The organism is Allonocardiopsis opalescens, assembly GCF_003002095.1.
In the GTDB taxonomy this organism is placed as follows: Bacteria; Actinomycetota; Actinomycetes; order Streptosporangiales; family Streptosporangiaceae; genus Allonocardiopsis; species Allonocardiopsis opalescens.
Genome location: NZ_PVZC01000016.1, coordinates 1 through 42,222 on the forward strand (window position 1 = coordinate 1; position 42,222 = coordinate 42,222).

At 72.5% G+C, this 42,222-nt stretch carries 54 protein-coding genes; 11 read left to right on the forward strand and 43 right to left on the reverse strand.

The window, feature by feature from the left end; translation table 11 throughout:
- Positions 1-310 precede the first annotated feature (310 nt).
- The 5 genes from CLV72_RS31965 to CLV72_RS30940 all read left to right on the forward strand — a co-directional run bounded on the left by CLV72_RS31965 (position 311) and on the right by CLV72_RS30940 (position 5,155).
- Positions 311-493, forward strand: coding sequence for a hypothetical protein (locus tag CLV72_RS31965; protein ID WP_146159648.1), 183 nt, complete (start codon positions 311-313; stop codon positions 491-493).
- Between the two features lie 76 nt (positions 494-569).
- Positions 570-1,367: a hypothetical protein gene (locus CLV72_RS30930; protein ID WP_146159649.1), complete on the forward strand. Its 798-nt coding sequence runs from the start codon at positions 570-572 to the stop codon at positions 1,365-1,367.
- Complete coding sequence (locus CLV72_RS30935; protein WP_106253761.1) at positions 1,364-2,689, forward strand: DUF2637 domain-containing protein; 1,326 nt, start codon at positions 1,364-1,366, stop codon at positions 2,687-2,689. Before CLV72_RS30930 ends, CLV72_RS30935 begins: the two co-directional genes overlap by 4 nt.
- Before the next feature lie 104 nt (positions 2,690-2,793).
- Positions 2,794-2,943 (forward strand): hypothetical protein, encoded by a 150-nt coding sequence (locus CLV72_RS32540; RefSeq protein WP_170141187.1) that lies wholly within the window; start codon positions 2,794-2,796, stop codon positions 2,941-2,943.
- Between the two features lie 88 nt (positions 2,944-3,031).
- Positions 3,032-5,155 carry an FtsK/SpoIIIE domain-containing protein gene (locus CLV72_RS30940; RefSeq protein WP_106253762.1) on the forward strand — a complete coding sequence of 708 codons (2,124 nt, stop codon included), beginning with the start codon at positions 3,032-3,034 and terminating at the stop codon, positions 5,153-5,155.
- Between the two features lie 399 nt (positions 5,156-5,554).
- Here CLV72_RS30940 and CLV72_RS30945 read toward each other — a convergent pair whose 3' ends face one another.
- Both CLV72_RS30945 and CLV72_RS30950 read right to left on the reverse strand, forming a co-directional pair.
- Positions 5,555-6,046 carry an NUDIX domain-containing protein gene (locus CLV72_RS30945; protein WP_106253763.1) on the reverse strand — a complete coding sequence of 164 codons (492 nt, stop codon included), beginning with the start codon at positions 6,044-6,046 and terminating at the stop codon, positions 5,555-5,557.
- Positions 6,043-6,786: a helix-turn-helix transcriptional regulator gene (locus CLV72_RS30950; RefSeq protein WP_211303189.1), complete on the reverse strand. Its 744-nt coding sequence runs from the start codon at positions 6,784-6,786 to the stop codon at positions 6,043-6,045. Before CLV72_RS30950 ends, CLV72_RS30945 begins: the two co-directional genes overlap by 4 nt.
- A 113-nt stretch (positions 6,787-6,899) precedes the next feature.
- Between CLV72_RS30950 and CLV72_RS31970 the strand changes: the two genes are divergently transcribed.
- The 3 genes from CLV72_RS31970 to CLV72_RS30960 all read left to right on the forward strand — a co-directional run bounded on the left by CLV72_RS31970 (position 6,900) and on the right by CLV72_RS30960 (position 7,994).
- On the forward strand, positions 6,900-7,172 hold the full coding sequence (locus tag CLV72_RS31970; RefSeq protein WP_146159650.1) for a hypothetical protein: 273 nt from the start codon (positions 6,900-6,902) through the stop codon (positions 7,170-7,172).
- A gap of 242 nt (positions 7,173-7,414) precedes the next feature.
- Positions 7,415-7,663, forward strand: coding sequence for a hypothetical protein (locus CLV72_RS30955; RefSeq protein WP_106253764.1), 249 nt, complete (start codon positions 7,415-7,417; stop codon positions 7,661-7,663).
- Between the two features lie 142 nt (positions 7,664-7,805).
- Entirely contained in the window at positions 7,806-7,994 is a 189-nt protein-coding gene (locus CLV72_RS30960) for a hypothetical protein (protein WP_146159651.1), read from the forward strand.
- A 65-nt stretch (positions 7,995-8,059) separates the two neighbouring features.
- Here the strand turns inward: CLV72_RS30960 and CLV72_RS30965 are convergent, their stop codons facing one another.
- From CLV72_RS30965 to CLV72_RS31090, 29 genes are all read right to left on the reverse strand, one after another.
- Positions 8,060-8,335 carry a hypothetical protein gene (locus CLV72_RS30965; protein ID WP_245930544.1) on the reverse strand — a complete coding sequence of 92 codons (276 nt, stop codon included), beginning with the start codon at positions 8,333-8,335 and terminating at the stop codon, positions 8,060-8,062.
- A 109-nt stretch (positions 8,336-8,444) separates the two neighbouring features.
- Positions 8,445-9,164, reverse strand: coding sequence for a peptidoglycan recognition protein family protein (locus CLV72_RS30970; protein WP_106253766.1), 720 nt, complete (start codon positions 9,162-9,164; stop codon positions 8,445-8,447).
- Complete coding sequence (locus CLV72_RS30975) at positions 9,161-9,529, reverse strand: hypothetical protein (RefSeq protein ID WP_106253767.1); 369 nt, start codon at positions 9,527-9,529, stop codon at positions 9,161-9,163. The genes CLV72_RS30970 and CLV72_RS30975 overlap by 4 nt, the downstream gene beginning before the upstream one ends.
- A complete protein-coding gene (locus CLV72_RS30980; protein ID WP_106253768.1) occupies positions 9,522-10,133 on the reverse strand; it encodes a hypothetical protein in 612 nt (203 codons plus the stop codon). The genes CLV72_RS30975 and CLV72_RS30980 overlap by 8 nt, the downstream gene beginning before the upstream one ends.
- Before the next feature lie 11 nt (positions 10,134-10,144).
- Complete coding sequence (locus tag CLV72_RS30985; protein WP_106253769.1) at positions 10,145-14,104, reverse strand: peptidoglycan-binding domain-containing protein; 3,960 nt, start codon at positions 14,102-14,104, stop codon at positions 10,145-10,147.
- The gene (locus CLV72_RS30990; protein WP_106253770.1) at positions 14,104-14,994 is read right to left on the reverse strand and encodes a hypothetical protein; all 891 of its coding nucleotides are present in this window, start codon (positions 14,992-14,994) and stop codon (positions 14,104-14,106) included. The genes CLV72_RS30985 and CLV72_RS30990 overlap by 1 nt, the downstream gene beginning before the upstream one ends.
- A 1-nt stretch (position 14,995) precedes the next feature.
- Entirely contained in the window at positions 14,996-17,488 is a 2,493-nt protein-coding gene (locus tag CLV72_RS30995) for a phage tail protein (protein ID WP_106253771.1), read from the reverse strand.
- Positions 17,489-17,509: 21 nt separating this feature from the next.
- A complete protein-coding gene (locus tag CLV72_RS31000; protein ID WP_245930545.1) occupies positions 17,510-17,860 on the reverse strand; it encodes a phage tail assembly protein T in 351 nt (116 codons plus the stop codon).
- Positions 17,857-18,261: a hypothetical protein gene (locus tag CLV72_RS31005; protein ID WP_245930546.1), complete on the reverse strand. Its 405-nt coding sequence runs from the start codon at positions 18,259-18,261 to the stop codon at positions 17,857-17,859. Before CLV72_RS31005 ends, CLV72_RS31000 begins: the two co-directional genes overlap by 4 nt.
- A 52-nt stretch (positions 18,262-18,313) precedes the next feature.
- Positions 18,314-18,730 (reverse strand): phage tail tube protein, encoded by a 417-nt coding sequence (locus tag CLV72_RS31010; protein WP_106253772.1) that lies wholly within the window; start codon positions 18,728-18,730, stop codon positions 18,314-18,316.
- A gap of 2 nt (positions 18,731-18,732) precedes the next feature.
- Complete coding sequence (locus tag CLV72_RS31015; protein WP_106253773.1) at positions 18,733-19,134, reverse strand: DUF3168 domain-containing protein; 402 nt, start codon at positions 19,132-19,134, stop codon at positions 18,733-18,735.
- Between the two features lies 1 nt (position 19,135).
- The gene (locus CLV72_RS31020) at positions 19,136-19,507 is read right to left on the reverse strand and encodes an HK97-gp10 family putative phage morphogenesis protein (RefSeq protein WP_106253774.1); all 372 of its coding nucleotides are present in this window, start codon (positions 19,505-19,507) and stop codon (positions 19,136-19,138) included.
- Positions 19,507-19,839 (reverse strand): hypothetical protein, encoded by a 333-nt coding sequence (locus tag CLV72_RS31025; protein WP_106253775.1) that lies wholly within the window; start codon positions 19,837-19,839, stop codon positions 19,507-19,509. The genes CLV72_RS31020 and CLV72_RS31025 overlap by 1 nt, the downstream gene beginning before the upstream one ends.
- 6 nt (positions 19,840-19,845) lie before the next feature.
- A complete protein-coding gene (locus tag CLV72_RS32545) occupies positions 19,846-20,022 on the reverse strand; it encodes a hypothetical protein (protein ID WP_170141188.1) in 177 nt (58 codons plus the stop codon).
- On the reverse strand, positions 20,022-20,369 hold the full coding sequence (locus CLV72_RS31030) for a head-tail adaptor protein (RefSeq protein ID WP_106253776.1): 348 nt from the start codon (positions 20,367-20,369) through the stop codon (positions 20,022-20,024). The genes CLV72_RS32545 and CLV72_RS31030 overlap by 1 nt, the downstream gene beginning before the upstream one ends.
- Positions 20,366-20,959 carry a hypothetical protein gene (locus CLV72_RS31035; RefSeq protein ID WP_106253777.1) on the reverse strand — a complete coding sequence of 198 codons (594 nt, stop codon included), beginning with the start codon at positions 20,957-20,959 and terminating at the stop codon, positions 20,366-20,368. Before CLV72_RS31035 ends, CLV72_RS31030 begins: the two co-directional genes overlap by 4 nt.
- Positions 20,960-20,971: 12 nt before the next feature.
- On the reverse strand, positions 20,972-21,430 hold the full coding sequence (locus CLV72_RS31040) for a hypothetical protein (RefSeq protein ID WP_106253778.1): 459 nt from the start codon (positions 21,428-21,430) through the stop codon (positions 20,972-20,974).
- Between the two features lie 3 nt (positions 21,431-21,433).
- Entirely contained in the window at positions 21,434-22,657 is a 1,224-nt protein-coding gene (locus CLV72_RS31045) for an SU10 major capsid protein (RefSeq protein WP_106253779.1), read from the reverse strand.
- 45 nt (positions 22,658-22,702) lie between these two features.
- Positions 22,703-23,464 (reverse strand): hypothetical protein, encoded by a 762-nt coding sequence (locus CLV72_RS31050; protein WP_106253780.1) that lies wholly within the window; start codon positions 23,462-23,464, stop codon positions 22,703-22,705.
- Positions 23,465-23,514: 50 nt separating this feature from the next.
- The gene (locus tag CLV72_RS31055; RefSeq protein ID WP_106253781.1) at positions 23,515-24,465 is read right to left on the reverse strand and encodes a VG15 protein; all 951 of its coding nucleotides are present in this window, start codon (positions 24,463-24,465) and stop codon (positions 23,515-23,517) included.
- Positions 24,462-26,012: a phage portal protein gene (locus tag CLV72_RS31060; protein WP_106253782.1), complete on the reverse strand. Its 1,551-nt coding sequence runs from the start codon at positions 26,010-26,012 to the stop codon at positions 24,462-24,464. The genes CLV72_RS31055 and CLV72_RS31060 overlap by 4 nt, the downstream gene beginning before the upstream one ends.
- Positions 26,013-26,016: 4 nt before the next feature.
- A complete protein-coding gene (locus CLV72_RS31065) occupies positions 26,017-27,672 on the reverse strand; it encodes a hypothetical protein (RefSeq protein WP_106253783.1) in 1,656 nt (551 codons plus the stop codon).
- Positions 27,656-28,138, reverse strand: coding sequence for a phage terminase small subunit (locus tag CLV72_RS31070; protein WP_245930547.1), 483 nt, complete (start codon positions 28,136-28,138; stop codon positions 27,656-27,658). Before CLV72_RS31070 ends, CLV72_RS31065 begins: the two co-directional genes overlap by 17 nt.
- A gap of 214 nt (positions 28,139-28,352) precedes the next feature.
- Positions 28,353-28,649, reverse strand: a complete 297-nt coding sequence (locus tag CLV72_RS32990) for an HNH endonuclease signature motif containing protein (RefSeq protein ID WP_211303190.1) — start codon at positions 28,647-28,649, stop codon at positions 28,353-28,355.
- A gap of 77 nt (positions 28,650-28,726) precedes the next feature.
- The gene (locus CLV72_RS31080; protein WP_106253784.1) at positions 28,727-28,918 is read right to left on the reverse strand and encodes a hypothetical protein; all 192 of its coding nucleotides are present in this window, start codon (positions 28,916-28,918) and stop codon (positions 28,727-28,729) included.
- A gap of 152 nt (positions 28,919-29,070) precedes the next feature.
- The gene (locus tag CLV72_RS31085; protein WP_106253785.1) at positions 29,071-29,259 is read right to left on the reverse strand and encodes a hypothetical protein; all 189 of its coding nucleotides are present in this window, start codon (positions 29,257-29,259) and stop codon (positions 29,071-29,073) included.
- Complete coding sequence (locus CLV72_RS32550; protein ID WP_170141189.1) at positions 29,256-29,405, reverse strand: hypothetical protein; 150 nt, start codon at positions 29,403-29,405, stop codon at positions 29,256-29,258. The genes CLV72_RS31085 and CLV72_RS32550 overlap by 4 nt, the downstream gene beginning before the upstream one ends.
- Positions 29,402-29,563 (reverse strand): hypothetical protein, encoded by a 162-nt coding sequence (locus tag CLV72_RS32555; RefSeq protein WP_170141190.1) that lies wholly within the window; start codon positions 29,561-29,563, stop codon positions 29,402-29,404. Before CLV72_RS32555 ends, CLV72_RS32550 begins: the two co-directional genes overlap by 4 nt.
- Positions 29,560-29,913: a phage tail fiber protein gene (locus CLV72_RS31090; RefSeq protein WP_106253786.1), complete on the reverse strand. Its 354-nt coding sequence runs from the start codon at positions 29,911-29,913 to the stop codon at positions 29,560-29,562. The genes CLV72_RS32555 and CLV72_RS31090 overlap by 4 nt, the downstream gene beginning before the upstream one ends.
- Positions 29,914-30,035: 122 nt before the next feature.
- Here CLV72_RS31090 and CLV72_RS31095 point away from each other — a divergent pair, with 122 nt between their 5' ends.
- A complete protein-coding gene (locus tag CLV72_RS31095; protein WP_106253787.1) occupies positions 30,036-30,581 on the forward strand; it encodes an SHOCT domain-containing protein in 546 nt (181 codons plus the stop codon).
- 149 nt (positions 30,582-30,730) lie between these two features.
- Here the strand turns inward: CLV72_RS31095 and CLV72_RS31100 are convergent, their stop codons facing one another.
- The 12 genes from CLV72_RS31100 to CLV72_RS31155 all read right to left on the reverse strand — a co-directional run bounded on the left by CLV72_RS31100 (position 30,731) and on the right by CLV72_RS31155 (position 39,332).
- Entirely contained in the window at positions 30,731-31,015 is a 285-nt protein-coding gene (locus CLV72_RS31100) for a hypothetical protein (RefSeq protein WP_106253788.1), read from the reverse strand.
- Entirely contained in the window at positions 31,012-31,878 is an 867-nt protein-coding gene (locus tag CLV72_RS31105; RefSeq protein WP_106253789.1) for a hypothetical protein, read from the reverse strand. Before CLV72_RS31105 ends, CLV72_RS31100 begins: the two co-directional genes overlap by 4 nt.
- Before the next feature lie 9 nt (positions 31,879-31,887).
- Positions 31,888-32,319: a hypothetical protein gene (locus CLV72_RS31110; protein WP_106253790.1), complete on the reverse strand. Its 432-nt coding sequence runs from the start codon at positions 32,317-32,319 to the stop codon at positions 31,888-31,890.
- A gap of 1 nt (position 32,320) precedes the next feature.
- Positions 32,321-32,584, reverse strand: coding sequence for a hypothetical protein (locus CLV72_RS31115; RefSeq protein WP_106253791.1), 264 nt, complete (start codon positions 32,582-32,584; stop codon positions 32,321-32,323).
- Between the two features lies 1 nt (position 32,585).
- Complete coding sequence (locus tag CLV72_RS31120) at positions 32,586-33,260, reverse strand: hypothetical protein (RefSeq protein WP_106253792.1); 675 nt, start codon at positions 33,258-33,260, stop codon at positions 32,586-32,588.
- Between the two features lie 398 nt (positions 33,261-33,658).
- Positions 33,659-36,052 carry a DUF3987 domain-containing protein gene (locus CLV72_RS31125; RefSeq protein ID WP_106253793.1) on the reverse strand — a complete coding sequence of 798 codons (2,394 nt, stop codon included), beginning with the start codon at positions 36,050-36,052 and terminating at the stop codon, positions 33,659-33,661.
- The gene (locus tag CLV72_RS31130; RefSeq protein WP_106253794.1) at positions 36,049-37,635 is read right to left on the reverse strand and encodes a DEAD/DEAH box helicase; all 1,587 of its coding nucleotides are present in this window, start codon (positions 37,633-37,635) and stop codon (positions 36,049-36,051) included. The genes CLV72_RS31125 and CLV72_RS31130 overlap by 4 nt, the downstream gene beginning before the upstream one ends.
- 150 nt (positions 37,636-37,785) lie before the next feature.
- Positions 37,786-38,121 carry a hypothetical protein gene (locus tag CLV72_RS31135; RefSeq protein ID WP_106253795.1) on the reverse strand — a complete coding sequence of 112 codons (336 nt, stop codon included), beginning with the start codon at positions 38,119-38,121 and terminating at the stop codon, positions 37,786-37,788.
- A complete protein-coding gene (locus CLV72_RS31140) occupies positions 38,118-38,480 on the reverse strand; it encodes a DUF6907 domain-containing protein (protein ID WP_146159652.1) in 363 nt (120 codons plus the stop codon). The genes CLV72_RS31135 and CLV72_RS31140 overlap by 4 nt, the downstream gene beginning before the upstream one ends.
- Complete coding sequence (locus CLV72_RS31145; protein ID WP_106253797.1) at positions 38,477-38,695, reverse strand: hypothetical protein; 219 nt, start codon at positions 38,693-38,695, stop codon at positions 38,477-38,479. Before CLV72_RS31145 ends, CLV72_RS31140 begins: the two co-directional genes overlap by 4 nt.
- Positions 38,692-38,952 (reverse strand): hypothetical protein, encoded by a 261-nt coding sequence (locus CLV72_RS31150; RefSeq protein ID WP_106253798.1) that lies wholly within the window; start codon positions 38,950-38,952, stop codon positions 38,692-38,694. Before CLV72_RS31150 ends, CLV72_RS31145 begins: the two co-directional genes overlap by 4 nt.
- Before the next feature lie 176 nt (positions 38,953-39,128).
- Entirely contained in the window at positions 39,129-39,332 is a 204-nt protein-coding gene (locus tag CLV72_RS31155) for a helix-turn-helix transcriptional regulator (protein ID WP_106253799.1), read from the reverse strand.
- A gap of 547 nt (positions 39,333-39,879) precedes the next feature.
- On the opposite strand from CLV72_RS31155, the gene CLV72_RS31160 reads away from it, so the two are divergent.
- Positions 39,880-40,890, forward strand: a complete 1,011-nt coding sequence (locus tag CLV72_RS31160; protein WP_106253800.1) for a helix-turn-helix transcriptional regulator — start codon at positions 39,880-39,882, stop codon at positions 40,888-40,890.
- A 2-nt stretch (positions 40,891-40,892) separates the two neighbouring features.
- Entirely contained in the window at positions 40,893-42,197 is a 1,305-nt protein-coding gene (locus CLV72_RS31165) for a site-specific integrase (RefSeq protein WP_106253801.1), read from the forward strand.
- The last annotated feature ends 25 nt before the right edge of the window (positions 42,198-42,222 follow it).

A 42,222-nucleotide genomic window follows, 5' to 3' on the forward strand; every position in this document is an offset into this window, starting at 1 on the left:
TGAGAACCAGAGGGCTGACGGCCCCATGACGGCCCCAGAGACCCTTGTCGCAGCAACGGAGCAGGTATAGCGTGGAAACACTCCAAACGATCCTGGACTGAAGCGAGCGTTTGACCTACCAGGACCGACGTCGACTGAATGGCGTTTGACCTGCAATTACAGGACTGACGACTACCGATCGGTACCGACGATTGCCGAGTGTCTGACGGCCCTTAGACGGCCCGGATGATCTTCAAACGGAAGCGGCGGGTCTTGGGTGACCAACGCTCCAAAGCAACCCGATTCCACTAATAGGAAGGTTTCCTAAGAGATGTTACCGGCTCTCCGACCTGCCCGTCTGCTACCCGGTCTACTGCGCGGCCTCGTCTGGTTCACCCTCGGGGCGCTGCTCGGCATCGCCCTCGCGACCGCCTACTCCCCGGCACGCCCGCCCGGCTGGAGTCCGGCCGACGTGCCGGGCCCGACGCCCGCCCCCTCGATCTCCACCCCGTAACGAAGCGGCCCCGGCCGGTGCTGGAACACCGGTCGCGGGGCCTTGATCACCACCTGCTCACGACAGGAGATGACCCGTGGAACACAGTAACGAATCCGCCCCGTCCGCGACGGTGCGTCGGACCGGTCAGCGTGTGGCCGCGCAGGCGCTGAGCCTGGCGCTGGGCGTTGATCTGCCGGTGGCGGACTGGAGCATCGACCGCCGGGGCGACCGGCTCTACGGCCAGTTCGGCGCCGACAGCATCGACGCGGTGACCGCCTGGGCGGAGCGCTTCGGCGGCGAGGTCGAGTACTTCCTGACCGGCTACCGGATGGCGCTGGTGCACCTGGACCTGTTCGGGACTCCGGCGCGGGTGTGGTGCCCGCTGAGCGGTGACCCCGGTACGGAGCTGCCCGCCGAGCCGCCGGCCCCGGTCGAGTCGCTGAGCGTCGGTTCGCAGGCCGTCGTCGGCCTTGGCGACCGCTCGCCCGCCCCGGGTACCTTCTCCGAGTTGGCCGACCGGGCGGAGCGGCGCCGCGCCGAGCTGCGTGCGGCCCCGGTCTACATCCCGCCGACGCCCACCGTGTTGGGCGCCACGCTGCGGCTGGCCGCGCAGGTCGCCGACGAGCTGGGCGAGGTGCCCGGCACCCAGGCCACCGTCTACTCCGACCTGGCCGGCCGCCCGGTGGTCGACATCAGCGTCCCCTCCCGGCAGCCGATCGAGCACCGCCGGGCGCTGGTCGACGCGGCCGCCGCCCTGGGGCAGGTCACCACCGCCGAGCACCGGGGCGCCCGCCTCGCCGAGCTGACGATCCACGACTACGAGGGTTCGGGTGCCGAGGTCTGGGTGGGCGCCCGTATCCGCGACGAGGCCGACGCGGAGGCGACCCGATGAGCGACTTCGTCTTCTCCCTGCCCCCGGCAATCCTGGCGGTGCTGACCGTGGCGGCCGTGGCGGTCCCGGCGCTGGTGGTGTGGCTGGTGTGGCGGTCGGTCAGCGAGATGGCGAAGCGGTTCGCCAAGGGCGGCACCACCGCCCTGCTCGCCTTCTTCGTCGCGGTCACCATGGCGCTGAGCGCGTCCGGGCTGATCGGGTTCGGGTACGGCGAGATGGGCCTGGACGGGTGGCTGACGCCGCTGAGCGTGGCCGTGTTCCTCGCCCTGGACGGCGCGGCGCTGGCGATCGCGCGCAGCGTGTGGCTGCTCAACCGCGACGGCAAGAGCGCGGGGGTGCACCGGGCGTTCATGTGGGTGCTCGTCGCCGCGTCGGCGTGGTTCAACTGGGTGCACGCGCCCGAGGTGTTCGCCGCCCAGGCCGCCTACGCGCTGTTCCCGGTGTCGGCGGCGGTGCTGTTCGAGCTGATCCTGGCCGCGCGCCGCAAGGCCGACGAGGTCATCGACCGGCGCATCGGGGTGGAGCGGTGGCTGCACCCGGTGGAGATGGTGCGGGTGCGCTGGCTGCTGGCCGCCGACGCGCAGTTGGCGGCCGATGTGGCGACCCGCCGGGTGCGCGTGCAGGCCGCCGCCAACTCCCTGTACCGGGTGCGCCAGATGGCCGGGGCGCCGGCGCCGTTCGGGCTGGGGTGGGTGATGCCCGGCATCTACCGCAGGGCGGTACGGGCTGCCCAGGCCGCGGCCGCGCGGGCGGACTTCGCCGACCCCCTGGCGGCCGCCGAGGTGGTCCGCCAGTTGCAGGTGCTCACCCTCGTCGAGCGGTTCGCCGGGGCGGACTACCGCACCCCGCACGAGGCCCGCGACCTGGTCGCCAACCTCATCACCCCCGCCAACCTCGGAGTTGGCGGGGGTGCCGACGAGGTCGGCCTGTACGCGGAGTTCCGGGCGATCCTCGCCGGGGTCGGCCTGGACGCCGCACCGGCGGAGCGGCCGCATCTGGCGGTGGTCGCCGAGCAGCCGCCCACCCCCGCCAACCACGGGGGCGGCGCCGTCGAGCCGGGCCCGACCGCTCCCGCCTGGTCGCTGGAGGAGGCCGCCGCGGCGGTCGACTGGGGTGCCGTCCCGGCCGAGGAGGTTGGCGGCCTGGTGGCGGATCTGGCGGCGGACTTCGTGACCGACCGCCAGGACTCTGGCGCCCCGGCGTGGGGGGCGGGCAAGACCTTCGCCCGCGCCCTGCTCGCGGCCGGCTGCCCGCTGTCGGACCGCCAGCTGCGCGACTACGTCAAGCGCGCCCAGCGCGACCTGGAGTCCACCGGCTCCTGACCGGCGCCCGTCGCCCGCCCGCCCATGGCCTGCATGACACAGGTCATGATCGGGCGGGTGGCGGGGACCGGGCCAGGTCCACCACTCCGATGAAGGGACACGCCATGGCCAAGATCAGGGTCTACGCCAAGGACGGATCGGTCCTGGACGTCACCACAGAAAACCTCGACGACCAGCGGTTTTATGAGGACCTGCCGTTCAACTCCGACGCCGTGAGCAGGGTGACGGTCGTCGAGGAACGCGACGAGAAGTAGCCGGTCCGGGCCGCCGCTGCGATCCCTGGCAGGAACGCGGCGGCCCGGATGCCCCACATCCTTCGATGAGGAACGGAGCCCCACCAGCATGGCACTGCTGTCCCACCGGCCGGAAGAGTCCGGCGAGGTCGAGCGGAAGGTGTTCGACGGCGAGATCGTCGACGAGGCGCCCACCGACACCGTCCGGGTGGACGAGGTGCGCGTGGACGCCCCCGAGGTGTTGGACGACACCGGGTCGTGGGTGGCGCGGCGCCGCGCCCTGCTGGCCGACGCGCCGCCGATCATCCCTCCGTACCTGCGCACCCGCGAGCAGTTGGAGGAGACCGCGCGGTGGGCGGTGGCCTACTACGCGCACGTCGGCGCGTTCCACGCCACCCGCTCCCCGTTCTACATGCTGCGCCTCATGGCTCGCTCCCCGCGCGGCGCGGGGCGGCTGATCGGCCGCTGGGTGGCGTGGGTGGCCGACGCCCAGGCCGCGCCCGTGCACGCCAAGGTCGCCGCGTCCGGCGACGTGCAAGCGTGGCTGGTGCTGTCGCGCGAGCACTCCCGCCGGGTCAAGCCGCGCCGCATCACCTCCGCCGTGGTCGCGGTCCCGGTGGCGCTGGCGATGCTGACCGCGGTGCTGGTGATGCCCGCCTGGGTGAGCGGGCTGGGGGTGTGGCTGCTGCTGTGCCTGCTCGGGCTGGCCGGTGGGGACCCTGACCGGCCCCTGATCGCCCGCTACGTGGCCGCCCAGCTCCAGCGGCCGCTGGCCTCCCCGGAGATCGAGGCGGCGCTGGAGGCCATCGGCATCAAGGGCAAGGTCGACTTCGTCGAGCAGATCGCCGTCGACGGCCCCGGCTGGCGCGCCGAACTCGACCTCCCGCCGGGGGTGCTGGCCGAGCGGCTGCTGGACAAGCGCAAGGAGCTGGCCGGGGCGATGCGCCGCCCCCTGCAGTGCGTCTGGCCGAGCGTGGGCAGCGAGCATCCGTCGCGGGCGGTGCTGTGGGTGGCCAAGCGCGACCCCCGCACCATCAAGCGCGCGTGGCCGCTGCTCGCCGACGGCCAGGCCGACATGTACGCCGCGTTCCCCTTCGGCGTCACCCCCCGCGGGGAGACCGTGCCGCTGACCCTGATCGGCACCAACGTCCTCATCGGCGGCGTGATGGGGTCGGGGAAGACCAGCGCGGTGCTGGTGATCGCGCTGGCCGGGGCGCTGGACCCCACCTGCCAACTGTGGCTGTTCGAGCTGAAGGGCTCCGGGGACATGGAGTCCGTCCAGCCCGTCGCCCACCGCTACGTCCAAGGCGACGACGACGAGCACTGCCACGCCGCCCTGGACGCCATGTACGCGCTGGAGGCCGAGCTGAAGCGCCGCAAGAAGATCGTCGCCGCGCTGCCGGTGGAAGACGTCCCCACCGGCCGCAAGGTCACCCGCGCCCTGGCCGACAAGTACCCGCACCTGGACCTGGACCCGATCCTGGCCATCTTCGACGAGGTGCACACCGTCTTCGAGCACCCCGAGGTCGGCAAGGAAGCCGCCGAGGTCGCCGGCCGCCTGATCCGCAAGGCGCGCGCCTACGGGATCATCCTCGTGCTCACCACCCAGAAACCCGACGGCGACTCCATCCCCAAGATGGTGTCCGACAACGCCATTGTCCGGTTCTGCTTGGCGATCACCGGGCACATCGCCAACGACCTGGTGCTGGGCACCGGCATGTACAAACGCGGCATCCGCGCCAACATCTTCGAACCCGCCGAGGGCGACGACCCCAAGGATTCGGGAACCGGCTGGCTGACCCGCTCGGCCACCAGCGCCAAGATCGTGCGCGCCTACTTCATCGGCCAGGCCGACGCCCGCGCCGTCGGCCGCCGCGCCCTCGCGCTGCGCACCGCCGCCGGGACGCTGACCGGGGAGGCCGCCGGACGCACCGTCGAGCCCGTGGTGCGCGAGACGATCGCCGACCACCTGCACGCGGTGTGGCCCGAGGGCGCCGACCGGGTGCACTCCCACCGCCTCGTGGAAGCCCTGGCCGCCTACCGGCCCGAGCTGTACGCCCCGTGGCTGGAAGAGGACGACCCCGCCGCCCGCTCCACCACCCTGGCCGCCGCCCTCAAACCCCACCGCATCCCCACCCACCAGCTCACCATCCGCGACTGCTGCGGCGGCGCCAAGGGCGTGCGCCACCAGGACCTCCCGCCCGCCAAGACCCCCGCCGACGACGACGAATAGCGCCCGGAAGGCCCCGTCGGCCACCACCCCGAAACCCGATATCAGCCCAGGTCACACACCATTCCAGCCGACATCGCAGGCGAAACCGGTTTCACGGCCAGGCGAAACCACCACCCCCACCCGAAACCAGTCCGCGGCCCCTCCCGGTGGGGCCGCGAACGGGGGGTGCACATGCACCCGCCGGTGCACGTACACCCCGACCGAGGTCCCCAGGACCTCAGTCGTGGCCGTCTCACCCACGACTGCCCCAGGCTTTCAACCGTGGGCGAGACGGCCACGGTTACCGGCACCGGCAAGCTGGCCGACCTGCACGAATCTGCGGGGCCCTTTGGGGGCCTCGCAAGGGGTACGGACTAGTCCGTACCCCTGGGTACACGCTGCCGTGTACCCCCTGCGCGTTCACCCCAGGTACGGCTCGCCGTCCTTCAGGCCGTGGTCGATGCGGCGGCGGATCGCGGGGTGGATGTCGTAGTCGCCGAGGTCGGCCGGGTCGACCCACCGGACTTCGAACGCCTCGCTGGGCTCGGGCTGGATCCGGCCGCCGACGGGGCGGCCGCGGAAGCAGGTGTTGATGGGCTGGCGGACCTCGTCGACCTTGCCGCGCTTGATGTAGGCGATGAGGTGGTCGGGGTCGGAGAAGATCCCGACGAGGCCGGTGACCTCGATGTCGATGCCGGTCTCCTCCTTGCACTCCCGGATGCCGGCCTGGGCGACGGTCTCCCCGGTCTTCACGCCGCCGGTGGGGATGGTCCACAGGTTGTTGTCGGTGCGCTGCAGGAGCAGCACCCGTCCGCGGTCGTCGCGGACGAACACCGACGCGGACGCTTTGCGGCTGGTGGGGGCGGGGGCGTTGGGGTCTTGCCAGTAATCGATCCTGCGGGTACGGGTCATCGGTGCTCCAGTGCCATGTCGGCGGGCTTCGCCGATCCCCATACCCGCTCGAAGCTCTCGACGTAGGTGGTGAAGTAGGCGCCGTCGATGCGGCGCAGGTGCATGGTGGGGGTGTAGGCGGCCAGCACTCCGTAGGCGTGGACGTTGACGATCATCTCGTCGTCGAACCGGTAGATGCTGTTGTACAGCGGAGTGTCGTGCAGCCGCACCTCCACCGAGGGCGGCATCCGCTCCCGGTAGTAGTACAGGACGGCGGCGACCCGCCCGGCCACGCCGCCGCCGATGCGGTGCTCGGTGTCGCGGAACGCCAGCTGCTTGCCGTCGGGATCACCCAGCAGCAGCCGCACCCGGGCGCCGGCCTGGGCCTTGGCGACCAGGGTCGGAATCCAGTCCGGGTGCTCCTCGGTGAGGAACAGCCCCGCGTAGGCCAGCAGGTCGACGTCGCGCTCGGCCGCGCGCAGCAGCTCGGTCCACAGGTGCTTGGGGACGTCGTTGCGGCGCGGCCAGGTGGCCACCAGCTCCGCCCCGGCCAGCGAGGCGCCGTTGACGGTGTCGGGCCACAGGTAGCTCTCGTCCTCCTGGACGATCGCCGCCACCCGGTAGCGGGTGCGCGGGTAGGGCACGGCCGTCCCGGCCAGCCACCGTTCGACGGTCTTCGTCGACACCTCGGCCGCCGCGGCGAAGGACCGGATGTCGTGCCCGGCCCGGTGCATCGCCCGCCGGAGCCGTTCGTTCACCATGCGGTCATCGTGCCATCAACCGACATCGCGGCCCATGCCCTTGTCGGTTAGATGTCGGTAGATGTCGAGCGGTGTCGATGCGCTGTCCGTTGACCTCGACAGATGCTTACGCCATGCCCGAGACAGCGCCCCAGGGCGCGACATCCTCGGTCATCGCTGACGCTCACACCCTGACCACCTTGCAGCAGCGATGGCCCACGCATCGCATTTGGAGATCCCGCGACGAGGCGGGCCGCCCGGCGGGTTGGTACGCCACCGCCCACGATCCGGCTCCCGGTGAGGACCGCACCGTGGGCGCCGACACGGCGCGCCAGCTGGAGCTGAAGCTGGCCGCGCCGCCGGATCCCGCGCCCCGGTTTCAGCCCGGCGCGGTCGGCCGCTGGTGAGACCTTCCCTCGGCGCCGCTCTCCCCTGAGGAGCGGCGCCACAGCGGGCCCGGCCTTCCAGGAACAGGGAGACCGGCCGGGCCCGCCTTCATCGGCCCCGCGGCCAGACAACCCGGACGGTGTCGGTCGCGGGGTCCCCCAGCCACCGCGCGGCGCCTTCCCGCCCCAGGGCGCCGCACCCCCGCGGGCCCGGCCGTTCTGTCCGAGGGCCGGGCCCGCACCCTCGACAGGAGGCCGTCGACATGATCGCCTACATCGCCCACCTGGGCGACGACGAGGCGGCCGCCGCTGACGCGCGCCGGCTGGCACGGCTGCGCGGGGTGGTGTCCCCCCTGCCGGGCATCGTGCTCGCCACCCCCGCCGGCCTGATCCGGCTGATCCGGGGCGCCTCGGCCCGCACCATCACCGACGCCGACGGCGAGGAGCTGCTGGAGGTGTGCTGGCCGGACGGCCGCACCCTGCGGTTGCTGATCGTCGGCGACGACCGGTGACCCACTGACCGCCGCGCGGCCGGCCGCCCGACCCCCCGTGGTCGCGGCGTTACCCCCAGGCCGGCCGCGCGGTGCCGGCGGGGGGATGGCCGGACACGACGAATCGCCCCGCCGGCCGACGCTGGCGGGGCATCCTGGTGCCATGGAGATGAGACTGGTCGACGGCCCACTCGACGGCGGGACGCTGGACGTGAGCGCGCTGAGCGCCGAGGAGATCGCCGGCGGCTTCGCGCTGCCCTCCCCCCACGGCCTGTACCTCGGGGGCCGCAGCATCTACGACCCCGACCCAGCCGAGCCCGGCGTGCTGCGGTGGCAGGGCGACGTGGCCTGACCCCGGGCATGCCGAAGCGCCCCCGCTCCGAAGAGCGGGGGCGCTGTGCTGCGCGGGGCGGGCGGTCAGGCCGCCAGGTCGTACTCCGGCCGGCGCCGGGTGAGCCCCAGCGACAGCAGGATGCGGCCCCATACCGGCGACACGTAGGTCTCCAGCGCGCGGGCGATCCCGTAGTAGGCGGCCGTCACAGCCACGGTGACGATCTCGGTGACCGCGCCCTCCGGCAGTTCGACACCGAGGCGGAGCGCCTGCACGAGCAGGACGCCAACGGCGACCGGCACGACGGTGCGCAGGATGGAGGCGAGCAGGCCGGGCGGGGGCGGATCAGAGTGGTGGACCATGGGGATTCCCTCCGGGCATAGATCAGCCCCGGGCCGGTGGCGCCGGGGCGGTGGTGCGCCCAGCAGCCGCAGTGCAGCCGCGGGGCGTGGCAGCGGGGGCAGTACTCGGTCAGGAGGCGCCGCCGCTGGTGAGGTCGCGCAGGCGGCGCAGCGCACGCTCCAGGAGCGTGCCCGCGTTCTTGCGGTCGGAGCTGTCGGCGGTGTCGGGGTCCTGGAGCTGGTAGCGCCAGACCTCCGCGGCGAGCGCCGGGCCGGCCGCGCGGATCCGCTCGTCGATCAGCTTCTGGATCTTCTTCAGGTCGTCGCCGGTCAATTCGTCCTCCTCGGTGGGGGTGCCGCCGCTCGGCGGCTTGCTGAAGGTGCCGTTCTCCACGAGCGCGTAGAGCGCGTCGCCGGGGCACTCGGTGGCGATGAAGTCGCGGTGGCCGCGCACCGCGCCGGACACGCCGCGCTCCATCAGGTAGGCCCGCAGGTCGCGCACCCCCCGCACCTGCTCGTCCGTCGGCCGCTCGCTGCCGCCGAGCATCAGCGTGACGGAGTACCAGTTCGCGTTCCCCGAGGTCGTCCCCTGCGCCGCCTGGTACCGGTTGAGTCCGCGGCCGGTGAAGACCTCGCCGTGGCGGCAGGCGGCGTAGGAATACCCCACGTCCGCCCATCCGTTGCCGTTGATGTGGTCGGAGCGGATGCGCTTCCAGTAGGCGACGCACTCGTCGTGGCCGTCGAGGTCGGTGGCGGGGCCGTTGTAGTGGACGACGAGGCCGGAGCGCGGGTTCGCGTAGTCGGCGCCGGACGGCCCCCAGCCGAAGTACGAGCGCGGGCGGATGATCATACGGGGCCTCCTGGTGGCTGGACGGTGATGTCCTGGCGGATGGTGGGGGCGGTCTGGTGGTCGGCGGTGTGGGCCTGGAGTGCGGTGCTGAGGTCGCCGAGCTTGCCGTCCAGGGCGCGGACCTTGTCCTTCAGCGATCCGCCGGAGTTGTACGTCACCTCGTGCTCGATGCGCTGCACCCGCTCCATCAGGCCGGGGCGGGCGTCGACGCCGGGGCGGGCGGGCTCGCCGAGTAGGTCGTCGATGAGGTGGCCGGCCCGGCGCAGCCACCGGCCGGCGGCCCAGGTGAGACCGCCGACGGCGGCGAGGCCGGCGAGGAGGGCGGCGAGCTGCGCCACGGTGAGGCTGCTGATCCAGTCAGGCACGGGGGTGGTCCTCTCTGGGCTGGTCGCCGAGCAGGCGGCGGCGGTAGGCGGCGGCGCGGTCGGCGGGGGCGGTGCGGGCGGTCGTGGGGGTGGCGGCCTGGCGCAGGTGGGCGCGGGCGCGGGTGACGTGGTCGGCCATGACGGCGATCACCTCGGGGTCGGTGGGGGACTCGGCCAGCACCTGGTCGAGCAGCTTGTCGGGGTCGGCCAGGGGGACGCGCTGCCGGGCGGCGGCCACGCGTAGCCGGTGGGCGGCGCGGGCCTCAGTGATGCTGTCGGCGGTGTGCAGGGTGCTCGGCATGGTGTCGCCGACGGCCACGCCGGGGCGGGCGACGAGGGCCGGCGCGTAAAAGCCGGCCGCGACCGCGACGTCTTCACGGACCCGTGCGGGGTCGGCGGGGTCAGGGATGAAGGGCTCGGCCAGCACCATGTCCAGGGCCTCGGCGGCGTCGACGCCGTACTCGGCCATCCGCCATTCCAGGCAGTCGGCGGGGAAGACGTGCTCGTGCGCCTCGCCATCGGCCCGGCGGTAGCGGATGCGCCAGCAGGGATGCCCGGGAGCGGGCTCGGCGGTGGTCACCGACTCCACCGTGTACTCGGTCATGCGGGCCCCTCTCATACGCGGAAGCACCAGAAGTTCACCCACACGCTCACGTTCGAGCCGGAGGTGAAGTTGGCGAAGGCCACCGTGAAGGAGTCCTGCGACGCCTCGGTCATCTTGTGGTGGAAGAACCTGCCGGAGTCTCCGCCGCTGGTGACCAGGCCGTAGACGGGTGCCATCGCGGTGTCCATCGTGGGGCCGTAGCTCAAGGTCACGCTGTTCACGGTCGCGAAGAACTGCCTGCCGGTGAAAATGGCCTGGTCGCTCGCGGCGGCGACGTAGTCGAGGTAGCGGCCGTAGGTGCGGATCCGGCCGTCGTCGCCGTAGCGGGTCTCGACGCGCACCCCGGCGGGCGGGTTCCAACCGATGCGGGTGCCGGCCGCGTTGCCGTAGATCATCGGGCCGCTGGTGTGGGCCAGCTCGATGTAGTCCTCGGTGGCGTCGATCTGGGCGACGGTGTCGCCGCCCGCGATGGCGTTCACCCTGTTGAGGATCGCGCCCGCCGCGACCGTCAGCCGCGACCGCACGGTCCCGGCGTTGTTCTCGCCGGTCTCCAAGGCCATGGTCGCCTCGTCGGGGAAGGCCCCGTCGGTGGAGTAGATGCGGCTGAAGTTCGTCGAGGTGGAGGGGTAGAAGCGGATCTCGGCCAGCCACGCCGGATCGATGACGACGCGCCGCCCGGACACGGCCGTGCGGATCACCGACCCGGTGACGATCTTGCCGGTGATGGCGTCGGCCGCCACCGCCTGGGCGGTCACCGCGCCCGCCTCGATCTTGTCGGCCGTGATGGCGTTGGCGGCGATGTGTCCGGCCTGGATGGCCAGGGCCTGGATCAGCGCCCCGGTGATCGACTCGGCGACGATCTTCTCGGCGGCGACGAGGGTGCCGTCGACGATGTGCGCGCCGTCGATCACCTCGCCGATCAGGTCGGTGTCCACCAGCGGCTGGGTGGCGATGACGCCGCTGGCGCTCTCCGCGCTCTCGTTGCCGGAGGTGTCGGTGGCGGTGAACCAGATCGTGCGGTCCTCGCCGTAGGGGGCGCCGACGATGACGACGCCGCCCGCGCCGCGCAGCTGGTCGACGGCCACCGGCGGGTTGGTGCCGTCCGACATCCACACCGTGACGTAGGCGAAGTCGCGCGGCATCGGGGCACCGGCGTGGTCGAGCCCGTCCCAGTCGGCGCGGATCACCCCGAGCCGGGTGGACAGCACCGGCGTCGACGGGGCCGGGGGCGGGGTGGCGTCGCCGGGCATGGTGACGGCGTAGACGGCGCTGAACTCGCCCTTGCGGCCGGTGGTGGCGACGGCGCGGACCTTGAACGCGTACTGCTCGCCGGTCTGCAGCGGTGACCAGGTGGTCGTCGTCTCGTCGGCCTCGGTGGCGGTGAGCTGGTACCACGGCTCGCCGGAGAGGTTGATGCGGGCGTACAGCTCGTAGCCGTCGACCTCCAGCGCCACCCCGGCCACGTCGGCGGTGACCGCGCCCCAGGTCGCGGTGATCTGGCCGCGCGCCGTCCCGTCCAGGTCGATGTACGCCTGCGGGTCGACGACCAGCCCGAGCGGCGCGGCCGGGGTGCGCCCGGCCGGGACGTCGGGCGCGGGTTGGGCGCCGGACCCGCCGCCGGCGGTCGCGCCGCCCACGATGCCGCGGGTGCGCCGCGCCATCCGGATCTCGCGCTCGATCAACCGGTCATTGAGGACCAGGTTGCCCGAGACGCGTCCGTCCTGGTCGCGGGTGAGGGTGATCTGGCGGATCCGCAGCGGCGCCATGGTGCCGCCGTCGCCGGGGGCGAGGATGTAGTCGCCGGGCGCGTAGTCGCGCCACGGCAGCCACCGGGCGGTGTAGAGCGCCACGGCGCGGGTGATCTGCACGCGCTCGGCGCCGCCGCGCTCCAGGGCTGCCTCGGCCAGCAGGATCGCGGTGCCGGTGTCGCTCACCCCGCCCTGGGTGATGTAGGTCTCCCACCGCCCCCACGGCAAGTCGGCGGACGGGTTGTCCAGCTCCAGGCTGAACCCCGCTTCGCCCTGCAGGTACACCGCCGAGACGGCATCCTCCAGGGTGCCCTCGTCGGGCGCCTCGACCACGTCGCGGCCGAGCCGCAGGTCGACCGGCGCCGGCCCGGACGCCAGGTCGGCGGCCAGCTCCGAATCCGCGTTGAAGACCCGCAGGGTCCGCCCCTGCGTGCACCAGTCCACCACGCCCTGCTCGGCCAGGTTGAGCAGCGCCGTGCCGGCGTCCAGGCCGGGCGCGTAGTAGATGGTGAGGACGGTGTCCCAGGGCTGGCCGTCGCTGTCGTGGGTGGTGGTGAAGTCGGTGTCCAGCCCGGCCAGTGCGCCGCGGGCGTGGCCTTCGTCGATCCAGGTGCGCAGGATCTCCCCGGCGGTGGCCGACAGGAAGGGGCGCTTGCCGTCGACGAGCGTCGAGGGGTCCGGCGGCGGGTAGAGCGGGAGCTTGCCCAGCTGCCAGGCGTAGCCGGGCAGCTGGTAGTCGCGGGCGCCGGTCTGGTCGGTGACGTCGCCGCTGCGCGCGATGCGCAGGAACCGGGAGTTCGGCGGCTCGAACCAGGTGCCGGACCCGGGGTCGACCTCCACCGCGACCTCGACGGGCTGCGCCAGCCAGCTCGCGTTGGCGGCCAGCGTCGAGTACCGCACCCGCGCCGACGGGGTGTCGTTGAGCGGGGCGGCCACCTCCACCGACAGCGGGCTCGGCAGCACGCCCATGCGCGCGCCGTTCGGCTCGTAGGCGACCAGGCGCAGGTCCAGGTAGGCCGGCTGCTGCGGGTCGATGGGGATCGTGTCGTCACCGTCGCCCACCCCGGCCGGGGTGGCCACGGCCGCGATCGCCCCGCTGCCCGAGGTCGCGCGGGTCCCGGCCGCGGCGACGGCCGCCGGCGCCGGGACGGTGCCGGAGCCGGCCGCCGCGCGGGTGCCGGAGCCGCCGAGCAGCGCCGCGCCGGGAAGCTCGGCCTCGCCCTGGCCGTGCTTCACCCCGGTGCCGCCGGTCGCCGCGGTCGCGGTGATGGTGCCGGCGCCGTTGGGGCCCAGCGCCTCGCCCTCGCCCGCCAGCTGCGCCGCGCCGACCAGGGCGCCGGACCCTGCGCCACCCTTGGCGCCGGCGGCCGCGATGACCGCGATGCCGCTCGTCGCGCCGGTGCCGGTCAGGTCCACGTACCGGGTGAGGTTGAGCAGGTTGTCGAGCGCGGCCCTGGTCTCGGGCCCGGTGATCCCGTCGACGAGCAGCCCGGCGTCGGCCTGGAAGGCGCGCACGGCGGTGTCGGTCTCCCCGCCCACCGACCCGTAGTCGCCGTCCGCGCCGAAGACCGGCAGCGGGTAGCCGGCCGCGATGAGGTCCTGCTGCAGCCGGGTGACGTCGATGCCGACGTCGCCGGGGCCGAGGATGCCGTCACCCGGCCAGTCGGCGGTGTCGCCGATCCTGACCCAGTCCAGGAACGCCGGACCTCGGCTCGCGCCGCCGGCGGTGAAGATCGCCGTGGTGTGGCTGCCCGACCGGCCGCTGGTCGCCTGATAATCGGCCGCGCCGCTGCTGAGGTAGTTCGTCCAGTAGAACCGGTAGGTGCTCGTGCTGCCGGTGGCGATCGCCTCAATGCGGATGGGCCGGTTGAACAGGTTGGCGGCCTGGGCGTTGTGGGAGACGCCGCCGAGGGTGAGCACGCCGGTCTCGATCACGATCGTCGTGCCCGCGCCGAGGTTGATGCTCAGGTAGCCGCCGGTGGGGATGTAGGCGTAGGTCGCGAACGCCACCGAGGTGTTGCTGGTGGAGATCTGCCGCGACATCGACCCGACGGTGCCGGTGGCGCCGAGCCGGATGCACGGCCAGTCGGCGGTGTCGGGCCGCACCGCGTACATCGCCGGGCCGCTGATCGGGCTGAACCCGTTGCCGTGCAGCGTGCTGTTGGTCGTCGTCACCGCGACGCCGGGGCGGCCGTGGGTGGTGTTGACCCTGGTGAGCGCCATTACGCGTAGGCCCTCCTCGCCCGGATCGCAATGCTGCTGGCCGCGGTGGTGCCGACGGCGGTGGCGGACACGACGATCCGCCTGGTGTGGGCGTCGTCGCCGACGACCGTCGGGGTGAGCTGCAGCCAGCGCGACGCGGATCCGGGGCCGGACGCGTCGACCTGGCCGGTGATGTCGGTGCCCTCGTCGAGGTCCCAGGTGTCGGTGTCGACCATGGCGGCGCGCAGCCGGCCGCAGTCGAGCAGCAGCCGCTCGCCGGCGGCCAGGGTGCCGGGCCAGGTGACCGCGCCGCCCGTCGGCCCGTCGGCCACCGTGACGCCGGTGGCCGGCCCCGTGGCGCGGATCAGCGCGTCGGGGATCGGGGCGGTGGCGCCGGCCAGGGTGGTGACGATCTGCCCGCCGCCCTCGCCGTCGAGGTCCCCGGTCCAGGTGACGGGGTCGACGTCGCGCCACAGCGCCGAGGGGATGCGCAGCAGCACGCGGAGCTGGGCGGCGTGCGCGGCGACCTGGGCGTCGCCGAGGTATTCGGGCTGGATCTCGGCGATGCTCTTGGCGTCGGCCTGCAGCACCCGCGATCCGATGGTGTGGCGCAGGTCCAGCAGCCGGTGGCGCACTCCCAGGACCGCCGACAGCGCGTCGAGGTTGGCCTCCAGTTGCGGCTCGCCGCCGTGCACGCCCTCGGGGGTGAGGTCGCGCACCAGCAGCGTCATGCCCAGCACGGTCACCGCGGCGTCCTCACCCACCACCGGCAGCTCGCCGGACCTTCCCGGCACGGTCACCTCGATGTTGCGGGTGCCGGGCAGCGGGCGGCGCGGGCTGCCGGTGGCCAGGATGCGCCAGCAGCCGGCCGGGTGGTCCAGCGGGACGGAGTCGATGCTGTAGGTCGACACCTCAGAACTCCCCCAGGCTGCTGGCGTACTGCAGGCCGCGATTCACCGTGGTGGAGGTGGGTTCGGCCTGCGGGTACTGGTTGTGCACGTTGACGACGACGCCTGAGCCGCCGGGCTCGTCGTCCTCGTCGTCGCCGCGGGCGGCGTCGGCGGCGCGGCGCATGGTCGCGTCCGCCGCCCGGCCGGCGCCGAAGGGGTCGAACATCGAGTCCGACAGCTGGTTCATCTGCCGGTGCAGGGTTCCGGCGCCGCGTGCGATGCCCAGGGCGATGCCGGCCGGGATCATCCGGCCGACCCGGTCGGCGAACTCCCGGCTGGGCGAGGCGATGCCGAGCGCGCCCATCGCCGCATCGAGGGCCTGCTGGGCGATCCCGCGCAGGCTCGCGAACAGGGAGCCGGCCGCGCCGGTCACGCCGCGGATCACGCCGCTGATGATGTCGCGGCCGATCTGCACGAACCGCCCGACGATCCCGCGCACGGTCGATACCGCGGTGTTGAAGGCCGAGGTGATCGATCCGCGAATGGAGTTCCAGGCCGAGGAGGTGATCGACCGCAGGGTCGACCAGGCTCCCGAGATCAGCGACCGCACGGCCGAGACGGCCGAGGACACGCCGGACCGGATCGCCGACCAGGCGCCCGAGACGAGCGACCGCACCGACGACCAGGCCGCCGACGTCGTCGAGGTCACCCAGGACCAGACGGCGCCGATGATCGTCTGCACCATCTGCACGTGGTGCTGCACGACCGCGACGACCAGCGCTATCGCGGTGGTCACCATGTCGACCAGCAACGACCAAGCTGCCGAGGTGGTCGAGGTGATCCACGACCAGACCGCCGAGACCACGGCCTGCACCATCGCGATGTGGTGCTGGACAGCGGACACGATCGCCGACCAAGCAGCCTGCAGCCACGCCACGATCGCCGACCAGGCTGCCGAGGTGACCGACTGCACCCAGGACCAGGCCGCGGAGATCGCGGCGACGATTTCGTCCCAGTACAGGATGATCAGGGCGACGAGGGCGACAACGGCCGCGATGATCCACCCGATCGGGCCCAGGCCGATCAGCCAGGCGGCGGCCATCCGCGCGGCCTGGATCAGCGCCTGGGCGCCCATCAGCACCCAGGCGGCGACGAAGCGGGCGGCGGTGGCGACCATGCTCGCGGTGGCGCGGGCGGCGGCGGCGATCATGCGGCCGGTGGCGGCGGTGACCGCGACGGCGGCGCGTCCGGCGGCCGCGCCCCAGGCGGCGAACGCGGTGGCGCCGGTGCGCACCGCGCTGATCGCGCCGGGGATGCCGCGGGCGATGCCGATGATGGCGCGTGTCGCGGTGGTGGCGATCCCGGCCAGGGCCGCCAGCCGGGAGGCGACCGGCCCGAGCACGATGGACCAGGCCAAGAACTGGGTGACGGAAGACTGCACGCCGGGCGGCAGGGCCTGGAAGGCGGCGGCGATAGTGCCGATGACGGCCGCGACGCCGGGGAGGATGGACAGCAGGTCGGCGGCGACCTGCCGCAGCAGGGAGAAGGTCTGTGCCAGCTGCTGCTGGCCCTCGGCGCTCTGCGCCCAGGTGGCGAAGCGGGCGGTGAGGGATTCGATCGTGTCGAGCAGCCCCTGGCCGTCGGCGTGCGCGGCGCCGAAGACGCCGGCCAACCCGGTGCCGAGGTTGACGGCGATCGCCCACAGCTGGCCCAGCACCACCACGGAGCGCTCGACGAAGCCGTTCATCGCGGCGATGCCCTCGGCGCTGGTCAGCCAGGCGGCGGCCGCGGACAGGCCGCCGGCCGCCCACTGGTTGAACATCGTGACGAGCGGCAGGCCGGCGACGCTGAGCTGCATCAGGACGGTGATCAGCGGCCCGACCACGGCGGAGAAACTGTCGAGGGCGGATCGGGTACCGCTGAAGACCTGTTCGAGCTGGCCCCGGAACAGGGGCGTGCTCATCGCGTCGATGGCTGATCGGGCCAGGGCGTTGATGCCTGCGGCGACGCTGGTCATGCCGCGGCGCAGGGTGGGCATCGCCCCGGTGGCCAGCCGCGACAGCTCATCGCCCAGGCCAGCGAACAGGCGCTGCTGCACCGCGCGCTGGATCGGGGCGAACCGCTCGCGGATACCGGCCCAGCTGCGCACGAACCGCTGCGCCGAGGGCGCGAGGCGATCCAGCGCCTCCTGGAGGGCGGCGGCGTCGCCGTCGGCCACGGCGGCCATGGCGTCGCCCATACCGCTCAACCCGACCGCCACGGTGGCGGCCGCGGCCGTGGTCATGGCCAGCGCGGCCGGGACCGCCAGCACCGCGCCCGCCGCCGGGCCGGCCGCCGAGGCGAGCTGCACAAGCCCGGCGGCGGCGGTGGCCAACGTGGTGACGCGGCCGACGGTCTCCAGCCGACCCAGGCGGCCGATGAGGTTGTCCACGCCGCGCGCTGCGCGCCGGACTCCGGAGTCGAAGCGCTTGGAGTCCAGGCCGAGCCGGACCAGGAGGGAGGCGACCGTGGCCACGACGTCACCCCCTCGGGTCGGTTATTCAGGTGTGTCGGGCGCGTCGATGGTGGTGCCGCCCATCGCCTCGTGCGCGGAGCGGAGCGCGGCCCACATGTCCTCGTCGGACTGGTAGTCGTCCCACTTCGGGACCAGGTCCGAGGGGTTGATCAGGGGGGCGCCCTTCTTGCGGTTCACGTTGTAGATCGCCGCGACGATCTGGGCGGCGGCCACGTCGATGCGCTTGCCGCCCAGCGGGCCGGCCACCTTCTCATAAACGGCCCACTCGGTCAGCTCCCGGGAGCTGGTCTCCTCCAGCAGCTTCTCGACCGAGGAGGATCCGAGGTGGCCGGCCAGGCGGAAATAGAACTGCCGCTCTGGCCGGCGCCTCATTCCCCCAGGAGTTCGTCTACGTCCTCGTCGGTGATGCCGCTGAGCTTCTGGCACGCCTGGAACACGCGGTCGAGGACGGCGGCGTTCTTGCGGCCCAGGGCGGCGGTGTCGGCGGTGCTGAACAGCTGCTGGCCCTGCTCGTTGATGGCGCACTTGGCGACGAGCTTGGCGCGGATGTTCTCCAGCCGCAGCTTCTTGCCGTTGCCCGCGATGCCCGCCTCGAAGGCGTCGCGCTCGGTGCCGGACAGGGACCTGATCTTGACGCGGCCGCCCCACTCCGGGACGTCGACGTAGTCGGTCAGCGCGTCGCGGGCGCTCAGGATCTGGTCACGGCCCAGCACGCCGCCGGTCAGCGGCACCTCGGCCACGGGCTCGATGTCGTCCTTCTTCGTGCCGAACATGGCTCTCCTCATCTGGTGTGCGCCGCCGCGCTAGCCGCGGCGGCCGGGATGGTCAGGGGGCGGGGGTGATGGTGGGGCGGCCGGTGACCTGCCAGGTGATGGTCCCGGCCATCTGGCCGTCTACGGGCATCTCGCGCTCGAAGCCGGTCATGATCGCGCTGAACTCCCAGACCTCGCCGACCGGGCTCTCCATCTGGTAGGTGCGGGCGTCGTCGTCTTCGAGGTCGGCGACCAGGAGGTCGTGCTTGTCGGGGTCGTAGTGCACCTCGACTGAGACTTCGCCCCCGTTGATCAGACCGCCGATGAACTCCCGGTAGCGGGTCGGGGAATCGTGTGCGGTGACGTCGTAGGTGTCGCGCTCCGGCGACGGCCCGCTGAAGGTGCCGACGTTGCCGATCGCGGTGAAGATCTCCGGCGACCCGCCGTCGCCGCGGCGCAGCTCGGTGCCGAAGGCGTCGCGTCCTGCCATGGTTACTCCTCTGTGCTGAGCCACACCCGGTAGCGCACCGGGCAGTGGCGGATGGTGGGGTCGGGGTCGCGCACCAGGCGCGACCACTCCCGGAAGACCGTGACGTCCTGGAAGCCGTCGACCGCCAGGGGCCGGCGGTCCAGGAGCCGGTCGAGGTGGGCCAGGATCGTCGCTGTCTCGGCGTAGCCGCGGTACTTCGACCACACGTGCAGGGTGAGCGCGACGGTGAGCCCCTGGTTGTCGTGGGTGTCGTCGGGCTCCTCGACCACCTCGCCGACCGCGACGTGCGGGTAGGGCGCGGGCTCGGGCACGTTGTCGTACACGCCGCACATCGCGGTCAGCTCGGGGTCGGCGCGCAGCCGGGTGATGACGGCGACCTGCAGCGGCCACGCGGCGGTCGCCATCTCAGCCGATCCGCTTCTCGATGCCCTCGCGCACCCAGCCGCGCACCTGCCGGTTGGCGGCGGAGGCGTTGGGATACATGAACGGCTGCGCCGCCATCTTGCTGGTGCCGAACTCCACGAACTGGCCGTAGTACTCCTCGTCCTCCCACACACCGACCTCGGCGTCAGCGGTGGACCCCGAGCCGCGCACCCGCTTCTCCAGGGCGGACCCGAGGTCGCCGGTGTCGATGGGCACATCACGCACCGCGCCCTCGTAGGCGGCGTCCGCCCACTTCTCGGCGACCTCCTCCTGCACCTCGTGCATGTCGGTGGTCATCCGAGCGAAGACCCGGCGCAGCGCCTGGGCGCCGACGACGCGCACCCGCACCGCCATCAGCGCGCCACCCGCAACACGGCGACCTCGGCGTCAGTGGCGACGTCGTAGGTGATGGAGGCCCGGCCGGTCGAGGGCGAGCGATAGACGGTGTCCATCGGCACGGCCGCGACGTCCCCGGCCGCGACGGTGAGCGCGACGTCGGCGATGGGGATGCCACGCACGGTGCGGGGCGTGGCGATCGTGGCGGTGAGCGAGCCCGCGCCGATGTTGCGCACCAGGAGCAGCAGGCCCCCGCCGACGGGCGCCTCGTCCCCGCCGCCGGCGGCCGCGCCCCACACGATCTCGGCGAGCCCGGCCACCGGCACGGACTGGGCGGCGATGATCGCCATGGTCGGTCACTCCTTCGGTTCGGCGTCGAGCACGTCGGCGGCTTGGCGCAGCGCGTCGGCGAGCTGCGGCCCGATCGGGTCGGTGAGGTCGACGGTCAGCGTGCCGAGGCGGCTGCTGCTCGCGCCGACGGTGAGGGTGATGTCGAGGTCGGCGCACACCGGCGGCGCCGGGATGATGGCCATCAGGCGGCTCCTTCGGCTTGGCGGGATGTGCAGTCGGCACGCAGGTAGGTGCCGGGCTCCGAGGGCTCGAACGCCGCGGTCACCAGGTCGACCTCCGTCACGCCCGCGCGGCGCAGCTCGTCGCCGCGCCGCACGTCGGCGCCCGGCAGGAAGTACCAGACCGCGGCCAGGCGGGCGCCGTCCTGGTCGCCGACCTCACGCTGCACAGACGTCGGCTGGGCGCGGCGCCCGCGCACGGTGGCGACCTGGGCCCAGGTGCGGGTCTGGCCGCCCCCGCCGTCATCGGCCAGGACGGGCCGCCAGACCTGGACGGGGGTGCGTAGCAGCCGCCCGACCCGCGCCCTCACCGGGTCCTCACCACCGCGGCGCCGCCGCCGAACCGGCTGGCGAGGCGGCCGCGGAGGTAGTCGGGCAGCTCCATCTCGGTGATGAGCCCGGTGTCTCCGTAGGTGACGGCGTAGTCGCCGATGCGCTCCTGGCGGATGTCGGCGGCGGCCAGGCCCTCGCCGTCGGGCTCGGCCCGCTGGGCCACCAGGCAGGCGGCGGCGATGCGGCACACCAGGTCGACGATGTCGGCGGGCACCACGGGCAGGCCGTGGGTGTAGGTGACCTCCACGTCGGAGGGCTCGGTGCAGCCCTGCCAGCCGCCCCACCGCCACAGCGAGGCGCTGGAGCGGCGCAGCCGCCAGTCGTCGACGGCCGCCCCGTCGATCAGTACCGACGCCACCGCGGTGATGGGCGGCCCCGGCAGCCGCAGCCGGTGGTCGGGGCCGCCGTCCAGGGTGATGGTGGAGGTGGTCTGGCTGATCGGGCACCCGGCTGCCTCCCGCACCGCCGCTGAGGCGGTGGCCAGGTACACCTCCAGCAGCGGCTCCTCCTCGGTCGTGACGGTCAGGCCGCGGGCGGTGCAGTCGGCCACGGTGGCCAGCGGGTCCACGACGCGGCCCCCTTACTCGCCCAGCTCGTCGGCGCGCTTGATCAGCTGCGCCTTGCTGAGGGCGCCGGCCTGCTCGGCGTCCAGATCGGTGACCGCGGTGATGTAGGTGATCCAGTCGGCCTTCGGTGCGGCCTGCGGCGGCCGCGCCGGCGCCTCGCGCGTCGGCGGGGTGGGCGCGGCGCCGGCCGCCGAGGCGATCGCCTGACCGGTCACCTCGTTGGCGGCGATCGCCTCGGGGGTGATGGCTCCGGCGGCGATCGCCTCGGCGGTGACCGGCGCCGGCGGTCGGGGATCGGCGGGCGGCTCGGGCGGGTTGTGCTCGGTGACGCCGTGCACGGCGGGCACCTGGCGCAGCTCGGCGGCCAGCTCGGGATCGGTGACGATGGCGAGCCCGGCCCGGAACCGCACCAGCCGCCCGGAGCTGGTGCGGATCTTGCCCTCGGGGTGGCGGCGGCATTCGAAGACGGCCACGGGTCACGCTCCGGCCGGGGCGGTGACGCCCAGGAGCTTGCCGTGGGTCTTCTCGTTGCCGTAGCGCAGCCCGATCTCGCCGTAGATCTGGGACTTCTCCGAGGCGCCTTCCTTGGCCAGCGGCTCGACGAACAGGAAGCCCCTGCCGGGGATGGGCAGGAACACCGGCGCGCACTGCTCCAGGCTCACGACCTGCAGCGCGGACGTGGGCATGTGCCGGTTGAGCATCACGTTGAGGGTGCCGAAGTCGGTCTCGATGGTCATGACCCGCACCCCGCCGACGGTGCGGCTGGACTCCTGGAACCCGGCGTCGGTGATGAAGATCTTCGTCAGGGCCCGCTTGATGGCGGCGTTGCACATCAGGGTGGCGGTGTCGGACTGCTGGATGCCGCCGGAGGTCCACACGTCCTGCAGGATGTCCAGCACCATGCCCTCGGTGAGGGCGGCCGCGGAGTGCACGTCGGCGCCGCCGTCGGTGGCGAAGGCGATGGTGGTGCCGCCGGGCTTGGCCGCCAGGGTGAAGGTGTTCGCCGTCGCCCCGGTGACGTAGTAGAGGGTGTTGGTGGCGAGCACGCCGACCGCGCCGCCGGTCAGGGCGGTGACCACCACGGCGTCGCCGTCGGACAGGCCGTGCGCCGCCAGGGTGAAGGTCTCGTTGTCGGCCTCGATGGTGGCGGTGCCGATCTCGGTGGACCGGTCGGAGGTGTTGGTCTCGGTGGCGGCCATGATGCCGCGGGTGCGCCGCGCGGTGGCGTTGGTGCCGGGGTTGTGGAACGTGCCGGTCAGGAAGCTGACCTCGACGTCGCGGGCGATCTGGATGAGCTGCTGGTCGACCTGCCAGTCCAGTTCGTTGAGCACCGGGTTGGCGCCGGCCAGGCCGACCGCGCCGGGGTGGGCGGAGCCGGTGGAGTGGAACTGCCCGGTCGCGGCCAGCTTGGTGTAGCTGACCTCGACGGCCTCCTGGTGGATCTCCACCACGTTGGTGACGTTGAACCGCACCCGCGCCTCGGCGGTGGGGGCGGCCGCGCCCTCCACCCGCTGCCGGGCGGCGTCGGGGGAGCGCAGGTCATAGCCCTGCCACTGGAACAGGATGCCGTCGGCGATCTCGCCGCCGGTCAGCCCGCCGATCGCGGACAGGAACGGGGTGTCGGTGGGGGTGACGGCGAACAGCTCGCCGACGAAGTTCGGCAGGTCAAAGGTGTTGCCCATGCCGGTGATGCCAGGCATTCGGTGCCTCCTGGTGGTGACGGGGCAGGCACGCGCCTGCCGCTGCTACTTGGTGGTGTTGAGCTGGTTGGCGAGCTTGAGCCGCCGCGCGGTCTTCCAGTCGCCGGCCTTCTCCGCGTCGCGGATCTGGTCGGCCAGCGTCGCGGCCCGGCCGCGCTTGCCGCCGTCGCCCCCGCCCGCGAAGCGGCGCCCCGTTCCGCCGGCGGCGGCGAGGTAGGGCTTCTTCTTCAGCAGGTCCTCGATCGCGTCGGCGATCTCGCCGGCGTCGACCGCGCCGTCGTCGTCGACCTCGAACGCGGTGAGGTCCAGGAACTGGTAGGCGTCGGCCGGATCGGCGAGCTTCCCGGCCGCCGCGGCCTTGACCTCGGCACGGACGATCCGGGCGTTGGCCTTGGCCGTTGCGGCCTTCTCCGCCTCGGAGCGAATGACCTCGGGGTCGTTCTCCTTGCCTTGGGCCTTGAGCGCGGCCAGCTCCTGCTCGGCCTTGCGGGCCCGCTCGGCCAACGCCTTGCGCTTGGCCTTCTCCGCCTCCAGGGCCTTGCGCCCCGGGGCGCCAAGCGGCTCGTCGCCGCCGTCACCCTGGCCCTCGCCGCCGTCGCCTGGGCCGTCGGGGTCCGCGCCGTCGGGGTCCGCGCCCTGGCCCTCGCCGCCGTCGTCCGCGCCCGTGTTGCCGCCGTCGCTGGGGGCGCCGTCGCCCTCGCCCGAGCCGCCGAGGATCGGCCAGATGGGCCGCCCGTCGCGGCGCCACCCGAGCGCGGCCAGGCCGGTGATGGGGTGGACAGGCAGGTCGGTGTCGTGATCGGTCATCGTGTTCTCCCGTTGCGGGTGGTGGCGGCCGCCGTTGCGGCGGCCGACGTCTAGGTGAGGTAGCCGAACCGGCGCAGCAGCCGGATCGCCTCGGCGTGGTCGCCGCGCGCATCAGCGATCAGCTGCTCGGCGGTGGGGCGCGGCACGGTCGACATCCGGTACTGGTAGCCGGGCACGCGCCGCAGCTGGCCGAGGATGCGCCCGGACAGGCCCCGCGCGCTGGTGCCCTCGGTGGTGAACTCCCGCCCGCCCGCGACGGTGAGGCCGCGGCGGGCGTTGACGACCTGGGCGATGTCGGCACCGGCGCGGATCGCGGCCGCGGCCGCCGCACCGAACCGCCGGTCCTGCTGCTCGCGGGCCATCTGCTCGAACAACTCGCGCGGCGAGTCGGGCGCGTCATCGACGCCGGGGCGCAGCGGCACCAGGGCGCAGTCGCAGTTGGGGTGCCGCTCGAAGCCGGTCGACCAAGGGTAGGTCTGGCCAGCGAGGATGATGCAGCGCGCACAAGCGGGCAGCTGCACCACGCGGGTGTAGGCGACCACGCCGGGCCGGGCCGCCAGCCCGATGAGGTCGGCGACGCGGGCGGCGTCGGCGACCTGGGTGCGCACGATCATGTCCAGCAGCGCCAGCCCCAGCGCCATCGCGTCGGCCAGCGGCCGACCGGCGGCCAGGTAGGCCAGGGCGGCGGCCGCGGGCTGCATCAGCAGGGTGGCCAGGTCCCGGCCGTCGGAGGCGACGCCGGCCAGGGCGGCCGGCACCGGGGCGGCGGCCGGCGGGGCGGCGCCGCCGAGCAGCCGCGCCAGGTAGGGGTCCGACAGCTGCGCGGCGGCGTACTGGCCGGACGTCAGCATCGCCAGCACACCGGGCAACCGGGCGGCCCAGTCGCCGCGGATCTCGGTGGTGTCGACCTCGCGCCAGGCCGCCCCTGCGCGCGTCGCGGCGGCGGCGGCCAGCCGGGCCTGGGCGGCGCGGTGCTCGGTGGCCTCAGCCGGGACCGTCACGGCGCGCCCACCCCGCCGGCGCCCTCATCGGCGAAGGGGTCGACGCCGAAGGGCAGCGGCAGCGTGCCGGCCCCCGCAGCGGGCTGGGTGCGGCCGATCTCGGCCGAGATCGCGCCGATCGGGTCCAGCCGCGCCTCGGCCTCGCGCATCGCCAGCACCCGCTCGACCTCGGGCGGCTCCAGGCCGTACTGCTCGGCCAGCCACGCGAACGGGAACCCCATCTGCCGCAGCTTGAGCAAGGCGTCGACCTTCTGCGACAGGGCGCGGAACTGGGTGTCGGCCCACATCACCGTGCCAGCGCGCGCCGCGGCCGCCCGGTCCTCGTCGCCGGCGGCCTGGGCGGTCAGCGCGTAGATCTCGCGGATGGAGGGGTCGGCGTAGACGATCCGCTCGTTGGTCTTGCTGACGAGCCCCGTTTCGGCCGCCGTCAGGGCCTCGGCCGCCAGATTGGCCACCCGGCCGATGAGGTAGTGGGGCGGCGTGCGCGACTGGGCGGCGATGTGCTCCACCGCCCGCTCGATCACCGCGCTGAACACGTCCAGCCGGGCCGCACTCCATTCGGAGGTCGAGGCGTTGGGGTCGGGGACCCACAGGATGCGCTCGCGGACCAGCGTGTCCAGGTCCAGGGGCCGCTCGCCGACCTGCTGCCCGGTGGCGTCCAGGATCGGGATCTTGGGCATATCGGCGCCGGTGACCACCCGCTGCGGCAGCGTGGCGTAGTCCAACCCGTTCATCAGGTACGCCCAGACCAGATTGGTGGCGTCCTGCATCGCGATGACGCCGTCGATGTCGGAGATCGGCGCGTCGTCGAGCAGGGTCTGGTTGCGCAGCTCCACCAGCGGCACCGCGCCCATCGGGTTGGGCAGCGGCCAGGCGTCGTCTCCGGCCGGGTGGCGGGGCTCCCAGCCGCCCGAGGGCAGCACCGCGGCGCTCGGCTCCTGGTGGACGTAGGCGCCCGCCCCCTTGCGCTGCCACTTCCACAGGTACTCAGGGGTGTAGAGGGTCGCGAACTCGTGGCCCTCCCACTCGTCGCGCCACAGCTTCAGCCCCGCGCGGGCTTGGCCGGTCTCGGCGTCGTAGCCCACGATGGCCTGGTCGGGGCGCTCCCAGGTGATGCGCGGCGTCGACTCATCATCCGGGTTCCCCCACACCAGCGCGAAGCTGCGGGCCGCGGCCAGCAGCACGGCGAAGGCTTCGCTGCTGCCGCGCTCGGCGCCGTTGACCCGCCACACCCGCGCCAGCTCAGCGTCAGGGCGCTGCTCGGACCCGAGCCGGATGCCGAGCACGTTCATCCGCTCCGCCGGCGAGGACACCACCGGGGCGCACCAGTTGTCGGAGAAGCCGGCGAACCGGCTGCCGAAGTAGCCGGCGAACTCCTCCGACGCGAAATGCAGCGGGTGGGCGCCCCGGAAGTAGTCCAGCCTGCGCGCGATCACCGGCTGCCGGTTGCGCAGCTCGGCGGCCAGCCGCCCCATCACCTCCAGCGCGGCGGCCGCCTCGGTGCTCATCTGCCCGCCCGGCGCGGCCGGCTCGGCCTCATCGGCCACAGGATCACCTCCGGCGCGTCGAGGACGCGGTGTAGATATAGGCGCCGCGCTTTTTGGCCAGGCCGGCGGCGATGACGTCCCCCAGCGCCTCGTGCGCCAGGATCGAGGGGATGACGGCGTCGATCTTCTGCGTCGGGCTGGCCTTGCGCAGCACGTAGCGGTCACCGGGGCGGGCCGCGGCACGAGCGTTGGCGATGTGGTCGGCGGTGATCTCACACCCGTCATGGGCGAAGGTGGCATCCTTCTTGGTGACGTCGGTGCGCAGCCGCTCGCAGGCGGCGTGCATCTGGACGATGCGGCGGGTGTGCCAGCGGATCACCCGCTCCTCGCCGTAGAGGTCGACCCAGTCGTCGACCTCGGTCTCCCAGTACGGAGGGTCCGCGTACAGCCGCACCACGTCGAAGCGGCGCATCACCTCGTCCATGCCCGCGCGCACCTCCGCACGCGGCACCTGCCCGCCGAAGTCGGCCGGGTTCCAGACCGCCGGCTGCCGGTCGGGGCCCACCAGCGGCGTGAACTGGAAGCCGTCCATGGTCTCGCAGCGGATCGCCGTCCAGTCATCGACGTCGGACCCGTCGAACCCGGCCACGATGCGGGTCCGGTCCGGCACCGCGCGGGGCGCGGCCCGCCGCTCCCAGGCCGCCGGGTCCAGCCACGAGCTGGTGCCGGCCACGCACCGGTTGCCGAAGAACCGCTCGGCCTGGGCGGGGTCCTTCTCCATCAGCTCGGCGGCCTCGGCCTCGATGGCGTCCAGGTCCACGTGGTCGCTGCCCGCGTAGACGTAGGCATGGATGCGGCGGCGCTGCCGCTTGTCTCGGTAGGACCAGGTCTTGGGGGCCTGGGGGTGGTAGCGGAAGATGTCCTTGGCCTTGGACTCCGAGGTGCGCCGGGCGGTGGAGTCCTCGCCGGGGTCCCAGGCGTTGGTGGTCTCGATCGCCCGGCCGCCCATGCCCGCCAGGCCGCGGCGCTGCGCCTCGGCGACCGAGGTCATCCTGTTCGCCGGGGTGTAGATCCCGGTCTCGTCCTGCAGCGCGAACACGATCGGGTTGCCCAGCCGGCTGCGCGCCGAGGAGGTGACGACGTCGATGCGGCCGCCGCCGGACCCGGTGCGGATGCGGGTGAACTCCTCGCCCACCGTCAGCACGTCGGCCAGCGGCCCGGCGGCCACCGTCGCCTTCAGGTGCCCGTAGACGTTCGTCTCGACTTGGTCGCTGCTCACGCCCAGCAGCTGGATCAGCGGGTCGTGCCAGGGGCGGCCCATCGGCTCTCCTGCCTCATAGCGGTACCACCACCCGCACTCGCACCCGTGGTCGGCGCACCGGTAGACCTCACCGCCGACCGCCCACCCGGCGAAGACCACCGGGCCCACCGCCTCGGCCAGCGAGATGAACGCCGACCACGGCCCTTTGCCGGTCTTCTGCGGCGCCACCACCAGGGAGCGCCGGCAGTGGAACGCGGTCGCCAGCTGCCCGACCACCGCAGTCGGCCGAACCCGGTAGTGGCTGACCGTGCACCACAGCTGCCACCGGTACAGCTCCAGGTCCTCACCGGCGCGGAACCCGCCGGGCACCGGGCAGTGCGCCTCGATCCACTCCGGCACGATCCACAGCGTCGGGAAGTCGACGACGAACTCGGCGGAGGCGTCAGCCGCCTTCGCCATCGCGCACGACCCTCATCCGGTCGCGCACCGACCGCCGCATCGGCACGATCGGCGCCGGCGCGGACTCGTCCGACTCGATGGCGGCCGCCGCCGGGGCGATCTTCCACCGGTTGCGCAGCATCCCCTGCACCGACAGCCCCAGGCTGTCGAGGTACTGGCGCACGACCTTCTGCAGCTCCACGCTCGCACGCGGCAGTTCGGCCTCGGCGAGCTTGCGGACGAACATCGCCACCTCGTAGCGCTGGTCCAGCCGCTCCCACATCACAGCCTGCGGACGCGACCACAGGTCGAGCCACAGGTCCCACTCCCGCGGCTGCAGGTCGATCAGCGGCCACTCCGGCGGATCACCCGCCCGCCCCTCGGCGGGCAGCGTCACCCACCCTGCCTTGTCGTCCTTGCGGTTACGCCGCAGCGCGTTGGGGTCCGGTGCCGGACCCGACACCACGCGGGCACCTCCACGAGACATCGGCCCTCGCCTCCTCGCCGCGTTGCGCGGCACCGGTCGCCGTCACGTTGCGTGACGGCGGGGACCTTTTGAACTTGACGGACTTCTCGGAGCCCTCCCCGGCGTTCCCCTATAAGCCCAGGTCAGGGGTATACCCCCAGGTCGGGGGCTCGTGATGCCCGCTCCGTGTCCGCGCAGGTCAGCGGCTTGCATTGCGCAGCGCTATCCACGCAGGTCAGCGGGGTTCGCGGTCGTTCCATCCGCCGGGCTGCTCACGTGCGGTCTTGCGGCTGTGGTGGCTCTTGGTCATGCCGACCAGATTGCTCCAGTCGTGCCCACGCGGCCCGAGCGGCCCGAGCCCGTCCTTGTGGTCCACCTCGGTGGCGCGCGGCCGCAGCAGTTCGGGAAACCGCGCGCACTCCTCACACCCGCAGTAGGGATTCGCCATCAGGTAGGCCGCACGCGTGCGCTGCCAGGCGCGGTCATAGCCCTTCGCGCTGGCGCTCGGCCGTGACGCCGCCGCCTTCGCCACGCAGTCCGCACAGCGCCCCGCCTTGGTCAGGCGCGGGCACCCAGGAGTGGGGCACACCTGCAGGGCCCGGCGCGCCATCAGCGGCCGACGCGGCCGATCAGCCACCGCGCCGGAGCGGCGAGCGCCGCCCATGCAGCGATGACGATCCGCGCACCGATGGACCGCTCATCGGCCGGGCGGTGCTCCTCACCGTGCATCCACGCCGCATAGGCGAACGCCAGCACGCCCGTGAACACCACGGCGGCGGCAACGACGGTGAGGTCGGACATGCTCGCTCCTCGGACTCGGCGGGCGCGCGCCCGTGCCGTCTCTTCCTACCAGGGGGATTCAGGGACCGCCGCCGTTCCGGATTCGAACCGGTACTGGCCAGCGTCGCGCGGCAGCCTCCGCGTGCCGACGGCGTCCCCGCCTATGGGGGTCCTCAGCGGACCGGGGTGTGCCACTGGTGGGCGCTCAGCGCGTCGGCCCACACCACGGTGCCGGTGTCGGTGCCGCACGGGCACCAGGCCCGGCCGGTGCCGGCGGGCTCGATGACGCGCCAACCGTCGACCGGCGCCAGCTCGCGGACGTCGCGCTGCAGCGTCGGCGCGCAGCTGCTCACCAGCGTCACACCCTCTCGATCTCGGCCAGGGCCGACGCCAGCGCGATCCAGCCCTCGGCGATGCGGACCTTGCTGTCCACCATGGCGGGGTTGGGCTCCATGTCGGCCCGCTCCAGCACCTCTGCCGCCTTCTCCGCGGCCTGTCCAGCGGTCACCGCCGAATCCCGGCGATCGCCTGGGAGCGGTACTCCTCGGCGTGCGACGCCCACCACGCCGCCGCGATGATCCACACCAGCACCTGCCAGTCGCGGTGCACCAGGGCCAGCGACGCGCACAGAGCACACAGCGCGATGTAGTTGGAGAGGGCGCTCACAAGCCCGTCACCGTCGCGGCCGTCAGCGTGTAGGTGCCCTGCGCGCCGAAGACCTCGCTGGCGCTCAGCGCGCCGCCGCCGTAGAAGGTGCCGCCGCTGGACGCGCTCCACAGGCCGAAGTGGCTCACGGTCGCCCCGGCCGGGACGGCGAAGATCGGGTCGTTGGTGATGCCGATCTGGGCGCCGCTGGCCGCGCCGAATGTGACGCTCTGCCGCGCGTAGGCCGGCGACCCGCCGCTCAGCTCGTTGTCGCCGGCGGCGCCCGGGTCGGCGTCGTGCAGGCTCGCGTACACCGCCAGCGGGCCGAGTTCGTTCAACATCGCGTTCCAAGCCGCTTCGCTCAGCGCCATGACGTACTCCTTCGTGACGTGGTTGCCGTGCTGGCCGAGGTCGGCCGTCCGGGGGCGCCCGAGCCATCGGCGCCTTACGGTGACCTTCACCAGCGGTCGGGGATTCCCAGGGAGGGGCGATCATGGCCACGGAGGCGCTACGGCCGGACATCCAAGCGGCGCGGGACCGGATGACGACGCGGCTCGGCTCGAACCGCGAGATCCGGCGCCTGGTCGAACACCTGTGGGACGGGGAGACCGTCGAGCGCCTGGCGGCGGGGTCCTATGGCGGCGGCACCGGCCTGCTCGTGCTGACCGGGCGCCGGCTGCTGTTCATCCGCGATGGATGGACCGGGCAGGTCTCCGAGGACTTCCCGTTCGAGAAGATCTCGTCGGTGCAGTGGGCGGGCGGCCTGCTGCTCGGCAAGCTCGTCGTCTTCGCCAGCGGCAACAAGGCGGAGATCGGCCAGCTCGACAAGACCGACGGGCGGGCGATCGCCGACGCGGTCCGCGGCCGCCTGTCGGGCGGTTCGGCACCGGCAGCCCCCGCGCCCCAGGCGCCGGCGGCCGCGGCTGCGGCCGACGACGTGTACGAGGCGCTGCGCAAGCTCGGCGAGCTGCGCGACGCCGGGATCGTGACGGCCGATGAGTTCGACGCGAAGAAGGCCGAGCTGCTGCGGCGGGTGTGATGGTGCCCGCCCGGCGCGGCCCCCGACGAGCGCGCCGGGCGGGGTCTGGACATGACGAAGGCCCCGGAGGGGATGTCCTCCAGGGCCAGTTCGCGCCATTCAAGTCGACGCCAGTGTGACACGTGTAGCGCGGCTACGCAAGCGGAGTGTTAGCGCTGGAGCCTAGCCAGCATGTCTTGGGCGTACTGGACCTCGTCTTCGGGGTAGCAGTGGGGGTTGTCGACGATCAGCGAAGTCGCTTCTCGGTGGTAGTGATCGATCAGGTCGACGTCGGCTGAGAACAGGCTGCCCTCTGCTTCGGCCATGTCGATGGCGTGCCAGACCTCGTCATCGACTTCGTCGCAGGGGCGAGCCGACCAGTCGATTCCGGCGATCAGCAGCGTCAGCCAGACCGCGAATGCCCCCAGCGCGATGAACTTGACGATCTTCATCATGCCCTCTCGGTCTCGGGCAGCAGCCCGATCACGTCGCCCACCCGGTAGCGGGGGCGCCGGCGGTCGTCGCGCGGGTCCGGTGGGTACTGCGCCAGCTTTCCACGCTGGACCCACTTGCGCAGCAGCTCGGCCGTGACCGGCCGCCCCATCCGGCTGACCGCCCCGGCAACCTCGGCGGCCGTGCCGAGGTGGGCGTCGGCCCACCGGTGCAGCAGCCCCAGGCGGGCATCGGCGTCGTGGGCGTGGCCGCAGTCGCGGCACGTAGCGGTCGGCGCGCCGGGGCGCGTGTAGAGGTCCGCGCCGCACGACGCGCAGGGGCCGACGTAGGCGCGCTCGACGGGGAGGTCGAGCACGGGCAGCACCTCGGCCAGGGCGGCCAGGACCTCATCGACGCACTCCCCGCCGGCCTCGTGCAGCCTCACCCGCTCCGCACGCGCGGACAACCACCCGGCCATCGCGGGCAGGTTGTCCTCAGGGAGGCCGGCGCCGCCCCGGCGGATCTCCGCACAGGAGGCGTGCGCACACCGGCGGCAGACGGGTCCGTACCGGGGCGGCCGGCGGGGCGGCTGGTCCTCACCATAGGCATTGGCCAGCACCCGCACCCACGTCACCAGGGCGTTGCGCAGCACCCACCCGACCTCACTCGCGCCCGCGTTGAACACCAGCGGCGCCTCGGCCGAGCGGCGGCCCCCGCTGCCGCCGCCCATCCGATCCCCGCGCGTGACCGCGGTGTCCAGCTCCGCCGCCAGCTCCGGCACCCGGCCCAGGGCGCGCCGCAGCTCGGCGATGCACGGCGTGCACACCGTCGCGTCGCGCACCCGCCGGTAGCAGTCCGGCACCGCGCACAGGCCCCCGTCGTCCATCGAACTCCTCTACTTGGGGCCGAAGCCGCACTGGCCCCGGGGGTGCCCGGCGGTTCGCTCGCATCGGCCGACGCGCGTGCCGACCATGACCTGGGCGCCGCAGCGACGCGATGGGGCGGTGTGGGGAGACAAGGCCGCGCGCACGCCGTCGAGCCGCGCGTTCGCCCGGTCCAGGTTGTCGGCCAGCTCTCGGGTCAGCATCCGCTCCTCGGCCAGCTCCCGGGCCAGCTCGGCCTCGGGGCTGCCGTCGACCAGCTCCACCACCGCGATGCGGCCGGCGAGGCCCTTGGTCTCCACCGTGGCGCGCATCGCCTCGGCGAGGGCGGCGGGGTCGTCGAGGCGGCCGTCGTCGTCGAAGTCGAGCACCAGCAGGCCGCTGGAGGCGCCGGCGGCCTTCAGTAGGGTCTTGGCGGCCTCGACGGCCGCGGCGTAGTCGGTCATATCAGTTCCCCTTCTTCGCTGCCAGGTAGTCGATGGCCTCCTTCATCCCGGGCTCATGTCCCAGGGCGGCGGCCACCTCCTTGCGGATGCGCTTGCCGCGCTTGGCCCAGGAGGTCGGCAGGGTCATCCCGGGCTCGCCCTGGGCGGCCTGGCGCTGCCATTCGGCGCGGACGGTCTCGGGCGGCATGTCGATGAGCAGGGCGACGGCTTCGTGGGAGAGCACCGGCTCCCCGTCGAGCAGCGTGTAGAGCGGCCGGTCGGTCATGTCAGTTCTCCTCGGTGGTGTCGGGCAGGTGCGGGCCGCGGCGCGCCTTGCGGCGGGCCTCGTCCTCGGTGAGGTCGCTGTGGAACAGCGGATTGCCGGCGGCCTTGTCGCCCCAGAACCGGCGGAAGGCGTGGCGCATCACGTCGGTGGTGTTGGCGATGAACTCCTCGCGCCACGGGCTGGCGGTGAACAGGGCCGGGATGCGGTCGGTGCTGATCAACCAGTCGCCGGCGAAGGACCAGCGGCGTCCTCCTGCGTCCGGGCTGGCCTGCGGGTCGTCCACGCACAGCCACAGGTCCAGGTTGAGCAGGCCGCGCAGGCAGTCGTAGCCCAACCGGCCGTCGCCGCGCCGCTCGTCGGCCTCCCGCTGGGCGCGCAGGCCCTCCAGGTGGTCGCCGTCGGCCCAGGCGCACACCGCGGGCAGCGACATGCCCAGCTGCTCGCCGACCTCCGACAGCAGCAGGTAGCGGTCCTCGCCGCTGGCGAAGTACACCGGCGCCTTGCCGAACCCGGCCAGGTCCACCACGGTGCCGGCGACCGGCGTCAGCGGGGTGTGGGCGTGGAAGCGCTCCAGCGCCGCGACGGCGCGGGCGATCTGCTCCTCGGGCCCGTAGTCGAGCAGGTGGGGCTCGTGCTTGGTGACGATGGCGGTGGCCAGCTGGCCGAACTCGATCATGGCTACTCCGTTCGGGTTGGACGTGAATTCGACTGGGGGTACCGGGGGTACGTGCGTGCCCCCGGGCGCTCGCACGCGTCCCCGTTCCGGCGTTTCCGCAGGTGGGAATGGTCGAAGAATTGGATAGGTATAGGTATAGGTACTAATGGAGCCATTAAGGCGAACCGTGAAATGTGCCCCTGGGGTGTGTGCGCAGGCGGGGGGAGGTACCCGTGGTGCCCCTGGTGCCCCTGCTGGGGGTCGGTGGCCGTAGCTGCGCAGGTCGGCGGGCATCTCGTTGCGGGTACACGCGGGTACCCGTGGTGTACCCCTGGTACCCCCAGTCTCGGGACCGGGGGCACCGGGGGACCACTGCGGGTACATGGCGTGTACCCGCAGTCGGTTCGGGCGGCGGGGGTTCACCGCTGCCCCTTGATGAGGTCGGGGTGGGGCATGAAGACGGCCGTCTTGCGGCGCCGCCCGCGGCCGTCGTACTGGATGACGGAGGTGATCCAGCGGTCGCGGTAGAGCTTGACCAGGGCGGCGTCGCGGGCCTCGGAGCTGTACCAGGAGGCGTTGCGCAGCGAGGTCTTGAGGTCGCCGGCGGCGAATGTGTCGGGCTTGCGCTTGCGAATCCAGGCCAGGATGGGCTCGACGCCCGGCTCGATGTCGCGCCGCAGCCAGGCCTTGTACACGCGCTCGGCGTGGTTGATGGTCCACAGGCCGAAGGCGACGGCGTAGGTCATGGTGGCCGCGCTGATGGGGCGGCCTTCGCCGTAGCCCTGCGCCAGGTGGAAGAGGCCGGCCAGCCGCAGCACCTTGCCGCAGAGCTTGGACGCCCAGTCGCGCATGTAGTTGAACCGGCCGACGGTCTCCTCCAGGTTGGGCTCGATGTTGTCGAGCAGGTGCTGCAGGAGCTTGTCGGCGTCGGCGTCCAGGGTGAGGTAGGGGCGCTTGGGGCCGTGCGGGGTGTAGTTGAGGATGCCCTGGAGGGTCTGGCTCCACCATTCGAGCTGGTCTTGGGGCATGCGGGTGCGCCGGTTCTTGCGGTAGCCCAGCATCGACTTGGGCAGGACGTAGAACCAGCGGCCGAGGAAGCCGCGTTCGCGGATGCCGGGGATCTTGGCGACGTCCATGATGACGTCGGGCTGCACGCACAGCCCCATGGCCAGCGCGGGGTTGTGCAGGATCACGGTGCCGCGTTCGACGCGGTCGAAGGGGATGTACTCCTCGTCGTATGCCTTCAGGTAGATCTCGAAGCTGGCGTTGCCGTCGCTGTAGCGGCCCTTAATGATGTTGAAGACGCCACCCTCGGCGGTCATGATCCCCAGCGCCTCGTCGTTCTCCTTCAGGCGCTGGGAGAGCGCTTCGGGCGTGGTGTCCTCGACGAGCAGGCGGGGCGGCGAGGCGTCCTTGGGGGGCAGCGCCTTGAGCTTGTCCTGGACGTCGGCCAGGTCGGACTCCAGCGTCTGCTTGTCGCCGTTGCCCTTGCGCAGGTCCTCCTTGATGCGCTTCAGCTCCGGATCGAGCAGTTCACGCTCGGCGGCGGCCTCGTCCATCTTCGCCTGGTGCAACTCGGCCAGGCCCCGCTCGGCGAGCCGCAGCGGCCCGGCGGTGATGCGGATCAGGTCGGACTTGCGCTCACCGGGCGGCAGCCCGGCCGCCATCCACAGGATGAGGGGCTGCAGCCATCCGCCGCCGCCGTCGACCATGTGCCGCCCGACGGCGGCGACGGACAAGGCGGCGATGGCCATGCTCGCCACCGCCTCGATCGGCACCTCCAGGTGCTCGGCGACGGCGCGGACGAACTCCGCCAGGCGGGGCGGCAGCGCCTGGTCGACGTCGAGCGGCTTGGGCTCGGCCTCGATGCCGCCGAGGGGTTCGGGCGGCTCGATGAACCGGGCCTGCCCGTCCTCGGGCGTCGGGTAGACGCCGGACAGGATCTCCTCGGCGCTGCACTCGGCGTCGCCGACCCAGGTGTCTTCGAAGGGGTCGCGCGGCGGCTCCTCGTCGGCGGGGGGCGGCTCGTCGGCGCGCGGGGGCGCCTGGTCGGCGTCGAGCGCGACGAAGTCGCCGGCGCCGTGCCCGGCGTTGAAGTGGTCGGTGGCGTCCTTGCCCGCGGCGGCCTGGACGATGCGAACGTGTGCGGCGACCCCGGCGAGGGTGCGGGCGACGTGTCGGGCGTGGTCGAGGCCGGGGTCGTCGCGGTCGGCGATGACCACGACGTCGGCGCCGCTCAGGTGCTCGGCGTATTCCTGGCGCCACTTCCCGGCGCCGCCGGGGTTGCACGTGGCCTCCAGGCCGTGCCGCTCCAGGGTGTTGCAGTCGCGTTCCCCCTCGGCGATGTAGACGGTCGTCCCGGCGCGGACCGCGGCGAGGATCTGGGGGAGCCGGTAGGGGACGCGGCGGGTGTCGCCGAGCCGCCAGGCCCACCCCGACTTCTTCGACCGGTCCGGGATGCGGCACGGGAACTGCTTGTCGGCGGTGCGCAGCACCTGGAACAGCAGCTCGCCGTTCTCGTCGAAGTAGTCGTAGACCGCGATGGCGTCGCCGCGCGGCGTCCACTCCCCGCCCCGGGGGCGCTCCTCGCGCGGCTTGCACAGCTCGGCCCAGGTCAGGCCGAGCGCGTCGAGGATGGCGTCGCGCTCGCACCCGGCATGGCAGTGGAAGACGACCGGGTGCTCCTTGCCCACCGACACCGACAGGCTCGGCTGGCGGTCGGGGTGCGCCGGGCAGCGGGCCATGTAGTACCCGGCCTGCTTGCGGATGCCCTCCAGCCGGGGCAGCACCACCTCGTACAGGACGTCGCTCATGCCGCCGCCCGCAGGCTGCGGATGATGCGGGCCGCGTTGTGCGCGCTCATCAGGTCCGACGCCTGCCCGCAGGTCTGAACCTTCGGCAGCACTTCGGCGTAGCCCATCCGCTGCAGCGCCTGGAGCTGCGCCGGGGACGGCGGCCGCGCCCGCCACCGGGCATCGGCGCGCGACAGCACGCCGCCCTTGGCGCGGGCGACCTCCTCGCCGACCCCGCGCGCCCACTCCAGCGCCAGGCCCGGGGAAACGATCTTGGGCCGGGCGGTGCGCGTGCACTCCCAGACGTTCCACAGGTCGCCGTCGGCGGGCATGAGCAGGATGGTGGTGTCGCGGCCGGCCGGGAGCATCCAGCAGTCCAGGACCGGCAGCCAGCGCAGGTCCGACGCCTTGAACAGGTCCACCGACTTCGCGCGCACCGCCGCCGCGACCGCCGGGGGCGCGGTGCCCTCGGCTACGGCCCGCTCGGCCGCCTCGGTCAGCTTCTCGCCCGGCTTCACCGCCTTGGGCGGCAGCCCGGCCAGGTCTGCGATGGTGGCCAGCCCGGCCGCCGAGGCGCCCGCCACGTCGAGCACCAGGGCGTCGTCCTTGCCCGGGTGCGGCCGCAGCGCACGCCCGACCATCTGCACGAACAGCGGCGCGGACTTCGTGGGCCGCGCCATCAGGACGCACGACACCGCGGGCTCGTCGAAGCCCTCGGTGAGGACGGCGCAGTTGGTGACCACCTGCACGTCGCCCTTGCGCAGCCGGGCCAGCACGTCGCGTCGCTGCTGGCGCGGCATGGCGCCGTCGATGTGGTCGGCCGTGATGCCCTGGGCGCGCAGCGCCTCGGTGAGCGCCTGCGAGGTCGCCACCGTCGGCGTGAACGCGATCCCGGGGCGTTCGGGCGCGAACCGCTTGTAGGAGACGGCGGCCGCGTCGATGGCGCCCGAGCGCTCCAGCTCGTCGCCGAGCTGCCCGTCGACGAAGTCGCCGGCGCGGGTGCGAACGTTGCCCAGGTCCATCTCGCTGCTGACGGCCAGCGCACGGACGTTGACCAGGTACTTCTCGGCGATCATCTGCAGGATGCCGCGCTGGTACACGATGTCCTGCCAGACGTGCCCCAGTCCCGCGCCGTCCGAGCGCCCCGCCGTCGCGGTGAACCCGGCGACGAGCGGACCCCCGCGGTCCCGGAAGGCCCCGAACCGGTCGAGCACCGTCCGGTATGTGGAGGCCACCGCATGATGCGCCTCGTCGACCACGATGGTGCGGAAGTCGGCGTCGAGCCGTTCCAGTCGCGACGGCCGGACCAGGGTCTGGACCGAGGCGACGACCACCTGGGCGTCATGCTCGTCGTCTCCGGCCTTGACCACCCCGACGCGCAGCTCGGGCGCGATCTGCCGGAGCTTGTCGGCGGCCTGCTGGATCAGCTCGTCGCGGTGCGCCAGGATCAGCGCGCGCCCCCCGCGGCGCTGCACCAGGTGCGCGAACGTCACGGTTTTTCCGGCGCCGGTCGGCATTACGCACAGCGGCCGCATGGTCCCGGCGGCGGCCGCCGCCTCGATGGCCGTGATGGCCTCCTGCTGGTAGGGGCGGAGCGAGATCATGCCGCCCCCCGTCGAAACTCCGAGATCCGAGCATGAGTTCGAACCCCGACGTGCAGTGCTGCCTTGCTCCCCATTCCGGGGACCCCCTGTCGGTCGTGCTGGTGAAGGTCGGAGGGGGCGGCGCGGAGCGGGCGCGCCGCCCGGCGCGGGTCAGTCGGGGGCGGCCTCCTCCAGCTGCGGTGCCGGGGCGTATCCGGCGGCGCGGTACCCGGCGGCGGCCAGGACTCCGAGCACCACGGCGGCGGCGCCGCGGATGTCCTCGGCACGTGCGTCGGGGTCGGCGACGGCGGCCAGCACGCAGGAGCCGACGGGCGTCCTGGCGGCGTCGGTGCGGCTGTAGACGACGCAGCGGGTCGGCGCCGAGGTGGGGAACGGAGGCCCGTGGATCGCCTGCACGGGAACCCCGTCCACGCGGCCGAGGTCGGCGACCAGGACGCGCTCGCCTCCGACGAGATCGGCCAGCTCGGTCCAGGGCACGGCTGTCATGAGGTCGCCTCCGCCGCGTCGACGAGCTTGCGCAGGGCGTCGGCGAGGGCGGACGCCTCGCCGAGGGTGAGCTTCAGTCCGGTGGAGGTCTGGTTCAGGCCGAGCCACACGCGGGGCTCACGCTCCAGCTCGTACTGCGACAGGGAGACGTCGAACGCCTGCGCCTCGACGTAGCGCTCACCGGCGTAGGTGTCGCAGATGGGCGGCTCGGTGGTCGCGACGATCTCGAAGAAGTCGTGGCTCATGTGAAGGGCATCGGCGATGCTCTCGTCGCGCGCATGGCCGCTGGAGCACCAGGTCGGACACGGGCGCGTCTGCCAGTACGGCCGCTCGTCCGCCTGGACGTCGGGGGCGCTCATCGGGTGCCCCCGGGGATGAGCAGGCCGACGAACGCGCGGGCCTGCCGCATCAGCTCGGCGCGGTCGAACTCCGGCCAGGTCGGGGCGGGCATCTCGGCCTGGATGCTCGCGCCGTCGTTGGTGAGGACGCCGACCATGCCGGGCGGCATCGTGTCGGCCGGGACCGCGAAGACGTCCGCGATACCGAGCTGGCCGACGAGGACGCGGGCGCTCATCGGACACCGCCGTCCCGGTCGGCGCGCAGCTCGACCAGCTCGGCGCGGACCTTGGCCAACTCCTTCTCGGTGGTGCGCAGCTGCGCCCGCACCTTGGAGGCGTCGGCGAGGTCGATGAGGAGGAACACGAGGTTGAAGACGAGGACGATGGTGCCCACGATCAGGGCGGTCGCGCCGACGGCGGCGAGGATGACGAGGGTCGTCGACGGTTCGCGGTCGAGACCGGACAGGTTGAGACTGGAAGCCAGGTGATACATGGGAACCCCAAGAGGGTGTGCGAAGCCAGACCGCTGGCCCTGTGGAGCCATGGCCTGAAGTCAGATGTGAGGGTGGCGGTCGGGGCAGGGACCGCTGGGGACGTCGCCCGCTATGGGGCGGAGGCGTCTACGGAGATTCGCCGGACCCAAAGGCCGGGTCGATGACCTGCCAGCGCTCAGTCCGACAGCGACGCCGCGCGCTGGGCGTTCAGCCACGCGATCAGCTCGGACTTCCACGCGACGCGGCGGCCGCGCAGCTTCCAGATCGGCGGCGCGTCTTCGCCGCCCTTCAGGATCCAGTCCCTGACGGTCCCCTCGGGGCGACGCACCAGGTCGCAGATCTCCGGCATGGACAGCAGGGCGTCGCCCTTGGTGCCCACCGCGAGCTGGGTTGCTCCAGCGGGGGCCTTGACCTGCGAGGATGTGATTCTGCGAGCGTTTGTTCGCCGATTCACATGGGGGTTGCTACCCTGAGACGCGGGCATGCTTCACTCCAAATTGCCTAGGAGCTGTCCACAGGGCCTCCGCGATGCCAGTCGCGGGGGCCCATTTGCGTCTCGGGGGAGATCGCGAAGGGGCCCGACCTTCTCCTACGGGAGAAAGTGACCCATGGTGCTCGTGTGTCGAGACCAAGGTACCACCTGATCGCCAGCCGTGGAGCGCGGCGCGCATCGACCGACTACCGGCGACGCTCGATTCCGACTGACCCCACATAGCACAACATGTAGTGTCTGTCCTGCGGACAGAACGGGACAGATTGAGCCAGACCGCCCTCTGGTCTTGCTGAGACCTGCCGACTGTTGCCGAGAAGTACCGCATAGCGTTGACATCGTTGGGCTAGCGTTGTCCAATCGATGTGCAGTCCGGCCGTACTGCCGTCCGGCATCAGCCCAGCTCACGGCCTTGCGACTGACGGAGTTGATACCAGTGAACGAAGGCTTGACGTCCATCAATGAACAGCTGCGCGTAAGGCGACAGGAGGGCTTGAAGATCACTAAGGGCGACTTGGCGTGGTTGTCCAGCACGGCCCGGGGGACCGTCACGAACCTAGAGGCGGGCCGCGGAGATCCGGAGCTCCGGACCGTGCGCCGGATCGCCAACGCGCTGGGAATGTCCATTGTCTCCCAGAACCCCGGGTACGACATCGCCACGGGGCCGATCAGTCTGGTCGAGGCTATCGATGTGCCCGCTCTCCGACGCATGATCGAGATTATCAAGGCAGTGCGTGACGAGTCCTCATCCACTGCCAGGGTGCTCGCCTCGCTCTACGGCGGCTTGGCGCGAGACCTGCCCACCTTCAGGGGTGACAGCGAAGCCGAGAAGTCCATGCGTCGGTTCCGAGTGCAGGAACTTCAGGAAGCCTTCGCCGAGCACCTCGAAGACCGCGCGGAAGACTGGCCAGTCCTTGATCTGCTCAATCGCCTCAGCGGCGTTAAGTGGAGGCCCTTCACCGGGCGCGCTCCCATTACGTCCGCAGGCCCTTCTGTGGCTGACGGCCTTGGGGCCGAGTCAGCCGCATACGCGCCGCCGACAGCCGAGTCCCGAGCGGCGATGGAGCGTCGCCTGACTGTGCCGCCGACGATGATGCCCGGATATCTCGAAGCCCAGATATCCGGCATCGAGACATCGGTAGCGCACCTGACGGCCTCCGTGAACGAGCTGCGCGTCATGCTGCACCGCATGGCCAGTGGCTCGGGGTATGAACGGACCGCCATCCGAGCCCTGAACAAACTGCCGTTGCCGTTGCGACGGGCGCTGGTCCACGGCGAGGTCTTCGACAGCAAGGTGTCCGCAGACTCAGACGCTGTCTACGCTGCGCTCGCCATTCGAGCACCTGGTGACGTGACGCGAACGCACTCACACATGGATGATGTCTTGCAGCAGCTCAAGGACGAGCACTCGCCTTCGCCCGAAGAGGCGGACAGGCAGGAGGAGTAACGGTGGCCCACATCGAGGACCGCTGGTACCGGGAGGTGCGCGACGCCGACGGGAAGGTCCACAAGGAGAAGAAGGACCGGTACGGCGTCGGCAAGCGGTACCGGGTCCGGTACTACGACCTCGACGGCAACGAGCACAACGAGTCCTTCGAGAAGCTGACGCCCGCGAAGCGGTTCCTCGCCGAGGTGCAGGCCGACGAGGCGCGGGGCGTCTTCAACGACCCCAAGGCCGGCGACGTGTCGCTGCGGAAGTACAGCGCCGAATGGCTGGAGAACCAGAGCTTCGGCCGGTCGTCGTATGAGGTGGTCGAGTCGCGCCTGCGGCTGCACGTGTGGCCGACGCTCGGCACGCATTCGCTCGCCCAGCTGGCGCGCCGCCCGTCGCTGATCCAGAACTGGGTGCGCGGCCTCCAGGCGGCCGGCCTCGCGCCGACCTACATCGCGGCGATCCTCGGGCATGTCTCCACGGTCCTGAAGGCCGGCGTGGACGACGGCCTGGTCGCGCGGAACCCGTGCGACTCCAGCTCGGTGAAGGCTCCGAAGGCGGTGCCCCGCAAGGTGGTGCCGTGGACGCCGTCGCGAGTCGAAGCGATCCGCGGCGGGATGTCCGAGCGGTATCGGGCGACCGTGGACCTGGGGGCCTGCTGCGGCCACCGCCAGGGCGAGGTGTTCGGCCTGGCGGTGGCCGACCTCGACCGCAAGGGGAAGATGGTCCGCGTCCGCCGCCAGGTCAAGATCGTGGGTAACCGGCTCGTCTTCGCGCCGCCCAAGCATGGGCGCGAGCGAGAGGCGCCGCTTCCGAACCTGGTCGTCGATCGCCTCGACGCGCACCTGGAGCGCTTCCCGGCGGTGCCGGTCACCCTGCCGTGGGAGGAGCCGGACGGGGTGCTGGTGACGCACAAGCTCGTCTTCACCACCCAGCGCGGCGGCGCGATCGGCCGGTACTACTACAACCCCTACGTCTGGCGCCCCGCCGTCGAGCCCGTCCTGGTGAAGGCCGGCGTCCTGCCCGTGCTGATCGAGGGCGAGAAGCGGGGCTCGATGCGGGACTACGGGTTCCACCAGCTCCGCCACAGCTTCGCCAGCGTGCAGCTCGACGGCGGCACGTCGATCCGCGCGCTGGCGGAATGGCTGGGCCACGCGGACCCGTCCATCACGCTGCGGATCTACAGCCACCTGATGCCCGACAGCGACGGTCGAGGGCGTGGCGTCATCGATATGGCGTATAGATACGATCTTGAGAACCAGAGGGCTGACGGCCCCATGACGGCCCCAGAGACCCTTGTCGCAGCAACGGAGCAGGTATAGCGTGGAAACACTCCAAACGATCCTG

Excerpts from the sequence above, each read along its gene's own strand:
- CLV72_RS30945 (WP_106253763.1), bottom strand. The coding sequence starts at position 6,046 with ATGACCCGTACCCGCAGGATCGATTACTGGCAAGACCCCAACGCCCCC.
- CLV72_RS31115 (WP_106253791.1), bottom strand. The coding sequence starts at position 32,584 with ATGACCGACCGGCCGCTCTACACGCTGCTCGACGGGGAGCCGGTGCTC.
- CLV72_RS31130 (WP_106253794.1), bottom strand. The coding sequence starts at position 37,635 with ATGATCTCGCTCCGCCCCTACCAGCAGGAGGCCATCACGGCCATCGAG.
- CLV72_RS31080 (WP_106253784.1), bottom strand. The coding sequence starts at position 28,918 with ATGTCCGACCTCACCGTCGTTGCCGCCGCCGTGGTGTTCACGGGCGTG.
- CLV72_RS31145 (WP_106253797.1), bottom strand. The coding sequence starts at position 38,695 with ATGAGCGCCCGCGTCCTCGTCGGCCAGCTCGGTATCGCGGACGTCTTC.
- CLV72_RS31140 (WP_146159652.1), bottom strand. The coding sequence starts at position 38,480 with ATGAGCGCCCCCGACGTCCAGGCGGACGAGCGGCCGTACTGGCAGACG.
- CLV72_RS30965 (WP_245930544.1), bottom strand. The coding sequence starts at position 8,335 with ATGGTCCACCACTCTGATCCGCCCCCGCCCGGCCTGCTCGCCTCCATC.
- CLV72_RS30935 (WP_106253761.1), top strand. The coding sequence starts at position 1,364 with ATGAGCGACTTCGTCTTCTCCCTGCCCCCGGCAATCCTGGCGGTGCTG.
- CLV72_RS31100 (WP_106253788.1), bottom strand. The coding sequence starts at position 31,015 with ATGATGAAGATCGTCAAGTTCATCGCGCTGGGGGCATTCGCGGTCTGG.
- CLV72_RS31965 (WP_146159648.1), top strand. The coding sequence starts at position 311 with ATGTTACCGGCTCTCCGACCTGCCCGTCTGCTACCCGGTCTACTGCGC.
- CLV72_RS31970 (WP_146159650.1), top strand. The coding sequence starts at position 6,900 with ATGCCCGAGACAGCGCCCCAGGGCGCGACATCCTCGGTCATCGCTGAC.
- CLV72_RS31070 (WP_245930547.1), bottom strand. The coding sequence starts at position 28,138 with ATGTCTCGTGGAGGTGCCCGCGTGGTGTCGGGTCCGGCACCGGACCCC.
- CLV72_RS31015 (WP_106253773.1), bottom strand. The coding sequence starts at position 19,134 with ATGGCGACCGCCGCGTGGCCGCTGCAGGTCGCCGTCATCACCCGGCTG.
- CLV72_RS31000 (WP_245930545.1), bottom strand. The coding sequence starts at position 17,860 with ATGAGGCGCCGGCCAGAGCGGCAGTTCTATTTCCGCCTGGCCGGCCAC.
- CLV72_RS30955 (WP_106253764.1), top strand. The coding sequence starts at position 7,415 with ATGATCGCCTACATCGCCCACCTGGGCGACGACGAGGCGGCCGCCGCT.
- CLV72_RS31110 (WP_106253790.1), bottom strand. The coding sequence starts at position 32,319 with ATGACCGACTACGCCGCGGCCGTCGAGGCCGCCAAGACCCTACTGAAG.
- CLV72_RS31095 (WP_106253787.1), top strand. The coding sequence starts at position 30,036 with ATGGCCACGGAGGCGCTACGGCCGGACATCCAAGCGGCGCGGGACCGG.
- CLV72_RS30980 (WP_106253768.1), bottom strand. The coding sequence starts at position 10,133 with ATGACCGAGTACACGGTGGAGTCGGTGACCACCGCCGAGCCCGCTCCC.
- CLV72_RS31045 (WP_106253779.1), bottom strand. The coding sequence starts at position 22,657 with ATGCCTGGCATCACCGGCATGGGCAACACCTTTGACCTGCCGAACTTC.
- CLV72_RS30985 (WP_106253769.1), bottom strand. The coding sequence starts at position 14,104 with ATGGCGCTCACCAGGGTCAACACCACCCACGGCCGCCCCGGCGTCGCG.
- CLV72_RS31020 (WP_106253774.1), bottom strand. The coding sequence starts at position 19,507 with ATGGCGGTGCGGGTGCGCGTCGTCGGCGCCCAGGCGCTGCGCCGGGTC.
- CLV72_RS31125 (WP_106253793.1), bottom strand. The coding sequence starts at position 36,052 with ATGAGCGACGTCCTGTACGAGGTGGTGCTGCCCCGGCTGGAGGGCATC.
- CLV72_RS30950 (WP_211303189.1), bottom strand. The coding sequence starts at position 6,786 with ATGGTGAACGAACGGCTCCGGCGGGCGATGCACCGGGCCGGGCACGAC.
- CLV72_RS31120 (WP_106253792.1), bottom strand. The coding sequence starts at position 33,260 with ATGATCGAGTTCGGCCAGCTGGCCACCGCCATCGTCACCAAGCACGAG.
- CLV72_RS32545 (WP_170141188.1), bottom strand. The coding sequence starts at position 20,022 with ATGGCCATCATCCCGGCGCCGCCGGTGTGCGCCGACCTCGACATCACC.
- CLV72_RS31010 (WP_106253772.1), bottom strand. The coding sequence starts at position 18,730 with ATGGCAGGACGCGACGCCTTCGGCACCGAGCTGCGCCGCGGCGACGGC.
- CLV72_RS32540 (WP_170141187.1), top strand. The coding sequence starts at position 2,794 with ATGGCCAAGATCAGGGTCTACGCCAAGGACGGATCGGTCCTGGACGTC.
- CLV72_RS31005 (WP_245930546.1), bottom strand. The coding sequence starts at position 18,261 with ATGTTCGGCACGAAGAAGGACGACATCGAGCCCGTGGCCGAGGTGCCG.
- CLV72_RS31050 (WP_106253780.1), bottom strand. The coding sequence starts at position 23,464 with ATGACCGATCACGACACCGACCTGCCTGTCCACCCCATCACCGGCCTG.
- CLV72_RS30970 (WP_106253766.1), bottom strand. The coding sequence starts at position 9,164 with ATGATCATCCGCCCGCGCTCGTACTTCGGCTGGGGGCCGTCCGGCGCC.
- CLV72_RS30960 (WP_146159651.1), top strand. The coding sequence starts at position 7,806 with ATGGAGATGAGACTGGTCGACGGCCCACTCGACGGCGGGACGCTGGAC.
- CLV72_RS31090 (WP_106253786.1), bottom strand. The coding sequence starts at position 29,913 with ATGGCGCTGAGCGAAGCGGCTTGGAACGCGATGTTGAACGAACTCGGC.
- CLV72_RS31025 (WP_106253775.1), bottom strand. The coding sequence starts at position 19,839 with ATGGCGATCATCGCCGCCCAGTCCGTGCCGGTGGCCGGGCTCGCCGAG.
- CLV72_RS30940 (WP_106253762.1), top strand. The coding sequence starts at position 3,032 with ATGGCACTGCTGTCCCACCGGCCGGAAGAGTCCGGCGAGGTCGAGCGG.
- CLV72_RS31135 (WP_106253795.1), bottom strand. The coding sequence starts at position 38,121 with ATGACAGCCGTGCCCTGGACCGAGCTGGCCGATCTCGTCGGAGGCGAG.
- CLV72_RS31150 (WP_106253798.1), bottom strand. The coding sequence starts at position 38,952 with ATGTATCACCTGGCTTCCAGTCTCAACCTGTCCGGTCTCGACCGCGAA.
- CLV72_RS31105 (WP_106253789.1), bottom strand. The coding sequence starts at position 31,878 with ATGGACGACGGGGGCCTGTGCGCGGTGCCGGACTGCTACCGGCGGGTG.
- CLV72_RS31065 (WP_106253783.1), bottom strand. The coding sequence starts at position 27,672 with ATGGCGAAGGCGGCTGACGCCTCCGCCGAGTTCGTCGTCGACTTCCCG.